Here is a 56,594-nt window from a genome sequence, read left to right as displayed (position 1 = left end):
AGAGTTTTTACGGTTCGCTTTGCTTGCGATTGACCTTGGCCATCGGCATCGGCACCAGCTTGCCCATAGGTTGGCGCAGCACCTGGCGTACCGGCCGCAGCCCGACCACGATCTTGCGTGCCACCAACAAATAGAAGCCGCCACCCGACAGTTGCCAGGCGCCCGCCCGGCGTTCCCACCCGGCCAGACGGCCTTGCCACTTGGTCGACGCAAGCGGCGGACGATAGCACCCGAAGCGGCGTTTCTCCAGCGCAAAGCCCAGCAGGTTCAGCCAGTCGCCTACCCGCGAAGGCGAGATACAGCGCGCCTGGCGCAGGGCGTCATGGGCGAATACATGGCGCAGGCCCCAACTGCTCCAGGGGTTGATGCCGATAATCAGCAAATGGCCACCAGGGCGCACACTGCTTGCGGCTTCGCGCAGCAAACCGTGGGGCGACAGGCAGAAATCCAGGCCATGCTGCAACACCACCACGTCGGCGGCATGCTCGCTCAAGGGCCAGGCCTGCTCCTCGCACACAATCTCGACGCCCGGCAACGGCGCACCGAGGCGCACGTTACGTTGCACCTGGGGCGCAGCAGGCGGCGTTTGGGCCGATGGGCCGTAATGCACCAGATAGCCACCAAAGAACCGGCCCAGCTCGTCTTCGAGCATGCGCCGCTCTTCGTCCAGCAAAAATTGCCCGATGGGCCCGGACAGCCACTCACGGGCTGCGCTGATCAGGGCCAGCCACTCAGGATCGGCCTGGGCGAACGCTTTATCAGTCATTGCATTCTCCAACTCGCCTAGACGTTCTAAGATGCACCAATGTGTTCAGCTTGGCGAATCGAAGAATGATACAGATCAGTGCCCTACCCGCGTTCACCGACAACTACATCTGGTTGTTACAGGACCCGCAAACCCAGCGCTGCGCCGTGGTCGACCCCGGCGATGCCGCGCCGGTGCTGGCCTGGCTCAAGCAGAACCCGCAGTGGAGCCTCAGCGACATCCTGATCACCCACCATCACCATGATCATGTCGGCGGCGTCGAGCAACTGAAAAGTGTTACTGGCGCCAAGGTCTACGGCCCGGCGAACGAGAAGATCCCGGCTCGGGACGTCGCCTTGCAAGATAACGACCGTGTCACCGTATTGGGCCTGGACTTCGACATTTATAGCGTGCCGGGCCACACCCTTGGGCATATCGCCTTTTACCACCTGGGCCTGCTGTTCTGTGGCGACACGCTGTTTGCCGCCGGTTGCGGACGACTGTTCGAAGGCACGCCGGAACAGATGTACACCTCGCTGGAACGCCTCACCGCGTTGCCTGCCGAAACACTGGTTTACTGCACCCACGAGTACACACAAAGTAACCTTAAATTCGCCCAGGCCGTGGAGCCGGATAACACCGATATCGCCGAGCGAGTGGAAGCCGTCAAGCAGCTGCGGGCTCGCGGCGAAATCACGCTGCCGTCCAACCTGGCCCTGGAAAAACGCACTAACCCTTTTCTACGTACCGCTGAAACATCCGTTAAACAAAAAGCAGACGAACGGAATGGGCGCGATAACCGCTCTGGGGCCGAGGTGTTTGCTAGCTTGAGGGCATGGAAAGATAAGTTCTAACAGGATGCAATCTGATACGAAATTTCTGAATGGTTGACCGGAACCAAAGCGCTTTCTAGAATCGCCCGACATTTTTGCCCGGAACTTACTTCCAGCCAATGTCGTCATCTATTCGTAATTCCATTTCTTCAGACGCATTGACCCGCCTGGCTCAAGCCGTGGCGGTGGCTGTGTCCGCTACTCTGGCGGGCTGCCAATCGACTAATTACGCTGCACAATCCACCGTGCAACCCAAACCCAATCTTGCCGTCAAGATCAAGCAAAAACCTATTTGGCTATCAGAGAAGCCCAGCCCCGAAGTGCCCCAGGATGTCTGGGAACGCATGCGACGGGGCTTTCAATTGCAGGACGGCTTAGGTGTCAACCCACGCATCGAGCAACAGCGTTTGTGGTTCGCCAGCAACCCGTCCTTTTTGGAGAACGCCGGAGAACGCGGCAGCCTCTACATTCATTACATCGTCGAACGCCTTGAAGAACGCAACATGCCCCTGGAGCTGGCGCTGCTGCCAGTGATTGAAAGTGCCTACAACCCAATGGCCTATTCGCGCAGCGATGCAGTCGGCTTGTGGCAGTTCATCCCCTCCACCGGGCGCTACTTCAACCTGCGCCAGACCCGCGCCTATGACGGCCGCCGCGACATCACCGCCTCCACCACCGCCGCCCTGGACTATCTGACGCGTCTGCATGACATGTTCAACGGCGACTGGCTGCTGGCCCTGGCGGCCTACAACGCCGGCGAAGGCACGGTCAGCCGGGCCATCGAGCGTAACGAGAAGCTCGGCCTGCCCACTGACTACTGGAACCTGCCCCTGCCCCAGGAAACCAAGGACTACGTGCCCAAGTTCCTGGCGCTGTCTCAGGTGGTACTGGCCCCCGAGGCCTACGGCGTCAACCTGAACCCGATTGCCAACACACCGTACTTCGAAGTGGTTGAAGTCAAGCAAAGCATGGACCTCTCACGGGTTGCCGCGCTGGCTGAAATCGACGAAGACGAGCTCTTCCAGCTCAACCCGGCCTTGAAACAACGCACTACACTCGATGGCCCCCAGCATTTGCTGGTGCCGAGTTCCAAGGCGCAACTGCTCACTAGCACCCTTTCGACGATGAAGCCGGAAGAATTGCTGGCGATGCGCCCTAAAAAGCAGGTATTCGACGAAGTTGAGACCACGCGAGTGGCCGGGCGCACCCGCAACTACAAGGTGCGCAATGGCGACAACCTCACGTTGATCGCCAAGGCGAACAAGGTCGATGTGCATGACCTGCAGCGCTGGAACAAGCTCAACGGCCAGGCCCTCAAGGTCGGCCAGACCCTGGTGATGCAAGACACGCGCAAGCTGGTGGCCAAGGCCGGCGCCAAGAAGCCGGTGCAGTACAAGGTCAAGAAAGGCGACTCGCTGTACATCGTCGCCAAGCGCTTCAACGTTGAGATGCAACATCTCAAGCGCTGGAACCCGCGCACCGGCCAGGCGTTGAAACCTGGGCAGATGCTGGTGGTTTCCGGGCCAAGATAAACCTCTGCGCAAGCAGGCTTGCTGTGGCGAGCTGGCTTGTGTGGGAGCTGGCTTGCCTGCGATAGCATCACCCTGGTGCCCCTGATACACCGCGTTGCCTGCATCGCAGGCAAGCCAGCTCCCACATTTGTTCTCCACACAGTTCAATACCTTAGCAGCCCCCAAGCGGGGTGTTTTCAGCAGCCTTTTTCCAACCGGAACAAGCTGTTACTGTACCGATCATAAAGCCCAAGCCGCCTGGATCGGATCTCTGACTTGAAGCGTCCCCTCCTTCTACTAATAAGTCTGGCCTTGAGCTTTGGTGCGAACGCGACGATTACCGAGAGCCACGGTTACACGCAGTTCGGCACGCTCAAGTACCCGGCCAAATTCACCCACTTCGATTGGGTAAACCCTGCAGCGCCGAAAGGCGGGACATTGCGGGTCATGGCATTTGGCACCTTCGACACGCTCAACCCGTACACCTTCAAGGGCTCAAGCCCGGTGTCCACCCCCAATTTCCTGCAATACGGCGTCAATGAGCTGAACGAGCCCTTGATGGTCGGCACCGGCCAGTACGCGCCGTCCGGCGATGAGCCCACCTCCAGTTATGGGCTGATTGCCGAGTCAGTGGAGTACAGCGAGGATCGCAGCTGGGTGGTGTTCAACCTGCGCCCACAAGCGCGCTTCCACGATGGCAAACCGATCACCGCCTACGACGTGGCGTTTTCCTATCGCACCTTGCTAACCGAAGGCCACCCGCAGTACCGCACCAACCTGCAGGAAGTGGCGCGGGTCGACATCCTTAGCCGCCACCGTATCCGCTTTGTGTTCAAGCGCGCCGGCAACCCGTTGCTGATCCTGCGCCTGGGCGAACTGCCGGTATTGCCCCAGCACTATTGGAAAAACCGCGACTTCAAGGCCACCACCTTCGAACCGCCTTTAGGCAGCGGGCCGTACCGCATCACCCAGGTCACCCCTGGGCGGCAGTTGGTGTTCGAACGGGTCAAGGATTACTGGGGCAAAGACCTGCCGGTCAACCGGGGCTTCTACAACTACGACAAGGTCGAAGTGGAGTTCTACCGCGACAGCGACGTGGCCTTCGAAGCCTTCAAGGCCGGCGAATTCGATATCTATATCGAACACCAGGCCAAGAACTGGGCCACCGGCTATAACTTCCCGGCGGTCAACCGGGGCGAAGTGATCAAGGCGCAGATCGCCCACCAGATCCCGACCCAGAGCCAGGGCCTGTTCATGAACACGCGGCGGCCAACCTTCGCCCAGACCAAGGTGCGCGAAGCCTTGGGGTTGATGTTCGACTTTGAATGGACCAACCGCACCCTGTTCAGCAGCGCCTATAAGCGCACCTTGAGTTACTACCCCAACAGCGAGTTTTCCGCGACCGGCGTGCCGGTGGGCCATGAATGGCTGATGCTCTCGCCGTACCGCGACCAGTTGCCGGCCAACCTGTTTACTCAAGCCTTCAGCCTGCCGCAGACCGACGGTCGCGGTATCCCACGCGAGACCCTGCGCCGCGCCCTGGCCTTGTTGGGCGAAGCCGGCTGGAAGCTGTCGGGGCAACGCCTGCTCAACAGTGACGGGCAACCGCTGCGCTTTGAAATCCTGCTGGTCAACCCGAACTTGGAGCGCATCCTGCAGCCGTATGTCGAGAACCTGATCAGCATCGGCATCGACGCGCGCCTGCGCACCGTTGACCGCGCGCAATACAAGCAGCGCCTGGATCAGTTCGACTTCGACATGATCCTGATCACCCTCAACCAGACCTTGAGCCCCGGCCTTGAACAGTGGCAGTACTTCCACTCAAGCCAAGCCGCGATCAAGGGCAGCAAGAACTACGCAGGCATCGCCAACCCGCTGGTCGATCGCCTGCTGGAGCAACTGCTGGCGGCGCAAACCCGCGAAGAACAATTGGCCGCCGGCCGCGCCCTCGACCGAGTGCTGCTGTGGCAGCACTACAGTATTCCCAACTGGTACCTCAACTATCATCGTTTGGCGTACCGCAACCGGTTCGCCTTTGTCACCACGCCGCCCTACAGCCTGGGCCTGAGCGCATGGTGGCTGAAAGCTTCGGAGAAAGCCCAATGATGTATTTACGCCGTGCATTACTCGCCAGCCTGTTGCTGTGCAGCGCGGTCAGCGCCGCGCCGCAACACGCGCTGACCCTCTACAACGAGCCGCCAAAATACCCCGCCGACTTCAAACATTTCGACTACGTAAACCCCGACGCGCCCAAGGGCGGCACCTTCCGCGAATCGAGCATGGGCGGCTTCGACAGTCTCAACCCTTACATCAGCAAGGGCGTGCCAGCGGACAACCTGCCGCTGATCTACGACACCCTGGCCATGCAAAGCCTGGACGAGCCCATCACCGAATACGGGCTGGTGGCCGGCAAGATCGAGAAAGCCCCGGACAACAGCTGGGTGCGGTTCTACCTACGCCCCGAAGCGCGCTTTCATGATGGCCACCCGATCCGCGCGGAAGACGTGGTGTTCACCTTCCAGGCGCTGATCAAGGATGGCTCGCCGCTCTACCGCACCTACTACGCCGACGTCGACGAAGTGGTGGCCGAAGACCCGCTGCGGGTGCTGTTCAAGTTCAAGCGCACCAATAACCGCGAACTGCCGCTGATCCTCGGCCAATTGCCGGTCTTGCCCAAGCATTGGTGGGCCACCCGCGACTTTGCCAAGGGCAACCTGGAAATACCGCTGGGCAGCGGGCCTTACAAGGTCGCCGAGGTCAAGCCCGGGCGCATGGTGCGCTACGAGCGGGTCAAGAATTACTGGGCCAAGGACCTGCCAGTGACCCAAGGTTTCTACAATTTCGATAACCGCATCACCGACTACTACCGCGACAGCACCGTGTCGCTGGAAGCCTTGAAGGCCGGGCAATTCGACTACTGGCTGGAGTTCAGCGCGAAGAACTGGGCCAACGCCTACAACATTCCGGCGGTGGCCCAGGGCCGGTTGATCAAGGAAGAAATCCCCAACGGCAACCCGACCGGCATGCAGGGTTTTGTGTTCAACACCCGCAAGCCGATGTTCCAGGATGTGCGGGTGCGCAAGGCGATCAGCCTGTTGCTGGATTTTGAGTGGAGCAACAAGCAGCTGTTCAACGGCGCGTACACGCGCACCCGCAGCTACTTTGAAAACTCAGAAATGGCCGCCACCGGCCTGCCCGGCCCGGATGAGCTGGCGATTCTGGAGCCGTTTCGCGACAAGATCCCCGCCGAAGTCTTCACCCAGGCGTACGCGCCTGCCAAAACCGACGGCAGCGGCATGATCCGCACCCAGCAGCGTGAGGCCTACCAGTTGTTGCAAGAGGCCGGCTGGAAGATCGTCGACGACAAGATGGTCGACACCACCGGCAAACCGGTGACCATCGAGTTTCTGCTGTCCCAGACCGAGTTCGAGCGCATCCTGCTGCCGTTCAAGCGCAACCTGGCCGACCTGGGCATCAACCTCGTCATTCGACGCGTTGACGTTTCGCAGTACATCAACCGCCTGCGCTCGCGCGATTTCGACATGCTGGTGGGCAGCTTTGCGCAATCCACCTCGCCGGGTAACGAACAACGCGAGTTCTGGGCGTCTTCCAGCGCCGACAAACCCGGCAGCCGCAACTATATGGGGCTCAAGGACCCGGCCGTCGACCAGTTGGTCGAAGAGCTGATCGACGCCAACTCGCGTCAAAGCCTGATCGCCCACGCCAAGGCCCTGGACCGCGTATTGCAGTTTGGCTATTACGTGATCCCCAACTGGCACATCAAGACCTTCCGCGTGGCGTACTGGGACCACTTGGGGCACCCCAAAGTCTCGCCGCGCTACGACGTCGGCACCTCCACCTGGTGGGCCAAGCCTGACGTGAAACCTGCCGTTACCCTGGACACGAGCGCCGACCCGGCGAGCGGAGGCGATTAAATGCTGGCCTATATTGTTCGCCGCCTGTTGCTGATCATCCCCACGCTGTTTGGGATTTTGCTGATCAACTTCATCATCATCCAGGCCGCTCCCGGTGGCCCGGTGGAACAGATGATCGCCAAGCTCGAAGGCTTTGAAGGCGCCACCAGCCGCATCGCCGGTGGCGGTGCCGAAGTCTCGGTGGCCGGCTCCAGCTACCGTGGCGCCCAGGGCCTGGACCCCGCGTTGATCAAGGAAATCGAGAAGATGTACGGCTTCGACAAGTCGGCGCCGGAACGCTTGTGGATCATGGTCAAGAACTACGCCCAGTTGGATTTCGGCGACAGCTTCTTCAGAGACGCCAAGGTCATCGACCTGATCAAGGAAAAGATGCCGGTGTCGATCTCCCTCGGGTTATGGAGCACGCTGATCATGTACCTGGTGTCGATCCCGCTGGGGATCGCCAAGGCCACGCGACACGGCAGCCACTTCGACGTGTGGACCAGCTCGGCAATCATCGTCGGCTATGCGATCCCGGCGTTCCTGTTTGCGATCCTGCTGATCGTGGTGTTTGCCGGCGGCAGTTACCTGGACTGGTTTCCGTTGCGCGGGCTCACCTCGAACAATTTCGATGAGCTGAGCTGGAGCGGCAAGATCTTCGATTATTTCTGGCATTTGGCCCTGCCCGTCACCGCACTGGTGATCGGCAACTTCGCGACCATGACCCTGCTGACCAAAAACAGCTTTCTCGACGAGATCAACAAGCAATACGTGGTCACCGCCAAGGCCAAGGGCCTGACCAACCACCGCGTGCTCTACGGCCATGTGTTCCGTAACGCCATGCTGCTGGTGATCGCCGGCTTCCCCTCGGCGTTTATCGGGATTTTCTTCACCGGCTCGTTGCTGGTCGAAGTGATCTTCTCCCTCGACGGCCTGGGCCTGATGAGCTTTGAAGCGGCGATCAACCGTGACTACCCGGTGGTCTTCGGCACGCTGTTTATCTTCACCTTGCTGGGGCTGGTGGTGAAACTGATCGGCGACCTTACCTACACCCTGGTCGATCCGCGTATCGACTTTGCCAGCCGGGAGCATTGAGATGAACTTATCCCCCCTCAATCGCCGCCGGTTCGAGCGGTTCAAGGCCAACAAGCGTGGCTGGTGGTCACTGTGGCTGTTCCTGATTCTGTTCGTGCTCAGCCTGGGCGCAGAGCTGATCGCCAACGACAAGCCGCTGGCCGTGCACTTCGACGGCGGCTGGTACTTCCCCGCGCTCAAGCGCTACCCGGAAACCGCGTTTGGCGGCGAATTCCCGCTGGAGGCCAACTACAAGAGCCCGTACATCCAGGAACTGCTCAAAGCCAAGGACGCCTGGACGCTGTGGGCGCCGGTCCCGTTCAGCTACCAGAGCATCAACTACGACCTCAAAGTACCGGCGCCGGCCCCGCCCTCCTCTGTCAACCTGCTGGGCACCGATGACCAAGGCCGCGATGTACTGGCGCGGGTGATCTACGGCTTTCGCGTGTCGGTGCTGTTTGCCCTGACGCTCACGGTGCTCAGCTCGATCATCGGCGTGATCGCCGGGGCCTTGCAGGGCTTTTACGGCGGCTGGGTCGATCTGGCCGGGCAGCGCTTCCTGGAGATCTGGTCCGGGTTGCCAGTGCTCTATTTGCTGATCATCCTCGCCAGCTTCGTGCAGCCAAACTTCTGGTGGCTGCTGGGCATCATGCTGCTGTTCTCGTGGATGAGCCTGGTCGACGTGGTGCGCGCCGAGTTCCTGCGCGGGCGCAACCTGGAATACGTGCGTGCGGCGCGGGCGCTGGGCATGCAAAACGGCGCGATCATGTTCCGGCATATCCTGCCCAATGCCATGGTGTCGACCATGACCTTCATGCCGTTCATTCTCACCGGCGCCATCGGCACCCTCACCGCCCTGGATTTTCTCGGCTTCGGCCTGCCAGCCGGCTCACCGTCATTGGGTGAACTGGTGGCCCAGGGCAAATCCAACCTGCAAGCGCCGTGGCTGGGCATGAGTGCCTTTGCCGTACTGGCGATCATGTTGAGTTTGCTGGTGTTTATCGGCGAGTCCGCTCGCGATGCCTTCGACCCGAGGAAATGAGATGAATCAGGACAATCTGATCGAAGTCCGCGACCTCTGCGTCGAGTTCGTCACCGGCGAACACCACCACCGCGTGGTCAACAACGTCAGCTTCGATATCAAGCGCGGCGAAACCCTGGCCCTGGTCGGCGAAAGCGGCTCGGGCAAATCGGTCACCGCCCACTCGATCCTGCGCCTGCTGCCCTACCCGCTGGCCCGTCATCCGGCGGGCACCATCAGTTATTCCGGGCAAGACCTGCTGACCCTCAAGGAAAAAACCCTGCGGCATATTCGCGGCAACCGCATTGCGATGATCTTCCAGGAGCCGATGACCTCGTTGAACCCGCTGCACTGCATCGAGAAGCAGATCAACGAAGTGCTCGGCCTGCACAAAGGCCTTACCGGCAAAGTCGCCACCCGGCGCACTCTGGAATTACTCGAGTTGGTGGGCATCCCGGAGCCGCACAAGCGCCTCAAGGCCCTGCCCCACGAGCTGTCCGGCGGCCAGCGTCAGCGGGTGATGATCGCCATGGCCCTGGCCAACGAGCCGGAACTGCTGATCGCCGACGAGCCGACCACGGCCCTCGACGTCACGGTGCAATTGAAGATTCTCGAGTTGCTCAAGGAGTTGCAGGCGCGGCTGGGCATGGCGTTGTTGCTGATCAGCCATGACCTGAACCTGGTGCGGCGCATCGCCCATCGTGTGTGCGTAATGCAGAAGGGTTGCATCGTTGAACAAGGCGATTGCGAGACGCTGTTCCAGGCGCCCCAACATCCTTACACCCAGGAATTGCTGGCGGCTGAACCCAGTGGTGGGCCTGCGACCAATGAGGTCGGGCCGCCGTTGCTGGAAGTCGATAACCTGAAAGTGTGGTTTCCGATCAAGAAGGGCTTTTTGCGTAACACCGTGGATTACGTCAAGGCGGTGGACGGCATCAATTTCAGCCTGCCCCAGGGCCAGACCTTGGGCATCGTCGGTGAGAGTGGTTCGGGCAAATCCACCCTGGGCCTGGCGATTTTGCGCTTGATTGCGAGCACTGGTGGGATTCGCTTTGAAGGCCAGCAACTGGACCGGCTTAGCCAGCAACAGGTGCGGCCGTTGCGGCGGGAAATGCAGGTGGTGTTTCAGGACCCGTTCGGCAGTTTGAGCCCGCGGATGAGTGTCAGCGAGATTGTTGGCGAGGGGTTGCGGATTCACAAGATGGGCACGGCTGTTGAGCAGGAAGCGGCGATTATTGCGGCGCTGCGCGAGGTTGGGCTGGACCCGGAGTCGCGGCATCGTTATCCGCATGAGTTTTCCGGTGGCCAGCGGCAGCGGATTGCCATTGCTCGTGCGTTGGTGCTCAAGCCACGCTTGATTTTGCTGGATGAACCGACGTCGGCGTTGGATCGAACGGTGCAGCGGCAGGTGGTGGAGTTGTTGCGCAGTTTGCAGGCCAAGTACAACCTCACCTATCTGTTTATCAGCCATGATTTGGCGGTGGTCAAGGCGCTGAGTCACCAGTTGATGGTGGTCAAGCATGGGCAGGTGGTGGAACAGGGGGACGCGGCGGCGATTTTTGCTGAGCCGCAGCATGCTTATACGCGGCAGTTGTTGGAGGCGGCGTTTTTGGTGCCTGCTGGGGTTGGCGGTTGACCTTGTACATATCCGTTGCTGCGGTATTGGCTGATATTGGTTCCGCCCTTACGGCGGGTCACTTTTGAAAGAGCCCAAAAGTAACCAAAAGGCTCTTGCCCCACCACTCGGCACCTCGCCTAGGCTCGGTGTGCCCTCACTCCGGCTTTGGAGCGGGGGCCGCCGCCATGGGCCATCCTTGGCCCATCGCGGCTAAACCGGCGTCCTGCCGGTTTACCCCCGCTCCAAAGCCTGCGTTCGGCCAGCGTGGTTTAACGGGGCGCCTCAGATCAAGATCAAAAGCAAGAGCACGGCGGCCTAGTAGCCGACCTGAGTGGTTGAAGCAAATCAAAAGCAAAACCGAGGCGGCCTGACAGCCGACCTGATCTCTGAAACTGAACTCAATCAACTGTGGGAGCGGCGGTGCGACGACTCGACTTGCTCGCGAAGGCGGTGGGTCAGTTACACATGAGCTGGCTGAACCACCGCCTTCGCGAGCAAGCCCGCTCCCACAGTGGGATCTCATTACATCAGCTAGATGTGGTGGTGCTCTGCTTCTGTCCTGCTTTTGCTTCTACCACTCAGTGCTCTTGCTTTTGATCTGACAGGCCCCGTTAACCACGATGGGCCAAGGATGGCCCATCGCGGCGGCCCGCGGATTCAAGCCTTCACTCTGGCATGCCGAGCTTAGGCGAGGCTCCGAGTGGTGGGGCAAGAGCCCTTTTGGTTACTTTTGGCTGGGCCGGCATTCCGGGCGTTTGCCAAAAGTGACCCGCCTAAGAGCGGAACCCTAAGCCGCCGTTACCGCAGCAATGGATATGTACCCACATCTACCAACCACGCTTACTCCAGGCTTTTCTCCAACCAAGCCTTCAAATCCTGCACTTCCACCTCACTCACGGTATGCGGCATCCCCGGATACCCATGAAACTGTGGCGTCAACCCAAGCCCCACCAAAATTTCATTCGCCCGCGTTGCTGAAGCATACGGCAGAGCCTGGTCCAACGTACCGTGGCCAATAAAGATCGCCAACTTACCCAATGATCCGCTGGGTTTGAGCTCAGCCCTGAGCACCGGCAACACACTGCCGCTCAACGCCGCGATCCCACGCACCAACTCAGGCTTTCGCAAGCCCACCTCGTAAGACATGATCGCACCCTGGCTGAACCCCACCAGGAACACCCGATCACTCTGAGTGTGGTATTTGGCCGTGGTCTTTCCCACAAAGTCTTCGATCAGCTTGGCGCTGCGTTGCAAGTCGGCGGTCTCACCGTCGTAATCACCGCCCCCCGGGGTCTTGGTAAACCAGCGATAGCCATGCGGGTCCACCGGCATCGGCGCGCGCGCTGACAGGTAGGTCCAGGTCGGCGGCAGCGCGTCCTTGATGCCAAACAAGTCTTCCTCGTTGCTGCCAAACCCGTGCAGGAAAATCACCAACGGCTGGTTACGCGCATCGCCCTGGGTCTGTTCCAGGTACGACAACGGCAAATCAGTGTGCAGCGTGGAGTCGGCGTGGGCAGCGCCAGCCACCAGGGTCAGTGCCAGGGCAAACAGTTTGAACATGGGGAAGCGACCTCAGGGTTTGCGCAACAAATAAGTGTCCATGATCCAGCCATTTTCCAGGCGCGCCGCCTTGCGCACCCGTTCGATTTCTTCAGCCACGTCACTGACTTTGCCGCTGATAAGGATTTCGTCCGGCGTGCCCAAGTAGGCGCCCCAGTAGATATCCAGGTCCTGGTCGGCCACCGTGCGGTAGGCATCGTCAGCGTCGAGCATCACCACCAAGGTATCGGCATCACTCGCCTGCCCCGCCGCCAACCGACGCCCGGTGGTGATCTCGATGGAACGGCCGATGCGGTTCAGCGGCACTTTGTGCTGGGCCGCAAGGGCCTGCACGCTGGTGATACCGGGGATCACTTCAAACTCAAACGCGCAGCGGCCGCTGGCGAGGATCGCCTGCAGGATGCGGATGGTGCTGTCGTACAGCGCAGGGTCGCCCCAGGCCAGGAAAGCGCCGACTTCACCGTCGGCCATTTCCTCGTTGATCATGCGCTCGAAGGTCTGCTGCTTGTCGCGGTTAAGGTCCTGCACAGCGGTGGTGTAGTCGATATCGCCGCGCACGCGCTCGGGGCAGTCGGCCTCGACGAAACGGTAACCGGGCTCAGTGATGTAGGTCTGGCAGATCTCGCGACGCAGGTCGATCAGCTTGTCTTTGCTCTGGCCCTTGTCCATCAGGAAAAACACGTCAGTGCGGTTCAGCGCCTTCACGGCCTGCATCGTGATGTAGTCAGGGTTGCCGGCGCCAATGCCGATGATCAGGATGCGTTTCATGGGTTGCTCTCGTTGCGGGGCGTGGATTTTGCCATGTTCACGCGCTCAAGCGTGAGTTTCCAGGCGCAGGCGCCAGACGTTGTTGAAGCGCAGTTCGGTGCTAGACAGCGGCTCGACGTCGATCAGGTAGAACATCGAGATCGGGAACTGCAAGACGTACAGCATCGCGGCGCGAATCACAAATGGGTGCGTGATGGCGACGACATGACCGGGCTGGGTTTCGAGGGATTTCATCCACTGCGCAACGCGGGCGCAAATCTGCTCCACCGACTCGCCGCCGTGGGGCGCGCTGGTGCTGTCGGTCATCCAGGCCGTTAACGCGTGGTTGTCGATCTCGCCGATGACCTGGCCTTTCCAAGCGCCAAAATCACCATCGCGCAGGGCGTCTTCGATCTGCGCGTTCCCGCCGAACAAGCCCGCTGTCTGGCGGGCTCTGGCCTCTGGCCCGCACACCAGGCGCGGGCTTTTCTTGAAGCGGCCGGCGAGGGATAACACCGCGCTTTGCCAATCCATTGCGACGGATTCGTCATCGGGAAACCGCGCCTGCTTTTGCGACGAGGTAGCGGCATGGCAGATCAGTGTCAAACGCGTGGCAGGCAACGCAGAGTGCTCCGAAGACGAGAATCAAGCCTGCAAGACTGGCCCAGTTAACGCTATCGCGCAACGCCTCGCGCCAGATAGAGCACCTGGTAGCCCGTTCCCAGGTGGTCCATCTCCAGCACCTTCGCCGACAAGGTAAACCGCACCAGACGCCAAGCCTGCACATCCAGCGCCAAGAAGACCGCGAACGTATCACTGTTATCCGCCAGCTGCTGATTGCGCCGTTTTTCCTCGGCCAGTATCCCGGCCCGATCCGCCCCAGGCTCCAACGGCCACTCCTGGCGGTACAGACTCAACGCGTTCTGCGCCGGCCCACGCTGCACATCCAACGGCAACCAGCTCTCGATGTGCGGGCGGCCGAAGCTGTCGAGCACCTTCTGAAAACGCTCCCCGAGTAAAAAATCAGCAGCCTGCAATGGATCGGCCCACAGGTACACCGAGGCATACACATTACCCTGCGCTTGCCCGCGCTCCTGGGCGATGAACGCCTTGAACAACAACCCCTCGGTGTGATCCCACAAAGGCCCTAACTGCGCGGCGCGCCGGCGAATCACGCCCATGTCGTAGTCGGCAGGCAAGCGGTGTGAATACTGTTTGGCAAACATGGCAAAGCTCCCGTGCAAGATGAGGTTTGAGCTTGCGCAGCAGCGATGATTTCAACAAGATATGGCCAGATATATGTGCGATAAGGATTTGATATGGCTGATGCGCTCAAACCCCTGGATATTGACACCGTCCAAGCCTTTGTCCTGGTGGCCGATTTCGCCAGTTTCACCCGCGCCGCCGAAGCGCTGGACACCTCCCAGGCCGCCATCAGCCTCAAGCTCAAACGCCTGGAAGAACGCCTCGGTTATCGCCTGCCGGAACGCACGCCGCGCCATGTGCGTCTGTCGCCCCAGGGTGAGCAATTCATCGTGGCCGCCCGCGCCCTGCTCAATGCCCATGAACGCGCACTCGGCGACATGGGCACACACGCACCACGGCGCTTGGTGATCGGCATCAGCGACCACGTGGCTGGGCCGGACTTGCCCACGTGGCTCAGCCGCCTCGCCGCCTACGACCCATTGGTGATACTCGAAGTGCGCATCGCCTCGTCCCGCGGCCTGGTCGCCGCATTCGACCGCAATGAGCTGGACGCGGTGATCGTACGCAATGAAGGCGACCGCCAGGACGGCGAAGTGTTGGCAGTAGAACGCTTCGGCTGGTTTGCCGCACCCACCTGGCAACACAGCAGCGGCACCCCGCTGCGCATGGCGACCATGGCCGCGCCCTGCGGCGTTCGACATTTGGCGGTAAGGGCCTTGGATGCGGCACGTATCGACTGGACTGAAGTGTTTGTCGGCGGTGGCGTAATGGCGGTGGGCGCCGCGGTGAGCGCCGGGCTGGGCGTCGCCGCCCTCGCCCATCGCGTGGCCCCGGCCGGGGCGGTGGACGTGAGCGAGCAATACGGTTTGCCCGCATTACCCGTCAGTGAGGTGGTACTGCATAGCCGGATCAGTGATGCACGGTCCCGCGAAACAGTGCGCGCGTTGAGCGCAACGTTTCGCGGCGTATGGTCATGCCTTCCTTGTTGATCAATGATAGGCGCCTGAAACAACGTAGCCGGTTTTTCCACCCCTTATTCGATCAGGATGCAGGTGCCAACACTGCCCCCGCTGGCGCCACCACCGGGCTGCCACTGGCGACAAAATCTTCCTTGCGCAACACCACCAAGGCAATCAGCGACACTACGCCCGTGGCCACGTAGAAATACCACGGTGAAGTGATGTCGCCGGTCACCTTGATCAGCCACGTGGAGATCAGCGGCGCGCTGCCGCCAAACACCGCGACCGGCACGTTGTACGCCACGGCAATCCCGGTGGAGCGGATGCGCGTCGGCAGCAGCTCGCTCATCAGCGCGTAGGTGGATGAGGCGTACAGCCCGAACAGGATCGCCACCGCCATCAACGGCGCGAAGAACGTCGCAGGTGTGGCGGTGGGCGCTGACTTGAACAGCCAGAACATCGCCAACGTAGCCAAGGTGCCGACCACCATCAGGAACGGCTTGCGTCCGTATTTATCGGTGAACGCACCGCCAAACGGCATCACGAAGGCTGCCGAGAAACTCGCGACGAATACGTAGAGCAACGTGGTGCCGCTGTCGAACTTGAGAATCTTGGCCATGTAGGTCGAGGCGAAGGTCAGCACCAGATAGAAGATCGAGCTGTGCAAGGTGATGATAAAGAACACCAGGGCGATAGCGCGCTTCCACTGCCAAACTTCGCGCAACGGTGCGCGGGAGGTCTGGCCGGTGCGTTGCAGGGCCAGAAACTCCGGGCTGTCTTCGAGCTTGAGGCGGATGTACATGGAGATAAAGCCCAGCGGCGCGGCGATCAAAAACGGTATGCGCCAGGCCCATTCCTGCATCACCTCGGTGCCGAGAATCCAGGTCATGCCATTGGCCACGGCGCCGCCCAGCAGCAGGCCGAGTACGGCGGTGACCATCAGCCAGCACGTGGCAAAGCCGCGTCGGCCGGGGCCGGCGTATTCGGAGATGAAGCTGGTCACCGTGCCGATCTCGCCACCCGCCGAGAAACCCTGCACGCAGCGCACCAGGATCAGCAGGATCGGCGCGGCGATACCCAGGGTTGCGTAGCTCGGCAACAGGCCGAGCATGACGGTGGAACCGGTCATCATCACCAGCGCCATGATCAGGGTTTTGCGGCGACCAATCTTATCCGCCAGCGGGCCGAAAAACAGCCCGCCTAATGGCCGGATAAAGAAACTCAGTGCGAACGCGGCAAAGCTGGCCAGCAGGCTGGTGGTGGGGTCATCGGAGACGAAGAACGCCTGACCGATGTACACGGCGAGAAAGCCGTACACGCCGTAGTCGTACCACTCGATCAAATGGCCGGAGGTGGCACCGAGAAATGCACGGCGGCGTTTGCGGACCGTGTCTTGCGCTTGATTGCCCATCGAAGGGACTCCTTGTCTTGTTATCTGTCCATGAAAAGCGGGGCTAGGTAAGCGCGGCGATACTCGCTGCTTTCAGCCAATGCCGCAAGTCGGTTTTGAGGATTTTGCCGTAGCTATTCTTGGGCAATTCATTACGGAACAGGTACTTCTTGGGTTTTTTGAACGAAGCCATGCGTTGCACAAACCAGGCGCTTAGTTCGGCTTCGTCGAGTGTTTGCCCGCCGCGTGTCACCACAAACGCCACCACCGATTCGCCCCACTGCGCATCCGGCTCACCGACCACACACACCTCGAACACCTCGGGATGCTGCGCCAGCACTTCCTCGACTTCACGCGGGTACACGTTGCTGCCGCCGGTGATGATCACGTCCTTGGAGCGATCCGTCAGGGTCAGGTAGCCGGCCGCGTCGAGAAAGCCGATATCGCCGGTCAACAACCAGCCCTCCACCAAGGTCTGGCGCGAGGCTTCGGGGTTGCGCCAGTAACCCTGCATCACCGTGGCGCCGCGCACGGCAATTTCGCCGCGCTCACCCGTCGGCATCGGCTGGTGCTGTGCGTCAAGAATGCGGATTTCGACACAGGATTGCGCGTGCCCCACCGAGGCAGCCAGGGTTGCCCAGCCTGCGCGCTGGCGGTCGGCAATCAGCGAGCGTGGCAGCACACTGATGGTCATCGGGCTTTCGCCTTGGCCGTAGATCTGCACCAGGCGCGGGCCGAAGGTGTCGACGGCCGCGCACAGGTCAGCCAGGTACATCGGGCCGCCGCCGTAGACGATGGTCTTGATGCCTTCGCCGCCGTAACCCTGGCGGCGGGCCTGTTCGACCATGCGCTTGACCATGGTCGGCGCGGCAAACAGCGAGACATTCCCCAACAGGGCGGCCAGCCCGAACAGCTCGGCGGCGTCGAAACCGCCGGAGACCGGCACCACATGCCGCGCGCCGCAGCGCACATGAATAAAGTTATACAGCCCGGCGCCGTGGGACATCGGCGCGGCATACAAGGCCGCGTCGTCGGGGCTGACCGGGTCCACATCGGTGGGGTAACACAGCGACATCGCGATCAAGTTGCCGTGGGACAGCATCACGCCCTTGGAACGCCCGGTGGTGCCGGAGGTATAGAACAACCACGCCAGGTCCTGGTCCTGGCGCGGTACCGGTTGTTCCAAGGTCGGCCAGCCACGGGTCGGCGGCAGCGTGTGCCCGTCCAGTTCCTTGCAGCGTTGGGGCAAATCCCGCGACGAAAACACCTGGCCGCCGTCGGTAAAGATCAGGCGGGCCTCGGCGTTGTCCGCGATCCATGCTGCTTCCGATGGATGCAGCTTGGCGTTGATCGGCACAGCCACCGCGCCCAGCCACCAGATGGCGTAGAGCAATTCGAGGTAATCACAGCTGTTCTTCATCAGCACCGCCACCGCATCACCCGGTACCAGACCGTGTTGATCCACCAGGTGCGCGGCGCGTTGGCGCACATGGGCGGCAAAGGTGGCGTAGTCGGCCACTTGCCGCGTGCCCTCGAATAGCGCCGGGCGATGCGGGTCGCGGCGCTGGGTGTCATGCAGCCAGTTGGCGATGTTCATGGTTCAGCTCCTGCGCGCGTGCAGGACCGAGGCGTAGTTGGCCACGGCCATGCCGCCCATGTTGAACACCAGACCGAACTCCGGGTTGGGCACCGACAGGCCGATCGGCTCGCCGGTCAACTGGCGGAACGCCAAGGCATGCATCGACACACCAGTGGCGCCCACCGGATGCCCCTTGGCCTTGAGCCCACCGGAAAGGTTCACCGGCAGCCGCCCGCCCGCGCGCACCACGCCGCTGTCGAGCACGCGATGGCCCTCACCTTTGGGCGCCAGGCCCATGGCTTCGTATATCAGCAGTTCGGCGATGGTGAAGCAGTCATGCACCTCGGCGAAACTCAGGTCGGCCAGGGTGATATTGGCCCCGCGCAGCGCCGAGTGAATCGCCCGTTGCGGGCCTTCAAAGGCCAGGATGTCGCGCTGGGCGATGGGCAGGCAGTCGTTGACTTGCGTCATCGAGCAGATCTGCACATCCCGGCGAAACGCCCGCGCGCGCTTGGGCGAGGCAAGGATGATCGCGGCGGCGCCGTCGCTGATCAGCGAGCAATCGGTGAGGCGCAGCGACTCGGCCACAAACGGGTTGCTCTTGGACACATTGTTGCAGTGCTCAAAATCCATCACCCGGTGCATCTGCGCCAACGGGTTGGCCATGGCATTGGAGTGGTTCTTGGTGGCGATGGCCGCCATCGAGCCCAACGGGCAGTGGTAGCGCTCGGTGTATTGGCGTGCCGCACGGCCAAACAGTTGTGGGAAGCTCAAGCCGGCTTCGGCCGGATCGTTCTGATAGCCGGCGCCGGCCAGGGCCTGGGTGACCTCAGCAGTGGACGTGTGGGTCATCTTCTCGGCGCCCACCACCAGCACCAGTTCGGCGCTGCCGGAGAGGATCGCGTTAATCCCCGCCTGGATCGCCGCGGAGCCGGACGCGCAGGCGTTTTCACAACGGGTGGCCGGCTTGAAGCGCAGGCCAGGGTCGGCCTGCAGCAGCAAGGACGAGGCAAAGCCGTCAGGCACCAGCCCCGAGTTGAAGTGGCCAAGGAACAACGCATCGATTTCTGACGCATCAATAGCCGCGTCCGTCAGGGCTTCGCGGGTGACCTGCACGATCAGGTCTTCAAGGGTGGTGCCTTCCAGGCGACCAAAGCGTGAGTGACCGGCGGCAACAATGGAGACGCAATCAGCTGGCATAATCAATTTCTTCTGTTTTTGGTGCGAAGATTACCTACAATGACGCACCGCCGGGCAGTCGCCAATTCGTGTAACTACTTACATGGATAAGTAGCCCAAGGTGAGAAAAGCAACGAGGCAGGATGCCCAATGAACGCGTTTGCACAGCAACTCCAAGATATCGAGCGCCTGGCGTTCCAACTGTCCCCTGCCCCGCAACTGGTCACCAACAACCGCGTGATCATCGACTGCAACGAAGCCTTCTTGCAGTTGTTCGGCTATGCGCGCGACGCCTTGCTCAACCAACTGACCCTGCTGATCTACCCGTCCCAGGCCGACTACCACGCCATCGGCAAGCGCAGCCACGACTGGCTGCTCGACAGTAAAAACGGCCGTTACTCCGACGAACGCTTCATGCAGCACAAAAACGGCGAAGTGTTCTGGGCCAAGTCCCACGGCTACACCCTGACGCCCAAAGACCCGTTCAAACTGATGATCTGGCACTTCGAACGCCTGGACCGCACCCACCAAGGCACCGGCGACCTCACGCCACGGGAGCGGGAAGTGGCGATGCACATCGTCAACGGCCTCAAATCCAAGGAAATCGCCCAACGCCTGACAATCTCCCACCGCACGGTGGAGGTGCACAGGGCGCGGCTGATGAAGAAACTTGAGGTCAAAAACAGTGTGGAGTTGGTGTCGAAGATGATTTTCGTTGGCGGACGTGCCTGGTTATAGCCAGGCATTACCCGGCCGCCGCCCAGCCCTGTTGCGGCTCAAACCCTTCGAACAACTCCAGGATCGTCCCCTTGACCTTCTGCACGGCGTTGCTCTGCACCGCCGTATTCGGCCCGCACAACGACAGTTTTCGACTGAATAAACGGTGATCAATCCGGGCGAGCTTGAGCGATTGCTGCGCCAGTTCAACATACGCCGCCGCCCACGGCAGGATGGTCACGCCAAGCCGCGCCAGCACCGCCGAGAACAACAGGTCGGTGGAGTTGGCTTCAAACTCCACGGCAAACGGCAACCCGGCTCCCTGCATGGCCGATTCGACGCGGCTGCGAGGGTGCGCGCCAGCGGCATGGCGAGCATCCGCGCGGTGCTCGACGGCATGCCGGTATAAGGTCTGGCCGGCCGCGGTGGGCACCACGCCCTGGGCGCTGCGTTCAAGCAGCTGCATGCCCATGTCCTGCTCCAGGTTGCGCAGCTGCTGGCTGATCGCCGGTTGGGCAATGAGCAACGCCGTACTGGCAAAGCCCACGCGGTGATTGCGCCTTACGGTGTGTTCCAGACCCTGGACGGCCCCCTGAACCTGGCGCCGATCACCTCGGCCATATGGGGCCGGTTGTGTGTGCTGCTGGACTTGCCCGAGCTGCCGGGCGACCGGCGTTTTATCAGCAATGAAGCCCGCGTGGAGCGTCGCGATGAACTGAACGCTATTCTGGAAAGCCGCCTCAAACCCTGTACCAAACGCGACTGGAGCGAACGCTTTATCGCCGCCGGCTTGCCCGCCGGCCCCATCAATACGCTCGATGAAGTATTCGCCGACCCGCACGTGCTGCACAGCCGGTTGACCCAAACGGTGGAGCATCCCACTCTGGGCACCGTGCGCCAAGTGGTGGCGCCGGTGTTCAGCGCAGCCGAATCGAGCAGCGCACTGCGGCCACCGCCGCTGCTCGGCGAGCACAGCGTTGAGGTGCTGCAACAAGCCGGTTTTGCACCGGCCTCGATCCAGTCCCGGCTCAACGCCTGCGTGCTTTTCCAGGCCCCCGAATTTGATAGCCACACAGGAACCGCATCATGACGGTCAACGTTTCACACACTCTCATCGACAAGCGCATTGCGCGCCTGACCTTCAGCAACCCCAGCCAGCGCAATGCCCTTAGCGCGCAACTGCTCGACAGCCTGGATGAGCGCCTGATCGCCCTCGCCGCCCAGCGCGTCGGCGTGGTAATACTCGGCGCCGACGTCGGCCAGACCGTGTGGAGCGCCGGCCACGATATCGGCGAAGTGGCCCGCGACCGCGACCCCGTGGCCTACGGTAAACCGCTGGAACGCGTACTGCGGCGCATCCGTGCCTACCCCGGCGTGGTCATCGCCTTAATCTCGGGCTCGGCCTGGGGCGGCGCCGTGGACCTGGCCATGAGTTGCGACATGGTGATCGCCGACCACAGCGCCAGCTTCGCCATGACCCCGGCCAACATCGGCCTGCCCTACACCACCAGCGGCCTGCTGCGTTTCTTCAACAACTTGCCGATTCATGTGCTCAAGGAAATGTTCTTCTGCGCCCAGAAACTCGACGCCGAACGCGCCGAACGCTTCGGCGTGATCAACCGACTGGTGCCCACCGACGCCCTGGAAGCCACCGCCCTGGAATACGCCCAAGGCATCGCCGCCAAGGCCCCATTGGCGATTCAGGCAGTGAAAGAGCAATTGCGCATCCTCGAAGACCTGCAACCGATGCCCGTGCACGCCATGGAACAAATCGCCGAGCTACGCCGCCAGGCCTGCGCCAGTGCCGACTTTAGTGAAGGACTGGCAGCGTTTGCCGAACGGCGCCCAGCGGTATTTGAAGGGCGTTGATGGTTTTTTCATAGTTGATCGTCTATGCTGCGGCCCTTCGTTGGGGAGTAACCGGCTTCTGACCTGCTCAGAAGCGTTCGTATCAACATATTCGGCAACCTGCCGTGGTACGAACACCGTTGTGGTTGGTGAGACCAGCGACACATCCATGCCTAAAGTCGGGCGTGTGGTTGTGTCGTTGACTCATATAGCCCGACTGGAAGCCTCACCGTGAACCCTATTTCCCTTATCCTTCTTGCCTTGGCCATGTCCACGGACGCCTTTGCGGCGGCCATCGGCAAAGGCTCCAGCCTGCACAAACCCCGCTTTATCGAAGCCCTGCGCGTCGGTTTGATCTTTGGTGTGATCGAAGCCATCACGCCCATGATCGGCTGGGCCATCGGCCATGCCGCGACCCGCTGGGTCGAAGACTGGGACCACTGGATCGCCTTTACCCTGCTGGTCGCGCTGGGTTTGCACATGATTTACAACGGGCTCAAGGTGGACGATGACGAGGTTGAGAAACCGACGCAGCACTCGTTCATGATCCTGGCTGTCACTGCCTTTGCTACCAGTATTGATGCGCTGGCGGTGGGCGTAGGCTTGGCGTTTGTCGACGTGAATATCCTGGTGGCTTCGGCGGCTATTGGTCTGGCAACCATGACCATGGTGACCATCGGCATGATGCTTGGGCGGGTGCTGGGTACAGTGGTGGGCAAGCGCGCTGAGATGGTGGGTGGCGTGGTGTTGATGCTGGTGGGTGCGACTATTTTGTATGAGCATCTTTCGGCCTGAAAAAACACAAGCACCCGCAACGCCGAGGCCGGCTGGCAGTCGACCTGATTTTGAAGGCTGAACCCAATCAAATATGGGAGCGGGCTTGCTCGCGAATGCGGTGGGCCAGTCAGCTTATTTGTGACTGACCCAGCGCATTCACGAGCAAGCCCGCCCCCACAAAAAGCAAAGGTGCTATCAAGCCGCGTGGCTTTCCTTCTTCAAACTCTCCATATCAATCACAAAGCGATACTTCACATCACCCTTGAGCATCCGCTCGTACGCCTCGTTAATGCCCTGAATATCAATCATCTCAATGTCCGAGACGATCTTATGCTTGGCGCAGAAATCCAGCATGTCCTGGGTCTCCTGAATGCCACCAATCAACGACCCGGCCAGGCTGCGGCGCTTGAAAATCAGGTTAAACACCGATGGCGACGGGTGCGGGCTGTCAGGCGCACCCACCAGAGTCATGGTGCCGTCACGCTTGAGCAGATTGAGAAACGCATCCAGGTCGTGCGGCGCCGCGACGGTGTTGAGAATGAAGTCCAGGCTGTTGGCAACCTTGGCCATTTCATCCGGGTTCTTCGACACCACCACTTGGTCAGCCCCCAAACGCAGCCCATCTTCACGCTTGTTCGGCGAGGTAGTGAACAACGTGACATGCGCACCCATGGCATGCGCGATCTTCACCGCCATATGCCCTAGCCCACCGAGGCCGACTACACCGACTTTCTTGCCAGGGCCAACCTTCCAGTGATGCAGCGGCGAGTACGTGGTGATCCCGGCGCACAGCAGCGGCGCCACAGCCGCCAGGTTCGAATCATCGTGGGAGATACGCAATACAAACTTCTCCTTGACCACGATGCTGTCCGAGTAGCCGCCAAAGGTATTTTCACCGCCGAACACCGGGCCGTTGTAGGTGCCGGTAAAACCGTTCTCGCAGTATTGCTCCTCGCCCTCGGCGCAGGACGCGCAATGCTGGCAGCTGTCGACCATACAACCGACACCGGCCAAATCACCGACCTTGAATGTCTTTACATCGGCGCCGACGGCCGTGACGCGACCGACGATTTCATGGCCGGGCACCGACGGGTACAACGTGTTGTGCCACTCGTTGCGCGCGGTGTGCAGGTCGGAGTGGCAGACGCCGCAATAAAGAATGTCGATCTGGACGTCATCGGCGCCTGGCGCGCGGCGCTCGAAAGTAAAGGGTTTGAGTGCATCCTTGGAATCCCGCGCGGCGTAGCTGTATGTCTTGGCCATTTGGTTCACCTGTTGAACTGACGGTAGAGGTCAGTGGACCAATATAGACGCGGAACCGTTCAACCGAGCACATGCATACAAGCCCTTCGTCCGGTTTAACGCAACAGTAACGCCGAGCTTTTGCCCCCTGACCCAAGGAGTTTTCCATGAGCACATTCGTTGTCAACGACGGTACCCAGATCTACTTCAAGGACTGGGGCAGCGGTAAACCCGTGTTGTTCAGCCATGGCTGGCCGCTGGATGCCGACATGTGGGAATACCAGATGGAATACTTGAGCAGCCGTGGCTTTCGCACCATCGCCTTCGACCGCCGAGGTTTTGGCCGCTCCGACCAACCGTGGACCGGTAACGACTACGACACGTTCGCCGACGATATCGCCCAACTGATCGAACACCTTGACCTCAAGGACGTGACGCTGGTGGGCTTCTCCATGGGTGGCGGTGATGTGGCGCGCTACATCGCACGCCATGGCAGCGCCCGTGTGGCGGGCCTGGTGCTGCTGGGTGCGGTGACGCCGATTTTCGGCCAAAAACCGGATTACCCGCAGGGCGTGCCGACTGAAGTATTCGACGGCATCAAGGCCGGGCTACTGCAAGACCGCGCGCAATTTATCAGCGACTTCAACACGCCGTTCTATGGCATCAACAAGGGCCAGAAAGTCTCCCAGGGCGTACTGACGCAGACCCTGCAGATCGCCCTGTTGGCGTCGCTCAAATCCACGGTGGATTGCGTCACTGCATTCTCCGAGACGGACTTTCGCCCGGATATGGCCAAGATCGACGTGCCGACCCTGGTGATCCACGGTGACGGCGACCAGGTCGTGCCGTTCGAGACCACGGGTAAAGTCGCGGCCGAGATGATCAAAGGCGCGCAGTTGAAGGTGTACAAGGATGCGCCACACGGCTTCGCAGCCACCCACACCCAGCAGTTGAACGAAGACTTGTTGGCGTTCCTGAAGCGCTAAACACCCTCACCTTGTTTTTGGCCGGGCTTGCCCGGCTTTTTTTGTTAGATGCCGCCCTTCGATAGGATGCTGCTGAACCGGCGACTGCCCGACGCGGTCCCAACTCATACGCTCATCGCTGCAGGTAATCGCAAATGTCGCTCCCTAAAGAAATGACCCTGATCGAAATCACCACCCCCGGTGGCCCTGAGGTCTTGCAACCGCGTCGAGCCGACGTGCCGGTGGCAGGCCCAGGCGAGATCCTGATTCGTGTACACGCGGCTGGGGTCAACCGCCCGGACGCCTTGCAGCGCGCTGGCAAGTACCCGATGAAGCCGGGCATGAGCCCGATCCCTGGCCTGGAAGTGGCCGGTGAAGTGGTCGCGCTGGGCGCCGGTGTGAATGAGTACGCGATTGGCGACAAGGTCTGCGCCCTGACCAATGGCGGCGGTTATGCGCAGTTTTGCGCCGTACCTGCGAGCCAGGCGTTGCCGATCCCGGAGGGCATGGACTGGGTTCAAGCCGCGGCCGTGCCGGAAACCTTCTTCACCGTCTGGGCCAACCTGTTCGGCCTCGGTGGCGCGCACAAAGGCCAGCGCGCCTTGATCCATGGCGGCACCAGCGGCATCGGCACCACCGCGCTGATGCTCTGCCGCGAGTTCGGCATCCACGCCTTCGCCACCGCCGGCAGTGCCGACAAATGCGCGGCAATTGCCAAGCTGGGCGCCGAGCCGATTAACTACCGCGAGCAAGACTTCGCCGACGTCATCGCCAAGAAAACCGGCGACAAGGGCGTGAATGTGATCCTCGACATCATGGGGGCCTCGTATCTGAACAACAACCTCAAGGCCCTGGGCATGGACGGGCATTTGGTGATGCTGGGTTTCCTCGGCGGAGGCAAGGCCAATGATGTCGACCTGTTGACCATCCTCGGCAAACGCGCCGTCATCACCGGTTCGCTGCTGCGCGCACGTTCCAAGGACGAAAAAGCCGCCATCGCCGAACAACTGCGCGAATACGTGTGGCCGGTGCTGTCGGCCGGTCGCTGCCTGCCGATCATCGACAAGGTCTACGAATACACAGACGCCGCCCAGGCCCATGCACGGATGGAAGGCGGCGACCATATTGGCAAGATTGTGTTGCGGGTGTAGTGAGGCTGATCTGCCTCGGCGAAGATCAACTGTGGGAGCTGTCGAGCCCCGGCGAGGCTGCGATGGCGGCGGCAGGGTCACTATTTCTGGCGACTGCCCCACCGCTATCGCGGCCTCGCTGGGGCTCGACGGCTCCCACAAAAGGATCTTTGCAGTGGTAGAAAACGCCTACTCGGCATACACCGGGTAATCGGTATAGCCCAGCGCCGAGCCGCCGTACATGCCTTCCGCCCGCAGCGGGTTCAGCGGCCAGCCGTTAAAGAGCCGCTGCGGCAAGTCCGGGTTGGCAATGAACGGGCGCCCGAACGCAATCAAGTCCGCCAGCCCGGCCTCTACCAATGCCGCACCACGCTCAGCGGTGTAGCGACCAGCGTAGATGATCCGCCCACTGAACGTGCTGCGCACGGCCCGGCGGAAGGTTTCTGGCAAGTCGGGGGCGTTGTCCCAGTCGGCTTCAGCGATGGATACGTAGGCAATCCCCGACGCTTCGAGCACCTTGATCGCTTCGATGTAGGTGTGATGCGGGTCCTCTTCCACCAGGCCGATGTAGACGCGGTCCTGGTCGGTGCCGCTGAACAGCGGTGAAAAGCGCACACCGAGGCGCTCCGGCCCGACTACGGCGGTCACGGCTTCGACGATTTCGCGCAGAAAACGCAGGCGGTTATGCAGCGAACCGCCGTACTCGTCGTCACGCTGGTTGGCGTGGGCCGAGATGAACTGGTTGACCAGATAACCATTGGCGGCATGTATTTCCACGCCATCAAAGCCGGCATCCAACGCATTGCGCGCGGCCTGGGCGTAATGCCCTACCAACTCCTCAATTTCCAGTGTGCTCAACGCACGCGGTACGGGCGGCTGCATCAACTCGCCCACACCTGGCCCGGTTTCGATAAAAGCTTTCGCTTGCAGCGCCGCAAGGGCAGACGGCGCAACCGGTGCGGCGCCCTCCGGTTGCAGCGCGTTATGGGACACGCGGCCAACGTGCCAGAGCTGGGCGAAGATCACCCCACCTTCGGCATGCACCGCCTCGGTGACTGTGCGCCAGCCATCGATCTGCGCCGGGCTGTAGATACCCGGCGTCCAGGCGTAACCCTGGCCGCGCGGCTCGATCTGCGTGCCTTCGCTGACCATGAAACCGGCCGTGGCGCGCTGGCGGTAATACTCGGCCATCAGGTCAGTGGCGATATCGCCGGGTTGCGCGCTGCGTTGACGGGTCAGGGGCGGCAAAACAACACGGTTATTCAAGGTGTGATGACCCAGTTTTACCGGGGTATTCAAACGACTAGTCATGTAAAAACGTCCAAATTCGAGGCGAGCGAAAACATTGGCGGCTCTTAAGAGCCGCCAACCAATCCAGCGATTAATTAATTTATTCGGTGAGTTTCAGCAGTGCCTTGGCCACATCACTGGAACTGGCAGGGTTCTGCCCGGTGACCAGCAAGCCATCTTCAAGCACAAAGGATTGCCAATCAGCGCCCTTTTCATAGTGGCCGCCGAGCGCCTTGAAATCATCTTCAATCAGGAACGGCACCACATCGGTCAAGCCCACAGCGGCCTCTTCGGCGTTGGAGAAGCCGGTAACACGGCGACCCTTGACCAGCGGCTCACCATTGACCGCCTTGACGTGACGCAGCGCGCCCGGCGCATGGCACACAAAGCCGATGGGCTTGCCGGCACGCTCAAAGGCTTCGATCAGTGCGATCGAGGTGTCTGACTCGGCCAAGTCCCACAATGGCCCATGACCACCTGGGTAGAACACCGTGTCGAAGTCGTCGGCGTTGATCGATTCCAGCTTGACGGTGCTGGCCAGCGCCTGCTGGGCCGCCGGGTCGGCAGCAAAGCGGCGGGTTTGCTCGGTCTGTGCATCCGGCTGGTCGCTGACCGGGTCCAGCGGAGGTTGGCCGCCGGCCGGGGATGCCAGTACCAGTTCGGCGCCGGCGTCCTTAAACGTGTAATAGGGAGCAGCAAACTCTTCGAGCCAGAAGCCGGTTTTACGACCGGTATTGCCAAGCTGGTCGTGAGAGGTCAGTACCATTAATACTTTCATTTTCCAGTGCCTCGATCGATGTGGTTGTCAGTAGGCTCAGGGCAACCCAACAGCTGTCGGGTCATCAGCAGCGCCTGGTCAAAAGGTGCAGATGTTCGGGTGATCTTGCTCATGACGCTGGTCCCCAACCACAACGCATACAGGCGTTGGGCCAGGCTTTCGGGGTGTTGCCGGACCGTCAGCGAGCCGTCTTCGATGCCGCTCTGCAAGGCCTCGGCAAGCAAGGCGATGGTGCGTGCGGTGCCGCGCTGCAGGGCCAAACGCATCGGCTCTGAAAGGTCTGACACCTCAGCACCGAGTTTGACGGCAAGGCATTTGCCCGCGTCGGTGCAGCCGGTCTGATTGTCGATCCAGGTGTGCCAATAGCGCATTAACCTGGCGGCTGCGGACAGCTCGGTGTGCTGGAACAGTTGCTCTATGCCTTTCACGTAGTGGTCGAAATAGGTATCGAGCAGGACAACGCCGAACGCATCTTTGGAGTTGAAGTAGTGATAAAACGAACCTTTCGGTACATCGGCGGCTTGCAGTATTTCGTTCAACCCCACCGCAGAAAACCCTTTGCGGCTCACCAGCAATTGCGCCGAATCCAGAATCGTCTGCCTTGCACTTTTAGTTGCATTAGTCATCGTTCATCCCGTCCGATTAGACCAGTCGTCTAGTTCGTTGAGGGGATGTTAGGCGTCGAGAAAAACTTCAACAATGTCATATCCGCAAGGATTCCGGACATGACACAAAGTCGGTTGCCGTTTTCCTGGCACCCGCCGACAATCGCCTCTCCCGCGCCCCTTGGAGAATGACGATGCACAGCGTTGCGCTGATGGTTTACCCGAACTTCCAATCCCTGAGCCTCAGCCTGGGCTCGGTGTTCGAGTGCGCGAACCTGCTGCGCGGCGAGCCGGCCTATGAGTTCCACCTGGTGTCGGAGAGTGGCGGCGCGGTCATGACCTCCCAGGGCTTTTCGGTGAATACCACGCCGATCCGGCCGCAGGGCTACGACACCTTGATTGTCAGCGGCTACCTGGAGTTTCGCCTGCCCGAGGCCAACCTGCTGGAATTGGTCAAGGCCGCCTCCGCGCAGTCGCGCCGCGTGGCCTCGCTGTGCATGGGCATTTTCGTCTTGGCCGAGGCCGGTTTGCTTGAAGGCAAGCGCACCACCACCCACTGGATTCACGCGCCGGCATTTCGCAAGCGCTACCCGGATATCCAGTTGGAAGAAGACAAACTGTTTGTGGTCGACGGCCAGGTCTGGACCGGCGCTGGTATGAGCGCCGGGGTGGACCTGGCGTTGGCGATGGTAGAGGCCGACCTGGGCTGCGACCTCGCCCGGCGTATCGCGCGCAAACTGGTGATTGCCCAGCGCCGTGGCAGTGAGCAATCGCAACTGTCGGCGCTATTGGAGCTGGACCCCAAGTCCGACCGCGTACAACTGGCCCTGGCCTATGCCCGCGAGAACCTCACCCACGACCTGTCGGTGGAAGCCCTGGCCGACGTGGCCCGGCTGAGCCCGCGCCAATTCAGCCGGGTATTTCGCGAAGAAACCGGGCAGACACCAGCCAAGGCCATCGAGTCGCTGCGCGTGGAAGCTGCGCGGGCGATGATGGAAACCAGCCGTCACCCGGTCGAGGTGGTGGCCCGCGAAACCGGCTTTGGTGATCGCGAGCGCATGCGCCAGGCGTTTCTGCGCGCGTTCGGGCAGCCGCCGCAGGCGATGCAGCAGGTGTTGTTCAATCCGAGTTAGACGCAATGCCGCCGTGGCAAGCCCGCTTGTTGTGGCGAGCGGGCTTGCCCCGCGTTGGAGCGCAAAGCGCTCCCAATCCAGCCGCCGCGGTATCACTGACAAACCGCGCCGACAGGTTTCGGGGCTGCCTCGCAGCCCAACGCGGGGCAAGCCCCGCATTTGATCTTCGCTGCTTTGGGCCTTGCGTTCGCTTGACTAAACGGCATCGGGGTCAGGCGCGTAGCCGAACATCGACTTCACCTCCAGGTAATCCTCCAAGCCAAACACGCCCCACTCACGTCCGTTGCCCGACTGCTTGTACCCGCCAAACGGCGCGCCATTGTCGGCCTTGCTGCCATTGAGATGGACCATGCCGGTGCGCAAGCGCCGAGCCACCGACCGCGCGCGTTCCAGGGTGCCGGCGGTCACGTAACCGGAGAGCCCATAGGGGCTGTCATTGGCAATCGCTATGGCCTGCTCCTCGCTGTCGTAAGGAATGATCACCAGCACCGGCCCAAACACTTCCTCACGGGCGATCGGCAGTTGCGGGTCGACATCGGCGAACACCGTGGGCCGAGTGTAAAAACCAGTCGTCACGCCGTCGGGTCGGCCCACGCCGCCGCACACCGGTGGCTGATCCACTGCCCCCAACAATGCCTGCACCCGTTCGAACTGCGCCTGATTGGCCAGCGGCCCCATGGCCGTGGCCGGGTTGCTGTCGTCAAAACACACCTGCGCCGCCACCTCCCGGGCAATCTGTACCGCACGCGCCTGCACTGCCCGTGGGATCAGCAGGCGCGTCGGTGCGTTGCACGACTGCCCGCTGTTGCGAAAACAGCTGCTGACACCGTGGCGCACCGCCGCATCGAGATCCGCGTCCACGAGGATCAGGTTGGCCGACTTGCCGCCCAACTCCTGGGAGACGCGCTTGACCGTCTCCGCCGCCGCCTTGGCCACTGCAATGCCAGCGCCGGTGGAGCCGGTGAAGGAGACCATGTCGATATCAGCGTGCCGGGCGATGCCGTCACCGAGGGTCGGGCCATCGCCATTGACCAAGTTGAACACGCCCTTGGGCACCCCGGCCCGATGCAGGATATCGGCCAGCAACATGGCCGACAGCGGCGCCTTCTCGCTGGGTTTTAGCACCAGCGTGCAGCCCACTGCCAAGGCCGGGGCGAGCTTGCAGGTGAGCTGGTTCAGCGGCCAGTTCCACGGTGTGATCAGGCCACACACGCCAATCGGTTCGCGGCTGATCAGGGTGCTGCCGTGGGCGCGATCAAACTCATAGTCTTTCAACAACTCATAAGCCCGTTGCAGATGACCAAGGCCTGCCGGGACGTGTGCGCTGCGCGCCAGGGACAAAGGTGCGCCCATCTCTTCGTGCACGCACTGCGCGAGGGCTTCGCTGTGTTGGCGATAACCGTCGATGATCGCCGCCAGCAACGCCAAACGTTGCTCTGCAGTCCACTGACTGTAACTGTCGAAAGCGCGCTTGGCCGCCGCCACCGCCAGGTCCAGGTCGGCGCGGGAGCCCAGGCTGATGCTGGCGATGGCGCACTCGGTGGACGGGTTGATCACCGCCAAGGTCTCGGCCCCCAAGGGCTTGACCCACTGGCCGTCGATATAGAAATCCTGCGGGTTCATCGCGTCGCCTCAAGTGCGTCACCCAAGGTGCGGAAAATCAGCGCGGTCTGTTCTTCACTGATAATCAACGGCGGCGACAGCACGATGTTTTCCCCGGATGCGCGCACCAGCACGCCCGCGTCGAAACAGCGCTGCGCCACCTCCCCAGCCCGCGCACCCGGCGCACCGTCGCGGGGTTTGAGTTCCACGGCACAGAGCAGTCCAATCGCGCGCACGTCCAGCACCAAAGATTGTTCGCGCAACGCCAGTGCGCGGGTTTGCCACAGCGGAGCAATGCGCTGGACATGCGCGTTGATGCCAAGCTCTTCATGTACTTCCAACGTTGCCAAGCCGGCGGCGCAGGCTAAAGGGTGAGCCGAATAGGTGTAGCCATGCATCAACTCGATGGCCTGTTCCGGGCCTTGCATAAAGGCCTCGTACACCGCGCCACTGACCAACACGCCACCCATGGGCACCGCGCCGTTAGTGAGGCCCTTGGCCAGGGTCATCACGTCCGGCGTGACGCCGAAGGTTTGAGCAGCGAAACCGTGGCCGACACGGCCGAAGCCGGTGATCACCTCATCAAAAATCAACAGCACGCCATGGCGGTCGCAGATCTCGCGCAGCTTTTGCAGGTAACCCACGGGCGGTGCGTAGACACCACCGGAACCGGTCACCGGCTCGACAATCACCGCCGCCACGGTCGCCGGGTCGTGGATTTCCAGCAGTTGCAACAGCGCATCGGCATAGTGCGCGCCCTGCTCCGGTTGGCCACGGCTGAAACGCGAGCCCGCGTCATACGGCAACGGCAAGTGCGCCACATCGCCGAGCAATGGGCCGAAGTCACGCTTCTGCCGGCCAATTCCCGACACCGACAGCCCACCAAACCCCATGCCGTGATAGCCCTTGGCGCGGCCGATCAGCTTGGTGCGGCGGCAGTCGCCGCGCGCCTGATGGTAGGCGCGAGCGATCTTCAACGCGGTGTCTACCGCTTCGGAACCGGAGTTGGTGAAGAACACTTTGTCCAGGCCATTCGGGGCTATGGCCACCAAACGATCAGCCAGGGTCAGCGCGGCCGGGTGGCTCATCTTGAAGGAGGACACGAAGTCCAGGCGCCCCGCCGCCTCACGAATCGCCTCGACGATACGCGGCTGGCCGTGGCCGGCATTGACGCACCAGAGCCCAGCCATGGCATCGAGCACATCGCGCCCCTCAGTGGTGGTGTAGTGCATGCCGGCCGCGCGATCAAACAGCATCGGCTGGCGATTGAAGGGGCGCATCGCGGTAAAGGGTGCCCACAGGGACGAGGTCATTGGTTGTACTCCTTAAGACTGGATTCGCGTGCCGATCAGGGTCGGGCGTTGCAGGGCTCCGGCATTGGTGTTGACGCCACGCTCGAAGTGCAGGCGGCCGTGCTGCATGCGGCAGCTGACGTGGTCACCGAAGGCGGTTTCGACAAAACGCCAATGCATGCGCAACTCGCCCTCGGGCGTCCAACGCGCCTCGGCGACGACAGGCGTTTGCTCCGGTTGATATTGGTGGTGCAGGTAATTGCCGGTGATGCTGGTGGTGGTTTCAATCGGCTGCTGAAAACCGGCGCGTACGTGGTGGATGCCACGATGGTCGACCAGGGTGACATCGCAGTGGTCGCCCTTGAGTTCAAAGGCCAACTCGCGCACACCGTCTTCATTCGGCTCGATGGCGAAACGGCCTTGCAGTGCGGCGCTGGCGGGCGAGGTTTGCAAGCCTTGCAGCGCGGGCAGGCGCAGGCCGTCGATCAACGCGCCCAGTTGCGCTTGGCTGGCTTGAGCATCCACAGCAGTGCGCCCCAACGCCGGGAACAGGTGCTGCCACAGCGCTTTGTGCAAACGTTTCTCGCCCAGTCGCAGGCCGCAGGTGAAGACCATCACCGTGTCCTGCTGCGGCAGCACGATGCATTGCTGGCCGAACACCCCGGAGGCGTAATAGCCGCCGTGCTCGGTCATCCACCACTGGTAGCCGTAGCCTTCGCGCTGGGCATCGTTGGCCTTATTCTTGTCGCGCGGCAGGTACTGCTTGCCGTCGAATTCACCCATCCACACGTCTTGCACCTGGTTTCGCGTGGCCTGCGCCACCCACTGCGGCGACAACAATTGGCGGCCCTGCCACTGGCCGTGGTTGAGGTGCAGTACACCGAACTTCAACGCGTCCTCACTGGTGCAGCTCAGACCGTTGCCGCCCGAGTTGAAACCACCCGGCGCCAGGTCCCATTCGAGCCTATCAAGCCCCAGATAATCGAGGACACGCGCCTGCAACAAGGCATGCATCGTCTGCCCGGTCACTTGGGTGACAATCGCCGAGAGCATGAAACTGGAGGCACTGCTGTAGATGAACGAATGGCCCGGCGGCTCGTCCACCGGTTCATTGAGAAAGGCTTCGACCCAACTGCTTTGCAGGTTGCGCCAGTCGCCACCGGAAATACCGCGGGTATGGCCGGTGCGCATGGTCAGCAAATCTTCCACGGTCATGGCCGCGAGGTTGGCGCTGATGGGTTGCGGGCACAGATCGGGGAAAAAACTTGCGACCTTGGCGTCAAGCCGCAGGCGCTCGTCGTCCACCAACAGGCCGATCGCGGTGGCGGCCCAGCTCTTGGTTGCCGAATGCTGCACATGCATGCGGTGCGCCGAATAAGGCTGCCAGAAGGCCTCGGCCACCACTGCGCCTTGGCGGTACAGCATGAAACTGTGCAGCTCAAGGCCCGCCTCGGTCACAGCCTGGAGGAAGTCGACAATGCCGGCAGGGTCGACACCGCGTTCATGGGGCAAGGCCCTGGGCAGCGGAATGTAGGTCATGATGGGTCCTCGTTGATGTTTTTATATTTCAAATAATGCAGATAAAGATTTGTTCGCTGCGGCCCTGATGTATTTGCGCCGCCTATAATTCAGTTTTTCCGGGTATCCTTGCCTCCCCCTGTCACAGGAACAACTTCGCGCCATGTCCCAACTCACCTCGCTGCAGACCAAAGTCGCCGGCCAGATCCTTGCCGCCATCGCAAATGGCGACCTGCAACCCGGTATGCACCTCAAAGAAGTGGAACTGGCCCAGCGCCTGGGTGTGTCGCGCTCGCCGATCCGCAGTGCGCTGTCGTACCTGGCCGAACAGAAAGCCATCGAGCCGTTGGCGCAACAGGGCTTTCGTGTGCCCCTGGACGCCGGCGATGGCCTGGTGCAACAGGTCAGTGAGTTGCACAACGAAGAGGACCAGCTCTACACGCGGCTGATCGACGACCGCTTGAACCAGGTGCTGCCCGATCAGATTTCCGAGAGCGATTTGCTGCGCCGCTACGGCGTCGGCAAAAGCGTGCTGCGCCGGTGCTTGCTGCGCCTGTCCGACGAGGGTGTGATGCAGCGCAAGCACGGGCATGGCTGGCAATTTTTGCCGACGCTGAACAGCCCGCAGACGCGCTTTGAGAGCTACCGCTTTCGCATGCTGCTGGAACCGGCTGGGTTGTTGGAGCCGACGTTCAAGATCAACCCTGAGCAATTCCGCCGCTGCCGTGAGCGGCAAATGGAACTGCTGGAGGGCAAGGTTGATGGGCAGCGTTTTATCGAGTGCAACGCGGAGTTCCATGAACTGCTGGCGGCGGCGTCCGGCAATGGGTATATCTTGCAGGCAATCCAGCAGCAGAACCGGTTGCGTCGGTTGACCGAGTTCCACACGGTGAGCAATGTGGAGCGGGTCAGGGTTTCGTGCCAGGAGCACCTGGCGATTCTGGATGCCTTGGAGCAAGGCGACAATGAGTGGGCCTCGACGTTGTTGCATCGGCACTTGGATGTGGCGAGTAAGTTGCGGGTGGCGCGGAATAAGGGGTGATGCGTTTTTGGCATTTTGATTGGGGGCATATCCGTTGCTGCGGTTATGCCCGCTATGGGTTCCGCCCTTACGGCGGGTCACTTTTGGAAAGGAGCCCCAAAAGTAACCAAAAGGGCTCTTGCCCCACCACTCGGCACCTCGCCTAGGCTCGGTGTGCCCGCACGCAGGCCAGCGTGGTTTAACGGGGCGCCTAAAATCAAGATCACAGGCAAGATCAAGATCAAAACCGCAGATCAAAAGATCGCTGACTTCGTCAGCGCAAAGGATGTAAGAGCCACAGCAAAAACACAGCAAAGCAAAGCGTTTTTGATCTACACCACTCAGGGCGGCTACTAGGCCGCCGTGCTCTGCTTTTGATGTTGATCTGAGGCACACCGAGCCTAGGCGAGGTGCCGAGTGGTAGGGCGAAGACCTTTGGATTACTTTTGGCTGGGCCGGCTTCCGGGCTTTCCAACAGTGACCCGCTGTAAGAGCGGAACCCATAGCGGCCATAACCGAAGCAACGGATATGTACTCCGACCCAAGACCTCTAGCGCCTGACACATAGCTTTCGCGAGCAAGCCAGCTCCCACATTTAACCCCGGCACACTCCTCCCGGAACACGGTCATCACCAAAGCGCCACGGTATAACCGACGATCACGCGGTTTTCATTCATGTCACGCAGATAATTGGCCTTGCTGAACCCATTGCGCCACCGCAACGAAACCCCTTTCAGCGCCCCGGACTGAAACACATACCCCAAATCAATATCCCGCTCCCACTCACGCCCCTCCCCCACAAACCCCTTCACCTGCGCCTGATCCCCTTTGGCCCAACGCGTAGAAAACGTCAGCCCCGGCACCCCCAACGCTGTAAAGTCAAAGTCATACCGCGCATGCCAGACCCGCTCATTGGTCTGTGAAAAATTACTCAACTGGTACTCGGAAAACAGATACGTATTGGTCCCGTCCACATAGGTAAACGGCGTCGCCCCATACTGCGCCTGATAACCCCCGCCAATGCTGTGCCCCTTGTAGCTGAAGATCGCCCGCGTACTCAGCGCACGGTTATCCACCTTGCCCGCCAACCCCGAACCCGACTTGTCCGCATCGAAATAACGGATATCCGTCTTGAGCGTGCCGCCACCCAGCGCAAAGCTGTTCTTCACCCCGACAAAGTGCTGCTGGTAGATATCCTCCAACTGCGCAAAGTGATAACTGAGGGTCATACCCGGCGTGAGCTTGTAATCGCCGCCGGCAAAGCGAAAACGATCACTCTTGGCGGTGCTCTTGTAGGCCCCGCTCTGGCTGGTCAGCCTCATGTCTTCGTATTCGGTGGACTCACGCTGCTTGGTCTGGTCGATCTGGCCGCCAATCAACGCCAGCCCCGCGATGTCTGCGGAGGTCGCTTGCGTGCCGCGGAAGGTCTGCGGGAACAGCCGGCTGGTGTTGGGCTGCAAAGTCGGCAAATCCGGCAGCAGGTAGCCGCTGCGTAATTCGCTCTGGGCAATGCGCACTTTGCCGGTCACGCCGTACTTGGAGTACTCGTCATGCGCGCGCTTGGAATAACTCGGTTTGCCCGGCGTGGCGTCGGTATCCCGCGACAACAAACCGGAGCCCGAGCGATCCGGGCTGGAGTCGAGTTTCAAGCCGAGCATCCCGACCACATCCACACCAAACCCGACAGTGCCTTCGGTAAAGCCCGACTTGAGGTTGAGGATAAAACCCTGAGCCCATTCCTCACGCTTGGATTGCCCCGCATCTTCGCGGTAGTCGCGGTTGAAGTAGTAGTTCTTCAGGTCCAGGTCTGCCTTGCTGTCCTTGATGAATTCAGCCTGGACCGGGGCGCACAGCAGGCCCCCGCTCATAAGGCCGACGCCCTTCAAGATCAGGTTGAGGTTATTGTTATGCATGTTCTTGGCTCCTGGCAGTCGTTATCGGTGAGTAGGTCTTATTGTTTTTTTGGGCACGACATTTCCCATCGCACAGGTTCGAAAGGCCTGCGCGCCGGTTGAAATCAGGGGGTTAAATAGCCGGTCGTATTCGGTAGCCGCCGTCCGGCAGTTGCTCCAATGGGCTGGCGGCGGCAAGCAATTGGCGGGTGTACGGGTGCTGCGGGTGATCGAAAATCTGCTCACGCGCGCCCACTTCCACCACCTGGCCCTGGTGCATCACTGCCACCCGATGGGCGATGCGCTCCACCGCCGCCAAGTCATGGGAGATGAACAGGCAGGCAAAGCCGTACTGCGCTTGCAAACGCTCGAACAGCTCGAGGATCTGTTTCTGGATGGTCATGTCCAGCGCCGAAATCGGTTCATCGGCAATCACCAATTGCGGGTGGCGCACCAAGGCTCGGCCGATTGCCACGCGCTGGCGCTGCCCGCCGGATAACTGATGGGGAAAGCGTTCAACAAACTGCTCACCCAGGCCAATATCCTGCAAGGTTTGGGTGACCCGCTCACGGCGCTCGGCGGCATTCAGGTCGGGTTCGTGACGCAACGGCTCGGCAAGGATTTCGCCGATTTTCATCCGTGGGTTCAGGGATGAATACGGGTCTTGGAAGATCATCTGGCATTGCAGCCGGTGGGTACGGTTGGCGGCCTTGAGGATGTCCACGCCCTTGAAGCGGATCGCGCCGGCGCAGGGTTTGATCAGCCCTACCAGCGAGCGGCCCAGCGTGGTCTTGCCCGAACCGCTGCCACCGACCAGCGCCAGGGTTTCACCAGGGGCAATCACCAAGCTGGCCGAATGCACCACACGGTTGAACTGGCGCTTACCCCAAAATGAAGCCGGCCCCGGGTGTTCGATGCACACGTGGTCAACCTCCACCAACGGCCCGTTGCTGGCCGGCAACGCCGCTAACACGCCACGCCTTGGCAAGGCTTCGAGCAGTTGGCGGGTGTACTCGGCCTTGGGCGCCAGCAGGACGTCTTCGATGCTGCCCTGCTCCACCGCCTGGCCGTGGCGCATCACCACCACTTTGTGCGCGTAACGGGCGACCAGCGACAGGTCATGGCTGATAAACAGGATCGCCGTGCCCTGCTCGCGGGTCAGCTCCAGCATCAGCTCGATCACGTCCAGTTGCGCCAAGCAGTCCAGCGCGGTGGTGGGTTCGTCGGCGATCAACAGCGCCGGACGCAGCAGCATCACCGAAGCCAGCATGATGCGCTGGCGCATACCGCCAGAGAACTGGTGCGGATAGGACTCCAGGCAACGCTCCGCCGCTTGGATGCCGATGCGGCGCAGCATGGTCAGGCAACGTTCGCGGATCTGCGCAGCGTCCAGATCGGTGTGCAGCCTGAGCGCTTCGCTCATCTGTTGGCCGATTTTCAAAGCCGGGTTGAGTGACACCATCGGCTCCTGGAATACCATGCCGATACTCGCACCGCGAATCGCGCGCAGTTCCTCGGTGCCGACACTGGCCAGGTCGCGCCCCTGGAAGTCCAGGCGCCCGCCACACACTTGCATGGGCAACGGCAGCAAACCAATGGCGGCGCGGGCGGCCATGGTCTTGCCGCTGCCGGACTCACCCACCAGCGCCACAATCTCACCCGGCGCGATGCTGAAACTCAGGTCATCCACCGCCAACGGGCCGTGTTCGCCCACGCGAATCTTGAGATTTTGCACATTCAACAACACAGGAGTGGCAGGCATGTTCACTTCCTCATCCGGGGGTCAAGACGATCACGCAGGGCGTCGCCAAACAGGTTAATCGCCAACAACGTCAGGCAGATAAACAGCCCGGGAAACACCCCCAGCCAAGGTGCCGAGGCAATGTACGGCCGGCTGCTGGCAAGCATGTTGCCCCAGGTGGCGGCCGGCGGCGGCACGCCGAGACCAAGGAAGCTCAGCGCGCTCTCCGAGAGCAGCGCCCAGCCGAACATGCTGGTGGCCAGCACGCACAACGGCGCCAGGCAATTGGGGGCGATGTGCCGCAGCATGGTGTACAGCTCCGAGTTGCCGATCACCCGCGAGGCCTCGATGTACTCAAGCTCACGCAGGGACAACACGGTGCCGCGCACCACGCGCACCACCGACGGCGTGTAGGCGATGCCCAAGGCCAAGACGATGCCGTACTTGCTGGCGCCGATGATTGCCATGATGCCCAGCGCCATGAGGATGCCGGGAAACGCCAGCAGCGCATCGTTGAACATCATCAGCACGCGGTCGGTCCAACCGCGCAGGTAACCGGCGAGCATGCCGATCAAGGTGCCCGCCAGCACGGCGACGCTCACCGTGAGCAAACTCACCCACAGGCTGGTGCGCGCACCGATCAACAGACGGCTGAACACATCGCGGCCGAATTCGTCGGTGCCCAGCCAGTGGCTGGCTGAGGGCGCCTGGAAGCGCGACATCAGGTCGATCTTCAGCGGGTCGAACGGCGACCACACCAACCCCATCAACGCCAGGGCAATCAACGCCACCAGCAGCCCGCCACCGATCAAGGCGTTGGCCGGCGCCCACACGCGCCGGCGCTTGGCAGCTACGGGCACGGCAATAGTTGAACTCATAACTTCACCCTTGGATCGAACAGCGGATAGAGCAGATCCACGCACAGGTTGACCAGCACGTAGACAAAGGTGATCAGCAGCAGGCAGCCCTGCAGCACCGGGTAATCACGGGCGAAAATCGCATCCACCATCAAGCGGCCGATACCGGGCAAGGTGAACACGGTTTCCAGCACGGCGATGCCGCCCAGCAGGTTACCGAGGATCAACCCCACCAATGTCCAGGTCGGGGCGAAGGCGTTTGGCAAGGCGTGTTTCCACAACACCGCACGCTCCGACAAACCTTTGGCCCGGGCGTGGGCGATGTATTCCAGGCGCAGCACTTCGATGGTGCTGGCCCGCGCCATGCGGGTAATCGCGCCGACTTCGACCAACGTCAGGGTCACCACCGGCAGCACCATGTAGCTGATCGCTTGCCATGGCGCCTGGGCAAAACTCACGTAGCCCACCACCGGCAACCAGCCCAGCTGGATGCCGAACGCATGCAGCAACAACAGGCCGAGCCAGAAACTGGGAATCGACAGCAGCAACGTGGCGACGGACACCAGGCCGAGGTCGAGCGCGCTGTTTTGTTTCCACGCGGCGATCAAGCCAATCGGCACCGCGATCAGCGTGGCGAACAACACCGCCACCAACACGATGGTCGCACTAACGCTGAAACGGTCGAGAATCAGCGGCAAAACCGCCTGCTTGGTGCTGATCGAAAACCCCAGGTCGAAGCTCAACACCGCCTTGAACCAGATCAGGAACTGGGTGACCAGCGAGTGATCCAGGCCCAGGGTATGGCGCATATCGGCGAGGCTTTGCGGGTCGGCCATATCGCCGAGCATCAGCAGCGCCGGGTCGCCCGGGATCAAGCGAATCAGCGCAAACACCATCACCGAAATCAGCAGCAGCGTGGGAATCGCCATGCCGAGTTTTTGCAGAATAAAACGCAACATGCTCAGGCCTCGTTAGTGCGCTGCGAGGCTGACGCCCCACAACCGTGGCGACGACACCGGCCAAGAATGGAAGCCCTGCACGCTGTCACGCAGCGCTGCGGCGACCGTGCCGTTGTAGATGATCACCATGGGGGTGTCGTGGATCATCATCGTGTGCAGTTGGTCGAACAGCGCCTGACGCTTGGCCGTGTCGCTCTCGCGCACCGCGTCACGCAATACCGCCTGGGCCTGGGGGTTGTCCCAGACCTTGCGCGGCTCCTTGCTCTTGTCGCCCATCAGCGAATCAAAGCTGGTGGCCGGGTCCAGGCGCGAGGAATAAGAGAACGCCATCATCTGGTAATTGCCGCTCTGGTAGCGCTCCAGCTGCGTGCCCCACTCCAGGGTTTCCATCTGGATATTCAAGCCGCTAGTCACCGCCATCGCCTGGCTGAGCAGGCCCATGTCGAACATCTGCGAGTAGCGTTTGTTGACGATCATCTTGATCGGCTGGCCGTGGTAACCGGCCTCTTTCAACAGGCGCTGGGCTTGCTGCGGGTCATAGCTATAGCCGTGCTTGGCGGTGGCGCTGTAGAAGGGGCTGGTTTGCGCGATGGCCGAATTATTCGGCTCGGAGGTGCCATTGGTCAGCGCGTTGACCATCTGCCCGTAATCCAGGGAGTGGGCAATGGCCTGGCGAATACGCACGTCCTTGAGCAACGGGTCGTTGGTCTGAAACAGCAACCCACAGATGGCCATGATCGGGCTGAACGAAATCTGCACGCCCGGCGTGGCTTTCAGCTCCTGGGCATCGCTGGCGCTGACGTTGGGCAGCAGGTCGATATTGTTGGACATCAACGCCGCCTTGGCCGACGACGGGTCGGGAATCACCATAAAGCGCACCCCGTCGACCAGCGCCTGCTTCTTACCGGTGAAGCCATCCGGCCCGGCTTCATCACGTGGGCTGTAATCGTTGAAGCGCGACAGTGCCACGTATTGCCCAGGCTTCCATTCGGTAAGGCTGAACGGGCCAGTGCCGACAGGGGCTTTCCAGCTACCATCGGCGGCCAGCGAATCGGGGTGCAGGATGCCGCTGCCCCCGCAATCGGGGCGCGCCATCGAGGCGAGGAACAGCCCGCTGGGCTGGTCCAGGTGGAACACCACAGTGAGCGGGTCCGGCGTGTCGATGGCGGTGATTTTCGCCCCGCCACGCCCATCGAATTCGGCCAGGCAGCGCCATTGGGTCTTGGGGTTGAGGTAGCGATCCCAGGTCCATTTCACATCGCCTGCGGTCAAGGTCGCGCCGTTCTGGAAGTGCACGCCTTCGCGCAATGTGAAGGTGTAGGTCATACCGTCATCGGAGCGCTGCACCTCGCGGGCCAGCAACGGGCCGACGGAAGCATCCTCGCGGTGGGCCACCAGGCCTTCGACGATGTGCAGCATCACGGTGTCGGTATTTTCGTCACGGTTGACGCCCGGCTCGGTGCTGCGGATGTCGGCATTCAAGCCAACGCGTAAGGTGGTTTGGGCCTGCGCGAGGCCGGCGCCCAGTGCGAGGGTGGCGCACAGCGTGCCATTGAGTAAGCGATTCACGGGAGATGTTCTCCTTCGCTGAGAAAACCGGCCTGGGGCAGGAGCCGGCTTCAAGCCTGTATGAGGTCGTTGTTGTTATGGCCTGAATGGGGTCAGTGCCGCGGATGTTTTTGTTTTTTTAAATTCGCCGGGACATATTCACAGCATGAACGAAGCTTGTAAATGTTTTTTTATGCATATAAAAACACTAAAAAACTAATACCGCCGTCACTAATGGTTTTTCAAGGCAACAAAAAAGAGGCCGAAGCCTCTTTAGGAGATGAAACCAACGCGCGCCCGTAGGCCCTCTGGTTAAGACCTAGCGACAGTGATAAGGGCTTTCGCTCGTGAGTTCTTCATCCGTGTCCATGTCACGGATGGTCACCGTGCCTTTGGGGTTGGCCATGCAGTACGAATTGCGCGCGGAATAGATTCCGCTGCCTTTGGTCAGGATCACCACCCTGCCAGGCACGCCATTGGCGTCCACGCCCGTCACCTTGTAACGACCTGACATCGTCAGGCAACCGCCGAGCGTCAGCATCAGCCCCGCGCACACGACAAACTTGAACGAAGAGAACGTGCTCATTTCGCATCCTTGTGAAATTCAGGGCCGAAGCGGCCGATGAGCCTAGGAGCCGCCTCGCCCGGTTAAGTTCAACATCGCGTTTAATGCAGCGCCGCACGCGTAATCAGGTAACTCACCAATTGCGGATCATCCTCCAGTTCAATCATCTGCGCCGGGCGCGGCAGGTCGTCCAATACTGCGCGCCAGAATACCTGGGACACTTCGTCCTGATCGTAAAAGCGCACCAGCCAATTGGCCTCGCCACTGCTCAATACCTGAGTGGCGATGGCACGGCCGATGCCTTTGCGGCGGTAGCGTTTGAGAATGAACAGGTCGGCCAGTTCCAGCGCATTGATACCCGGTAACTCGCTGCCTTCAATCAGCAGGAAGCCGGCGATATAACCATCCACCAGCAGCAGGTTGGCGCTCCATTGCGGGTCTTGCCAGTAGCGGGTCAGGTGCTCGTCGTGGATGTAGAAACGGCCGTCCGCCTCGACATCTTCCTGCTCCCAATCCGAGGATTCGTAGGCGTAGTACTGGTAAAGATTACGGATCAGCTCAGACGCATCGGGGCCGGTCTGGATCAATTCGACGGTGGTTTCAGGCATGGGGCTCTCGGTCAAAAATGCAGGCCGCCATTGTTCACAAAAGAGTAGCGCAGGCCAATACATTGCATAACCTTTCTATTTGCTGAACCGATTGCGGATTTGTCTGGGGCGGACCAAATTCTTGAAACATTTAGAATAAACTTTGTCCAACCCGCTGTTTTCTCAAGCCCCTTTTGCAAGGACATGTACTTTGACCAATGTCTGTTCCGCCGGCCTGGATGTGGGCTTTGCCTCCCTGGACTACCTGCAGATCTTCATCCTGGGCGTGATCCAGGGCATAACCGAGCTGTTGCCGGTGTCGTCCACCGCGCACATGCGCGTGGTACCCGCCCTGCTCGGCTGGCAAGACCCGGGCTCGGCGTTTTCGGCAGCCATGCAGTTGGCGGCGCTGGCGGCGGTGGTCAGCTATTTTTGGCGCGATGTGCGCCAGGTCACCACCGGTAGCATTGGCGCAGTGCGCCGGGGCGACTACAACGACCGCTGGTTCAAGCTGGCCGTGGCGATTGTGTTGGCAACCATCCCGATTGGGATTGCCGGCCTGGCGCTGTCTTCGACCTTGAATACCTGCAACTCGCCGTTGCGCGGCCTGATGGTGATCGGGATTGCCTGCGTGGTGATGGCGGTGCTACTCGCAGTCGCCGAGCTGCGTGCACGCCACACCCGCGAGATGAGCCAGATGCGCCTGCGCGACGCACTGATCGTCGGCATTGCACAGATTGGCGCGCTGATTCCCGGCGTGTCGCGTTCCGGTTCCACCCTGACCGCCGCGCTGTTCCTCAACTTCAAGCGGGAAGAAGCCGCGCGCTTTTCCTTCCTGCTGGGCCTGCCCGCCATCGCCCTCGCCGGCTTGAAAGAATTGTGGGTGCTGCTGCACGCCGACCTGCCCGCCCACGCCTGGTCGCACTTGATCTTTGGCCTGGTGGTCGCCAGCATCTCGGCGTTCTTCGCGATCTGGGGCCTGATGAAGTTCCTGGAACGGTTTTCCACCTGGCCGTTCGTGATCTACCGCGCGCTGTTGGGGATCTTCCTGATCGTGGCGGTCAGCACCGGGCTGTTGAGTTAAGCCGCATTGAGCTAATACCGCCGGCCTGTGGTGACAGATTGGCACCCGCGCCAGACGGCGACGGCGCAGGTGCAATTGCAGAGCGCCGAGGCGCTTGATCCTCTGCGGCACCGGGTGCCTATCCCTCCGCAGAACGTGACGTCGGAGCATCTCTAACGCGCCCGGCACTCGACCAGCAACCCGCCCTCTTCGCGCACATGGCTCTCAATCACCACCGGCAAGAAGCGCTGGATCACCGTCATGTTGCTGTGCAAATGCTCGCTCATGTGCGGCGTGGTGAAGCGGCCGCCGCCCGCCAACGCCATCGGCAGCAGCAACTGATCCGCCAGGTGTTCACCCACCGCTGTGTCGGTGCCCTGCCATTCCATCGCCTGGTCAATGGCCTCGTCAGCCACGGTTTCGGCACGCACAGCGGCCATGCCAAATGCGCTGAACACCTCGGTGACGTGCGCGTGGACGTATTCCAGCATCAGCACATTGCCCGGCCCCTGTTGCGGGTCGATCTCTATTGGAAATAGCTGGGCTTCGCCGAAGCCCAGGCGTTGGCGAACGCGCTTGAACTCACGCTCGCTCACCTGAGCGGGCAGCCCGGCATTCAGCGTGGTGGCGCGGGCCTCCAGCAGCTTGCCGCGCTGCATCAGCTGCAACGGCAGCAGTTGCGATGGCTGGATAAACGCCTCAATCTCACCGCCGCCAGCCGGGACGAAACCATGGCGGTTGAGGGTCAATTCAACACGCGCGCCCATGCGCTGCAACAGTGGCAGCCAGGCCCGCTGCAAAAAGTCCACCGGCGGCGCCAGCGGGTTATGGGTGCCGCCGCTGATCGTCACGCAGCTGGCGTTCGGTGCGCGCAACAGCGCCGGTAACAACGTCTGCAACACCAGGGTGCAGCTACCGGCCGTGCCAATGGCAAAGCGGTACTCGCCGCCTTGAATCGGCCCGGGCTCGAACAGCAGGGTCTGCGACCCCAGTTCAGCGCCTTGAACCTTGGCGCCACAGACTTGCGCGGCGGCCAGCACAGCCGTCAGGTGTTGGCGCATCAAGCCGGGCCGGCTGCGTTTGGCGCGGATATTTTTGATGCGCAACGTCAGCCCAGTCAACATCGACAGGCTCAAGCCACTGCGCAACACCTGGCCACCGCCGATGGCGCCGTCGAGTTCAATCACGTCCTGTTTCATGTTCATCCTTATGCGTAGCGTTTGACGGTGTCCCGCAGGTACTGGTCCAGCCGTTGTGAGTCTTCTTGCGTGCGTGGCAATACCGGCACGCTGCGTTCCAGTTCGCGCAGGATAAATTCATGCAGCGCTGGGCGCCGTGGGCCATAAGCGGCTTCCCCGGCATTGCGCTTGAGGGCGAGCAGCGTTGCCACTTCGTCGAGCAGTTGCGGATCATCCACCGTGCCAAGCAGGTCGGCGAAGGTCATCGGCGGCCGCCCCAGGCCCAGGTCGATCCAGCGCACCGCCAGCAATGGCCGAAGCACGTAGAAGTACTTCTTGAACCGCACCTCGTCGCCTTGCAGGTAACCGCGAAAATTCTTCTTGGCCATCGACAAATAGTGATTACGCGCCGCTGGCGGGCTGTAGAACGCCTCGGCCAAGGCCCGCAGTTGCTCTGTCGCCTGCGTTTCCTGGCGATACACCAGCGGCGAATCCAGCCACTCCAGCAATGTAGGGTTGGACTTGCGCAACAGGCCAAGGGTCTTGCGCAGCTCCCAACCGCTGACATCCAACTCATCATCCAGCGGGCCTTCGATCACGTCCCGTGGCGTATCCACCTGCATAAACCAGTCGGGCTTTTCCACGTAGACAAAGCGCACGTCGTAGTCGCTGTCGGTAGAGGCAAAACCCCAGGCGCGACTGCCCGACTCACAGGCATACAACACGGTCACGTTGCGCTCGCGCTCTATGCGTTCCAACTCATCCAGCACCCGCGCACGCATGGCGTCGCTCAATGGGTGGCGTTCTTCCTTTTCCATGGTTTTTCCCCTGTTAACCTTTTACGCACACCACCTGACGCAAGGTGTGCAGCACTTCCACCAGCTCGCGCTGGGCGTGCATGACGGCGTCGATGTCCTTGTAGGCCATCGGAATTTCATCGATCACATCGGCATCCTTGCGGCATTCCACGTGGGCCGTCGCACGGATCTGGTCGGCCACCGTGAAGGTGTTTTTTGCCTTGGTGCGGCTCATGGTGCGGCCGGCGCCGTGGCTGCACGAGCAAAACGACTCTTCGTTGCCCAGGCCGCGCACGATGAAACTTTTCGCGCCCATGGAGCCCGGAATAATCCCCAGCTCGCCCTTCTTCGCCGACACCGCGCCCTTGCGCGTCACCAGCACATCCTCACCAAAGTGCCGCTCTTTTTGCACGTAGTTGTGATGGCAGTTCACCGCTTCCAACGCCACCTCAAACGGCTTGCTGATCACCTGGCGTGTGGCCTGGACCACCGCGCGCATCATCAACTCGCGGTTCTGCCGGGCAAAGTCCTGGGCCCAGCCCACGGCTTGTACGTAGTCATCGAAGTGCTGGCTGCCTTCTTCGAAATAGGCCAGGTCGCGGTCCGGCAAGTTGGCCAGGTGCTGGCGCATGTCCGCCTGGGCCAGCTGGATAAACAGGTTGCCGATGGCGTTACCCACGCCACGCGAGCCGCTGTGCAACATGAACCAGACCCGGTTGGCTTCATCCAGGCACACCTCGACAAAGTGGTTACCCGTGCCGAGCGTGCCCAAATGCTGGCGGTTGTTGCTGCGCTCCAACTGTGGGTACTTGTCGGTGATCGCCTTGAAGCGCGGGTGCAGCGCCGCCCATACCTGATCGGCCTGGGCCGGCACGTCTTCCCACGCCCCTTTGTCGCGACCTTTACGGCTGCGGGTGCGGCCATGGGGCACGGCGGCTTCGATGGCGCAGCGCAGCCCGTGGAGATTGTCCGGCAAGTCGCTGGCGGTCAGCGTGGTGCGCGCCGCGATCATGCCGCAGCCGATGTCCACGCCCACCGCCGCCGGGATAATTGCGCCCACCGTCGGGATCACACTGCCGATGGTCGAACCCTTGCCCAGGTGCACATCCGGCATCACCGCGAGGTGCTTGAAGATAAACGGCATCTTGGCGGTGTTCATCAGTTGCTGGCGGGCTTCAGGTTCCACGGGCACGCCCTGGGTCCACAGTTTGATCGGCTTGCCGTTGGCCACTTCCAGCAGTTGGTAGGTCTTCTCTTGCATGATCTCGATTCTTTTTTTGAAAGCCGTCACTGCGGCGTTGATTGAGCTATAGCAGCGGGCGTGCCAGCTTTTTCACCAACTCAATTAAAATTCTTATCTCATTGTTTTATATAGTTATTTACAAACACTCAGATTTAAATAATGAAAAGCGATGACAAGTTCAATGGCTAATTTATATCCTAGCTTATCGTCACTTATCTTTTGGTCTAGTCATGAAGCGCAAACGCACCGTCGCCATCGGGTTTATCGGGTCCAAGCTGGATCGCGTCGGCAAGGGCGCCAACCGCTGGAACTACTGGCGCCCCAGTGTCGGCCTGTGCCAGCAAGCCGATGTGCTGATTGATCGCCTGGAGCTGATCCACGACGTCGACGCGCGCGACGTGAGCCTCGCCGAACGGGTGCGCGCCGACATCCTGCAGATCTCACCGCACACCGAGGTGCGCCTGCACGCGATGCCACTGCAAAACCCCTGGGACTTCGAAGAGGTCTACGCCGCGCTGCACGATTTCACCACAGACTATGCCTTCAATACCGAACACGAGGACTACCTCGTCCACATCACCACCGGCACCCACGTGGCGCAGATTTGCTGGTTCCTGCTGACCGAGGCGCGCAACCTGCCGGCACGCCTGATCCAGACCGCACCGGCACGCCGCAGTGACGACAGCGCGCCCGCCACTGGCACCCACACGCTGATCGACCTCGACCTGTCGCGCTACGACCGCATCGCCTCGCGCTTTGCCGAAAAACGTTTAGAAGGCCTGGCGTTTCTCAAGTCGGGGATTGCCACACGCAATAGCGCTTTCAACGGCTCCATCGAGCAAATCGAGCGCGTGGCCGTGCGCTCCAAGGCGCCGATGCTGCTGATCGGCCCCACCGGTGCCGGCAAGTCATTCCTCGCCCGGCGCATCTACGAACTCAAGCGCAGCCGCCACCAAATCCAGGGGCGTTTTGTGGAAGTGAACTGCGCCACCCTGCGCGGCGATGGTGCGATGTCGGCGCTGTTCGGCCACATCAAAGGCGCCTTCACCGGCGCGCAAAATGCCCGTGACGGCCTGCTGCGCGCGGCGGATGGCGGCATGCTGTTTCTCGATGAAATCGGCGAACTGGGGCTGGATGAGCAGGCGATGCTGCTCAAGGCCGTCGAAGAAAAACGCTTCTACCCACTGGGCGCCGACCAGGAAGTGGCCAGCGACTTCCTGATCATCGCCGGCACCCACCGTGACCTGCGCGGGCGCGTGGCCCAGGGGCTGTTTCGCGAAGACCTGTATGCGCGTATCAACTTGTGGACCTTTGACCTGCCCGGCCTTGCGGGCCGGCGTGAAGACATCGAGCCCAATATCGATTTCGAACTGGAACGGCATGCCCGCGAGCAAGGCCGCCACGTGCGCTTCAATCTGGAGGCGCGGCGTCGTTACCTGGCGTTCGCCTGCTCCAGCGAAGCGGCGTGGCTGGGCAACTTTCGTGAGTTGTCTGCTTCGATCACGCGTATGGCAACGCTGGCGGACAGCGGGCGTATTGATGAGGCCCAGGCTGAAGAAGAAATCCAACGTTTGCGCTACGCCTGGGGCTTATCTGCGCCGCAGGCTGAGTGGCAAGCCTTGCTGCCTGCGGATCTGGATCTGTTTGACCAGCTGCAACTGAAGGCGGTGATTGAGGTGTGCTTGCAGGCAGACAGCCTGTCGGATGCTGGCCGGCGATTGTTCGGCGTGTCGCGCCAGGCCAAGGTACAACCGAATGACGCGGATCGGTTACGCAAGTACCTGGCGCGGTTTGCGATTGATTGGAAGCAGTTGGCGGCGCTCAAGTAAAGCGGGTTTTTTTTTGGGGGGGGGTTGAGGGCATATCCGTTATTTGGGTGATGGCGGATATGGGTTCCGCCCTTACGGCGGCTCACTTTTGAACAGCGCAAAAGTAAGCAAAACGCTCTTGCCCCACCACTCGGCACCTCGCTCACGCTTCGGTGTGCCCTCACGCAGGCTTTGGACCGTGGGCAGCGTGGTTTAACGGGGCGCCCAAGATCAAGATCAAAAACAGATCAAGATCAAAAGCAAGAGCACGGCGGCCTAGTAGCCGACCTGAGTGGTTAGATCAAAAGCGAAGCCAAGGCGGCCTGACAGCCGACCTGATCTCTGAAACTGAACTCAATCAAATGTGGGAGCTGGCTTGCCTGCGATGGCATCAGGTGCGGCGATCCGGCAAGCCAGCTCCCACATTTAGATCTCAGTACATCAGGTGGATGTGGTGGTGTTCTGCTTCTGCCGTGCTTTTGCTTCAACCACTCACTGCTTTTGATCTGACAGGCCCCCGTTAACCACGATGGCCGAACACAGGCGAGGCACCGAGTGGTGGGGCAAAGACCTTTTGGTTACTTTTAGCTGGGCCGGCATTCCGGGCGTTTGCCAAAAGTGCCCCCCTCACCACCCCTCTTTCAACATACGCAACTCCAGGTGCTGCAACAGCATGATGGTCTTACCATCCACAATCTCACCGCTCTGCACCATCGCCAACGCCTGCTCAAAGCCCAGCTCCAGCACTTCGATATCCTCGCCCTCTTCCTCCAAGCCACCCCCCGTACCGACCCGATCCGCTGCTTGATACTCACCGATAAAGAAGTGAATCCGCTCAGTCACCGACCCCGGGCTCATGAACGCCGCATAGATTTTCTCCACATGACCAACGCGGTACCCGGTCTCTTCCTCAGCTTCCAGGCGAATACGTTCCTCAGGGCTGGCATTGTCCAACAAACCGGCAGCGGCTTCGATCAAGTAACCCGGGTAATCGTTGACGAACGTGGGCATACGAAACTGGCGAATCAGCAGCACCGTGCGCTGCGCACGGTTGTACAACAGGATGGTCGCACCGTTGCCCCGGTCATACACCTCGCGCGTCTGGGCTTGCCAACTGCCGTCCTGCCTGCGCAAGTCGAAGCTGTACTTTTTCAGAAGGTACCAACTGTCCGAGAGGGTTTCCTCAGCGGTGATTCGAATGGGGCTGTTGTCCATGCTCAGGCCTCTGCGCAAATGTGCAGGAGCATCTCGCGCCGTCAATACCAGCGTCAAGCGCATCACTTGCGGCTACAATCGCGCCCCAAGAAGGATCTCCCTGCGGGTTCAAGGAAATGATGCTGCACATCCCGACGCTATTGATAGTGGCCGTGTTCGTGTTCTGCCTGATGGGCCTACTGACGGCGCATGCCTGGAGCCGTGGCCGCGAACCGACCCTAGGCTATCTGGGCATCATGCTGTTGCTCGCCTCCCTGGGCACCGGGCTGATTGTGGTACGCGGTATGGGCATGGACTTTGTCGCGCTGATCATCGGCAACGTGGTGCTGCTGCTCAGCGCCGCCATGAACTGGACCGCCATGCGCGCTTTTGTGCAGCGCAAACCCAATGTGCCGGGGATCTTTGCCGGTGCCGGGCTGTGGTTGTTGATGTGCCTGGTGCCGCCGTTCTACGCCTCGCTGTCGGCGCGGGTCACGCTGTATTCGCTGTTGGCGGCCGGGTATGGCGTGTTGTCGGCGCTGGAACTATGGCGCCGGCGCGCCAGCCTGGAAGTCGCCTACGCCCCCGCCCTGGTGCTGACCCTGTGGCACACCGGTTTCTATGGCATTCGTGCCTTTACCGACCCCGGCCTGCCGATCAAGAGCGCGCAGGCCTCGGGCAGCGAAGGCGTGCCGTTTTTCTCGTTCATGCTGTTTGAATCCATGCTGTACGCCATCGGCATTGCCTACGTCACCCTGGCGATGGTCAAGGAGCGCTCCGAACTGCGCTTCAAAGCCGCCGCCTTCAGTGATGCGTTGACCGGCATCGGCAACCGCCGCGCCTTTATGCTCAAAGGTGAGCAACTGTTGGCCGACAGCGCTCGACGTAACCAGGGCGCGGCCCTGCTGCTGTGCGACCTGGACCACTTCAAGCGCCTGAATGACAACTTCGGCCACCCCATGGGCGACCAGGCCTTGATCGCGTTCAGCCGGGTGGCTGAAGCGACATTGCGGTCCACCGACGTGTTCGCACGCATCGGTGGCGAAGAGTTCGCCTGCCTGCTCGCCGACAGCGATGCCGCCGGCGCGTTTGAAGTGGCCGAGCGCATTCGCCAGACGTTCGCGCAGTTGGACCTGTTGGCCCCCGGCTACTTGGGCGTGAGCATTGGCATCGTCACCTCCCAGGCGGGCGGCGACCTCTCTCAATTGCTCTCGCAGGCCGACCAGGCGCTGTACCTGGCCAAGGCACGAGGGCGCAATCGAGTGCAGGTGGCCGCCGCGCTGTAACACTTTGCAAGCAAACCCCATGCGCGGCTGTCGAATTAATTCCTGCCTGCATAAGCCATCTGGTAAAACCCGTGCTTCGCCTTTATATGGGTACCTTCATGTCATCTCGTTTTATCGCTCGCCTGGGCCTGCGCTGGTTTCCCCTGCTGTGCATGGCCATCCTGATCATCGGTTTGCCGGTGGGCTGCGCCGTGCTGCAACACAAAGAGCGCGAGCTGGTGTTCCGTATCGAGCCGGGCACGGCCGGCTGGTACACCGGCTTGCCTAAGGCGGTGCAGGAATTCGATATCAAGCCCGCCAGTTTCAAACCGGGGCAAAACCTTCACGGCTGGTGGTACCCGGCCGACAACAAGGACGCGCCGGCCATTCTCTACCTGCACGGCGTGCGCTGGAACCTCACCGGGCAGCTGTTTCGCATCGAGCAACTGCACGCGCTGGGCTTCTCGGTGCTGGCCATCGACTACCGTGGTTTCGGCCAAAGCCACGGCGATTTGCCGTCGGAAACCAGTGTGTATGAAGACGCCCGCATCGCCTGGGAACGCTTCCAAGTGCTGCAACCCGACCCAGCCAAACGCCTGATCTACGGGCACTCCCTGGGTGGCGCGGTGGCCATCGACCTGGCGGCCGAATTGAGTAAGCAGACACCGCTGCCCGTGCGCGGGCTGGTGATCGAATCCACCTTCACCTCGCTGGGGGACGCGGCCGCCGCCGTCGCCAATACCTCGTTGCCGGTGCGCTGGCTGCTGTCGCAGAAGTTTGACTCCATCGACAAAATGGCCAACGTGCACATGCCGCTGCTGGTGGTCCACGGCCTGGCCGACCAGTACGTGCCACCGCGTTTCAGCCAGCAATTGTTTGATGCCGCCCAGGAGCCCAAGCGGCTGTTGCTGGTGCCGGGCGCCACACACAACAACAGCATGAGCCTGGCAGGACGCAGTTATGGCCAGGCGCTGGAAAACCTCATGCGCGCAAAAGCACCGGCGCAGGTGGTCACGCACTCCACAGGCCGTGATAGCGACTCATAAACATACTTTTCGGCACTGGGTTCGCACTTGGCTGTCAAGCGCAAACCCTGCCCATACTGGCCCGCGTGGAAAGTTGATCAAATATTGACCGAGGGCTAAATCGCCAACCCTGCCGGGCCTTCGCAAAGTTATCCACAGAGATACCCACGGTTTTCGTGGACAACTCTTTTTACTTTTTTACGATTTTTTTGCTCAGCAAACGCCTGTGGGAAACGTTCCAGGCAGCAAAATCTCGCGACTCACATCGCGTATATCGTTATAGCCACACAGCGCCATCGACACATCCAACTCCCGGGCGATGATGTCAAGGGCCTTGGTCACGCCCGCTTCGCCCATGGCGCCTAAACCATACAAGTGCGGGCGGCCGATCATGGTGCCTTTGGCGCCCAACGCCATCGCCTTGAGCACGTCCTGGCCGGAGCGAATGCCGCCGTCGAGCCACACTTCAATTTGCGTGCCTACCGCCTCAACAATCGCCGGCAGTTGGCTGATGCTCGACGGTGCGCCATCCAACTGGCGGCCGCCGTGGTTGCTCACCACCAGCGCGTCTGCACCGGAGTTGGCCGCCAGGCGCGCATCTTCCACATCAAGGATGCCCTTGATGATCAGCTTGCCGCCCCAGCATTTCTTGATCCACTCCACATCGTCCCAGCTCAGACGCGGGTCGAACTGCTGCGCAGTCCACGACGACAGCGAACTCATGTCCGCCACACCTTTTACATGCCCAACGATATTGCCGAAACCCCGGCGCTTAGTGCCGAGCATGCCCATTACCCAGCGCGGCTTGGTGGCCATGTTGAGGATATTCGGCAGGGTCAGTTTCGGCGGCGCCGACAGGCCGTTGATCAAGTCCTTGTGGCGTTGCCCGAGGATCTGCAAATCGAGGGTCAGCACCAGCGCATCAACCCCGGCGGCCTTGGCGCGCTCGATCAACTGCTCGATAAACGCACGGTCGCGCATCACATACAGCTGGAACCAGAACGGCTGGCCGACGTGTTCGGCGATATCTTCCAGGGAGCAGATGCTCATGGTCGACAAGGTGTAACGCAGGCCGAACGCGGCGGCGGCGCGGGCGGTGAGGATCTCGCCATCGGCATGCTGCATGCCCGCAAGCCCCGTCGGTGCCAGTGCCACGGGCATGGCCATGTCCTGGCCAATCATGCTGGCGCGGATCGAACGCTGATCGATATTGCGCGCCACGCGCTGGCGGAATTGGATGCGGGCAAAATCGCTTTCATTCGCCCGGTAGGTGCTTTCAGTCCAGGAGCCGGAATCGGCGTAGTCGTAGAACATCCGTGGGACACGTTTTTGCGCCAGCTTGCGTAAGTCTTCGATGGTTGTGATCAACGGCATCTAGGTCACCTCTCCCTGAACTGAGCCCAGAGAGTAACCGCCCATCGGCGGCGCAACCAGTCATTGCGTTTATATCGAGGCAAGCTTAATCTCGCATAAAACCGCAGAAAGATGCACAAACATGCACAGCACTCATCAAGCCATCGACCTACCTTCGTTGCGCAAACAGAAAATCCTGTTGCTGCTGGAGCGCGACGGCAAAGTCACCGCCTCAGAATTGGTGGAACACTTTGCGGTGTCCCAGGACACCATCCGCCGCGACCTCGGTGAACTCGCCGCCGCCGGCCTGTTGCAACGCGTGCACGGCGGCGCCCTGCCCCGGCCCAAAGACACCGGCAAAGACTTCTTCACCCGCGTCGGCGAGACCAATGAGGTCAAGCGCCACCTCGCGCAACTGGCGGCGGATCGCGTTGAAGATGGCCAGATCGTACTGTTCGATTCCGGCTCCACTACGCTGCAGATTGCCCAATCCTTGCCGCGCTCGATCCGCCTGACCGTGGTCACGCCGTCGCCGATGATTGCCATTGCCCTGGCCGACCATCCCGACGTGAAAGTGATTTTGACCGGCGGCCAACTCAACCCCGCCACCTTGTCCACCAGCGGCCACGAAACCGTGCGCCTGATCCAGAGCATCAAGGCCGACCTGCTGTTTACCGGCGTGTGCGCGCTGCACCCGCAGGTGGGCATCAGCTCGCTGCATTTCGATGAAGTGGCGGTCAAGCAAGCGCTGCTCGACAGTGCATCGCACGTGGTGGCCGTGACCATGGCAGACAAGCTTGGCGCCGTAGAACCATTTGTGGTGGGGCCGTGCAACCGCATCCATACGCTGATCACCGAGTGGCATGTGCAGGGTGTCGAGGCGTATGAGCAGTTAGGTTTGGAAGTGCTGCGGGTTGAGGTCGAGTAGGTGAAAAACGAACGTCCAAGCAAAGCAGGTTGAATGTGGAAGCTGTCGAGCGTTAGCGAGGCGGCGATGGGATCACCGCGTTCTACCTGCAAGACCGTAGCGCCTGCATCGCAGCCTCGCTAAAGCTCGACAGCTCCCACATGCGCGCGCCCAAGCATTGAAACCAGTTCCCTGGCGGTGCAGTGCTGCAACTTGCGCGCGATGTCGCGGCCCTGCTGCTCCACACTCAAGTAATCGACCTGGCCATGCTCAGAGGCCCAGCTTGCGCTCAGCTTTGGCGGCCTGCTCGTTGATGGCGTCGGTCTGGCGTTCGATGTCCTTGATCGAGGTGGGCGTCAGCACCTTGTCAACGGTTTCAGTCTTCGGGTTCGGACGTTCCAGGGTCTGGCCCTTGGCGGGTTTTTCAGTGCCTTTCTGGGCGTCTTCGGAGCTGATGGGGGCTGGGGTTTTATCGGCAGTCACAGTCTTTCTCCAAGCAGTTGAAGGCCCGCAAAAAATAGCGGGCCCATATTCAGCAGAGCCCACCGAATTTCGATAGTTCAAGGAATTTGCCGCGCTGCACCACCGGAGAAAAAAACGCGCATTAATTTAAACCTTTTGCCGAGGGCCCCGCTCAACAGTCAGGTACGGCATCACGCCACGGTGGATTTCAAGGAGATCCACATAACTACTCTGCTGATGAAACAAATACCGAGCTGCAAGCCAAACACGCCCACTAATCATCCCTGACCCAGGAGACACTCGACCATGAGTTCGCAACTCAACGGCAAGCACATCCTCATCATCACCTCTAACACCGGTATTGAGCGCGATGAGCTGCTCAACCCCCTGCAAGCGCTGCGCGGTTATGGCGCCACGGTGACTCACGCGTCCAGCAAGGGCGGCACTACCCAGACCTTTGTTGGCGACACCGAGAAGGACAAAACCGTGGAGTCCGACGTGCAATTGTCGGCGGTGGTGAGCAGCGACTTCGACGCCCTGGTGATCCCAGGCGGCACCGTCAACGCCGACACGTTGCGCCAGGATGCGGCGGCGTTGCGCCTGATCAACGATTTCGTCAAGGCCGGTAAAACCGTCGCGGCGATCTGCCACGGGCCGTGGGCGCTGATCGATGCAGGCGTGATCAAGGGCAAGACCCTGACCTCCTACAAAAGCGTGCGCATCGACCTGCAAAACGCCGGCGCTGCCGCGTGGGTGGACGTCGAGGTCAAGCAATGCCCGGCCAATGGTTGGACCTTGATCACCTCGCGTACGCCGGATGACCTGCCGGCGTTCAACGAGGCGATTGCCAAGGCGGTTGCGGGTTAAACCAGCCGTTTAAAGCAAAACAGGCGCCC

At 61.1% G+C, this 56,594-nt stretch carries 50 protein-coding genes and 1 pseudogene; 22 read left to right on the top strand and 29 right to left on the bottom strand.

What is annotated here, in order from left to right:
* Positions 1-7: 7 nt before the first annotated feature.
* Positions 8-766 (bottom strand): methyltransferase domain-containing protein, encoded by a 759-nt coding sequence (locus ACI77I_RS21325; RefSeq protein WP_094953853.1) that lies wholly within the window; start codon positions 764-766, stop codon positions 8-10.
* Positions 767-831: 65 nt separating this feature from the next.
* On the opposite strand from ACI77I_RS21325, the gene gloB reads away from it, so the two are divergent.
* The 7 genes from gloB to ACI77I_RS21290 all read left to right on the top strand — a co-directional run bounded on the left by gloB (position 832) and on the right by ACI77I_RS21290 (position 10,734).
* Positions 832-1,599, top strand: coding sequence for a hydroxyacylglutathione hydrolase (gene gloB, locus ACI77I_RS21320; RefSeq protein WP_406998327.1), 768 nt, complete (start codon positions 832-834; stop codon positions 1,597-1,599).
* Positions 1,600-1,697: 98 nt separating this feature from the next.
* Positions 1,698-3,110 carry a transglycosylase SLT domain-containing protein gene (locus ACI77I_RS21315; protein ID WP_263274939.1) on the top strand — a complete coding sequence of 471 codons (1,413 nt, stop codon included), beginning with the start codon at positions 1,698-1,700 and terminating at the stop codon, positions 3,108-3,110.
* A 255-nt stretch (positions 3,111-3,365) separates the two neighbouring features.
* Positions 3,366-5,195, top strand: coding sequence for an extracellular solute-binding protein (locus tag ACI77I_RS21310; protein ID WP_094953759.1), 1,830 nt, complete (start codon positions 3,366-3,368; stop codon positions 5,193-5,195).
* On the top strand, positions 5,192-7,024 hold the full coding sequence (locus tag ACI77I_RS21305; RefSeq protein ID WP_406998326.1) for an extracellular solute-binding protein: 1,833 nt from the start codon (positions 5,192-5,194) through the stop codon (positions 7,022-7,024). The genes ACI77I_RS21310 and ACI77I_RS21305 overlap by 4 nt, the downstream gene beginning before the upstream one ends.
* Entirely contained in the window at positions 7,025-8,098 is a 1,074-nt protein-coding gene (locus ACI77I_RS21300; protein ID WP_094953757.1) for a microcin C ABC transporter permease YejB, read from the top strand.
* 1 nt (position 8,099) lies between these two features.
* Entirely contained in the window at positions 8,100-9,119 is a 1,020-nt protein-coding gene (locus tag ACI77I_RS21295; RefSeq protein ID WP_094953756.1) for an ABC transporter permease, read from the top strand.
* Between the two features lies 1 nt (position 9,120).
* Positions 9,121-10,734, top strand: coding sequence for an ABC transporter ATP-binding protein (locus ACI77I_RS21290; protein ID WP_406998325.1), 1,614 nt, complete (start codon positions 9,121-9,123; stop codon positions 10,732-10,734).
* 822 nt (positions 10,735-11,556) lie between these two features.
* Here the strand turns inward: ACI77I_RS21290 and ACI77I_RS21285 are convergent.
* The 4 genes from ACI77I_RS21285 to ACI77I_RS21270 are packed head-to-tail and all read right to left on the bottom strand — an operon-like array spanning position 11,557 to position 14,249.
* A complete protein-coding gene (locus tag ACI77I_RS21285; RefSeq protein ID WP_406998324.1) occupies positions 11,557-12,276 on the bottom strand; it encodes an alpha/beta hydrolase in 720 nt (239 codons plus the stop codon).
* 12 nt (positions 12,277-12,288) lie between these two features.
* Positions 12,289-13,044 carry a precorrin-6A synthase (deacetylating) gene (gene cobF, locus ACI77I_RS21280; RefSeq protein WP_094950229.1) on the bottom strand — a complete coding sequence of 252 codons (756 nt, stop codon included), beginning with the start codon at positions 13,042-13,044 and terminating at the stop codon, positions 12,289-12,291.
* Between the two features lie 45 nt (positions 13,045-13,089).
* Positions 13,090-13,644: a histidine phosphatase family protein gene (locus ACI77I_RS21275; RefSeq protein WP_094950228.1), complete on the bottom strand. Its 555-nt coding sequence runs from the start codon at positions 13,642-13,644 to the stop codon at positions 13,090-13,092.
* 53 nt (positions 13,645-13,697) lie between these two features.
* Positions 13,698-14,249, bottom strand: coding sequence for a DUF4865 family protein (locus ACI77I_RS21270; RefSeq protein WP_406998323.1), 552 nt, complete (start codon positions 14,247-14,249; stop codon positions 13,698-13,700).
* A gap of 93 nt (positions 14,250-14,342) precedes the next feature.
* Here ACI77I_RS21270 and ACI77I_RS21265 point away from each other — a divergent pair, with 93 nt between their 5' ends.
* Positions 14,343-15,218 (top strand): LysR family transcriptional regulator, encoded by an 876-nt coding sequence (locus ACI77I_RS21265; protein ID WP_406998322.1) that lies wholly within the window; start codon positions 14,343-14,345, stop codon positions 15,216-15,218.
* Between the two features lie 52 nt (positions 15,219-15,270).
* Here the strand turns inward: ACI77I_RS21265 and ACI77I_RS21260 are convergent, their stop codons facing one another.
* The 3 genes from ACI77I_RS21260 to ACI77I_RS21250 are packed head-to-tail and all read right to left on the bottom strand — an operon-like array spanning position 15,271 to position 19,357.
* Positions 15,271-16,599 (bottom strand): MFS transporter, encoded by a 1,329-nt coding sequence (locus ACI77I_RS21260; protein WP_406998321.1) that lies wholly within the window; start codon positions 16,597-16,599, stop codon positions 15,271-15,273.
* Positions 16,600-16,642: 43 nt separating this feature from the next.
* The gene (locus tag ACI77I_RS21255; RefSeq protein WP_406998320.1) at positions 16,643-18,175 is read right to left on the bottom strand and encodes a class I adenylate-forming enzyme family protein; all 1,533 of its coding nucleotides are present in this window, start codon (positions 18,173-18,175) and stop codon (positions 16,643-16,645) included.
* 3 nt (positions 18,176-18,178) lie between these two features.
* Positions 18,179-19,357: an acetyl-CoA acetyltransferase gene (locus ACI77I_RS21250; RefSeq protein ID WP_242155687.1), complete on the bottom strand. Its 1,179-nt coding sequence runs from the start codon at positions 19,355-19,357 to the stop codon at positions 18,179-18,181.
* A 129-nt stretch (positions 19,358-19,486) separates the two neighbouring features.
* On the opposite strand from ACI77I_RS21250, the gene ACI77I_RS21245 reads away from it, so the two are divergent.
* A complete protein-coding gene (locus ACI77I_RS21245; protein ID WP_406998319.1) occupies positions 19,487-20,074 on the top strand; it encodes a LuxR C-terminal-related transcriptional regulator in 588 nt (195 codons plus the stop codon).
* Between the two features lie 7 nt (positions 20,075-20,081).
* Here ACI77I_RS21245 and ACI77I_RS21240 read toward each other — a convergent pair whose 3' ends face one another.
* A complete protein-coding gene (locus ACI77I_RS21240) occupies positions 20,082-20,600 on the bottom strand; it encodes a LysR substrate-binding domain-containing protein (RefSeq protein ID WP_406998318.1) in 519 nt (172 codons plus the stop codon).
* Here ACI77I_RS21240 and ACI77I_RS21235 point away from each other — a divergent pair.
* The 3 genes from ACI77I_RS21235 to mntP all read left to right on the top strand — a co-directional run bounded on the left by ACI77I_RS21235 (position 20,565) and on the right by mntP (position 22,696).
* Entirely contained in the window at positions 20,565-21,143 is a 579-nt protein-coding gene (locus ACI77I_RS21235; protein ID WP_406998317.1) for a CoA transferase, read from the top strand. The two genes, ACI77I_RS21240 and ACI77I_RS21235, sit on opposite strands and share 36 nt — an antisense overlap.
* On the top strand, positions 21,140-21,922 hold the full coding sequence (scpB, locus tag ACI77I_RS21230; protein WP_094950221.1) for a methylmalonyl-CoA decarboxylase: 783 nt from the start codon (positions 21,140-21,142) through the stop codon (positions 21,920-21,922). Before ACI77I_RS21235 ends, scpB begins: the two co-directional genes overlap by 4 nt.
* Positions 21,923-22,132: 210 nt before the next feature.
* Positions 22,133-22,696 carry a manganese efflux pump MntP gene (mntP, locus tag ACI77I_RS21225; protein WP_094950220.1) on the top strand — a complete coding sequence of 188 codons (564 nt, stop codon included), beginning with the start codon at positions 22,133-22,135 and terminating at the stop codon, positions 22,694-22,696.
* A 177-nt stretch (positions 22,697-22,873) separates the two neighbouring features.
* Here the strand turns inward: mntP and ACI77I_RS21220 are convergent, their stop codons facing one another.
* The gene (locus tag ACI77I_RS21220; protein ID WP_094950219.1) at positions 22,874-23,941 is read right to left on the bottom strand and encodes an NAD(P)-dependent alcohol dehydrogenase; all 1,068 of its coding nucleotides are present in this window, start codon (positions 23,939-23,941) and stop codon (positions 22,874-22,876) included.
* Between the two features lie 146 nt (positions 23,942-24,087).
* On the opposite strand from ACI77I_RS21220, the gene ACI77I_RS21215 reads away from it, so the two are divergent.
* Both ACI77I_RS21215 and ACI77I_RS21210 read left to right on the top strand, forming a co-directional pair.
* On the top strand, positions 24,088-24,906 hold the full coding sequence (locus ACI77I_RS21215; protein ID WP_094950218.1) for an alpha/beta fold hydrolase: 819 nt from the start codon (positions 24,088-24,090) through the stop codon (positions 24,904-24,906).
* 134 nt (positions 24,907-25,040) lie between these two features.
* Complete coding sequence (locus ACI77I_RS21210; RefSeq protein WP_406998316.1) at positions 25,041-26,036, top strand: NAD(P)H-quinone oxidoreductase; 996 nt, start codon at positions 25,041-25,043, stop codon at positions 26,034-26,036.
* Between the two features lie 168 nt (positions 26,037-26,204).
* On the opposite strand, the gene ACI77I_RS21205 is transcribed toward ACI77I_RS21210, so the two are convergent.
* The 3 genes from ACI77I_RS21205 to ACI77I_RS21195 all read right to left on the bottom strand — a co-directional run bounded on the left by ACI77I_RS21205 (position 26,205) and on the right by ACI77I_RS21195 (position 28,709).
* Positions 26,205-27,326 carry an alkene reductase gene (locus ACI77I_RS21205; protein WP_263274926.1) on the bottom strand — a complete coding sequence of 374 codons (1,122 nt, stop codon included), beginning with the start codon at positions 27,324-27,326 and terminating at the stop codon, positions 26,205-26,207.
* A gap of 79 nt (positions 27,327-27,405) precedes the next feature.
* Positions 27,406-28,083: a type 1 glutamine amidotransferase domain-containing protein gene (locus tag ACI77I_RS21200; RefSeq protein WP_094950215.1), complete on the bottom strand. Its 678-nt coding sequence runs from the start codon at positions 28,081-28,083 to the stop codon at positions 27,406-27,408.
* Positions 28,080-28,709, bottom strand: a complete 630-nt coding sequence (locus tag ACI77I_RS21195) for a TetR/AcrR family transcriptional regulator (RefSeq protein ID WP_094950214.1) — start codon at positions 28,707-28,709, stop codon at positions 28,080-28,082. Before ACI77I_RS21195 ends, ACI77I_RS21200 begins: the two co-directional genes overlap by 4 nt.
* A gap of 173 nt (positions 28,710-28,882) precedes the next feature.
* On the opposite strand from ACI77I_RS21195, the gene ACI77I_RS21190 reads away from it, so the two are divergent.
* Positions 28,883-29,821: a GlxA family transcriptional regulator gene (locus ACI77I_RS21190; protein WP_094950213.1), complete on the top strand. Its 939-nt coding sequence runs from the start codon at positions 28,883-28,885 to the stop codon at positions 29,819-29,821.
* A 195-nt stretch (positions 29,822-30,016) separates the two neighbouring features.
* Here ACI77I_RS21190 and ACI77I_RS21185 read toward each other — a convergent pair whose 3' ends face one another.
* From ACI77I_RS21185 to ACI77I_RS21175, 3 genes are read right to left on the bottom strand one after another with little or no spacing between them, the layout of a single operon-like run.
* Positions 30,017-31,444 carry an aldehyde dehydrogenase family protein gene (locus ACI77I_RS21185; RefSeq protein ID WP_406998315.1) on the bottom strand — a complete coding sequence of 476 codons (1,428 nt, stop codon included), beginning with the start codon at positions 31,442-31,444 and terminating at the stop codon, positions 30,017-30,019.
* A complete protein-coding gene (locus ACI77I_RS21180; RefSeq protein WP_263274924.1) occupies positions 31,441-32,736 on the bottom strand; it encodes an aminotransferase class III-fold pyridoxal phosphate-dependent enzyme in 1,296 nt (431 codons plus the stop codon). Before ACI77I_RS21180 ends, ACI77I_RS21185 begins: the two co-directional genes overlap by 4 nt.
* 12 nt (positions 32,737-32,748) lie before the next feature.
* A complete protein-coding gene (locus tag ACI77I_RS21175) occupies positions 32,749-34,254 on the bottom strand; it encodes a serine hydrolase domain-containing protein (protein ID WP_406998314.1) in 1,506 nt (501 codons plus the stop codon).
* 142 nt (positions 34,255-34,396) lie between these two features.
* On the opposite strand from ACI77I_RS21175, the gene ACI77I_RS21170 reads away from it, so the two are divergent.
* Entirely contained in the window at positions 34,397-35,275 is an 879-nt protein-coding gene (locus ACI77I_RS21170; protein WP_094950209.1) for a GntR family transcriptional regulator, read from the top strand.
* Between the two features lie 608 nt (positions 35,276-35,883).
* Here the strand turns inward: ACI77I_RS21170 and ACI77I_RS21165 are convergent.
* From ACI77I_RS21165 to ACI77I_RS21135, 7 genes and pseudogenes are all read right to left on the bottom strand, one after another.
* On the bottom strand, positions 35,884-37,122 hold the full coding sequence (locus ACI77I_RS21165) for an OprD family porin (protein ID WP_406980144.1): 1,239 nt from the start codon (positions 37,120-37,122) through the stop codon (positions 35,884-35,886).
* Positions 37,123-37,279: 157 nt separating this feature from the next.
* Complete coding sequence (locus ACI77I_RS21160; RefSeq protein WP_094950207.1) at positions 37,280-38,908, bottom strand: ABC transporter ATP-binding protein; 1,629 nt, start codon at positions 38,906-38,908, stop codon at positions 37,280-37,282.
* 2 nt (positions 38,909-38,910) lie between these two features.
* Positions 38,911-39,765, bottom strand: a complete 855-nt coding sequence (locus tag ACI77I_RS21155) for an ABC transporter permease (RefSeq protein WP_094950206.1) — start codon at positions 39,763-39,765, stop codon at positions 38,911-38,913.
* Positions 39,762-40,703, bottom strand: a complete 942-nt coding sequence (locus ACI77I_RS21150; RefSeq protein WP_094950205.1) for an ABC transporter permease — start codon at positions 40,701-40,703, stop codon at positions 39,762-39,764. Before ACI77I_RS21150 ends, ACI77I_RS21155 begins: the two co-directional genes overlap by 4 nt.
* Positions 40,704-40,715: 12 nt before the next feature.
* The gene (locus tag ACI77I_RS21145; RefSeq protein ID WP_371917666.1) at positions 40,716-42,248 is read right to left on the bottom strand and encodes an ABC transporter substrate-binding protein; all 1,533 of its coding nucleotides are present in this window, start codon (positions 42,246-42,248) and stop codon (positions 40,716-40,718) included.
* Between the two features lie 322 nt (positions 42,249-42,570).
* The gene (locus ACI77I_RS21140; RefSeq protein ID WP_094950203.1) at positions 42,571-42,837 is read right to left on the bottom strand and encodes a hypothetical protein; all 267 of its coding nucleotides are present in this window, start codon (positions 42,835-42,837) and stop codon (positions 42,571-42,573) included.
* An 80-nt stretch (positions 42,838-42,917) separates the two neighbouring features.
* Positions 42,918-43,492: pseudogene (locus tag ACI77I_RS21135) on the bottom strand (GNAT family N-acetyltransferase).
* A gap of 122 nt (positions 43,493-43,614) precedes the next feature.
* Here ACI77I_RS21135 and ACI77I_RS21130 point away from each other — a divergent pair.
* Positions 43,615-44,487, top strand: coding sequence for an undecaprenyl-diphosphate phosphatase (locus ACI77I_RS21130; RefSeq protein WP_094950201.1), 873 nt, complete (start codon positions 43,615-43,617; stop codon positions 44,485-44,487).
* A 152-nt stretch (positions 44,488-44,639) separates the two neighbouring features.
* Here ACI77I_RS21130 and rtcA read toward each other — a convergent pair whose 3' ends face one another.
* The 3 genes from rtcA to ACI77I_RS21115 are packed head-to-tail and all read right to left on the bottom strand — an operon-like array spanning position 44,640 to position 47,702.
* Complete coding sequence (gene rtcA / locus ACI77I_RS21125) at positions 44,640-45,665, bottom strand: RNA 3'-terminal phosphate cyclase (RefSeq protein ID WP_406998313.1); 1,026 nt, start codon at positions 45,663-45,665, stop codon at positions 44,640-44,642.
* Positions 45,666-45,673: 8 nt separating this feature from the next.
* Positions 45,674-46,462 (bottom strand): nucleotidyltransferase domain-containing protein, encoded by a 789-nt coding sequence (locus ACI77I_RS21120; RefSeq protein WP_406998312.1) that lies wholly within the window; start codon positions 46,460-46,462, stop codon positions 45,674-45,676.
* A gap of 13 nt (positions 46,463-46,475) precedes the next feature.
* A complete protein-coding gene (locus tag ACI77I_RS21115; protein WP_094950198.1) occupies positions 46,476-47,702 on the bottom strand; it encodes an RtcB family protein in 1,227 nt (408 codons plus the stop codon).
* A gap of 212 nt (positions 47,703-47,914) precedes the next feature.
* Between ACI77I_RS21115 and rtcR the strand changes: the two genes are divergently transcribed.
* Positions 47,915-49,513, top strand: coding sequence for an RNA repair transcriptional activator RtcR (rtcR, locus tag ACI77I_RS21110; RefSeq protein WP_094950197.1), 1,599 nt, complete (start codon positions 47,915-47,917; stop codon positions 49,511-49,513).
* Positions 49,514-50,119: 606 nt separating this feature from the next.
* Here the strand turns inward: rtcR and ACI77I_RS21105 are convergent.
* A complete protein-coding gene (locus ACI77I_RS21105) occupies positions 50,120-50,707 on the bottom strand; it encodes an NUDIX domain-containing protein (RefSeq protein ID WP_242155666.1) in 588 nt (195 codons plus the stop codon).
* A 116-nt stretch (positions 50,708-50,823) separates the two neighbouring features.
* Here ACI77I_RS21105 and ACI77I_RS21100 point away from each other — a divergent pair, with 116 nt between their 5' ends.
* Together ACI77I_RS21100 and ACI77I_RS21095 are read left to right on the top strand one after the other, a co-directional pair.
* Positions 50,824-51,972, top strand: a complete 1,149-nt coding sequence (locus tag ACI77I_RS21100) for a diguanylate cyclase (RefSeq protein WP_406998311.1) — start codon at positions 50,824-50,826, stop codon at positions 51,970-51,972.
* Positions 51,973-52,070: 98 nt separating this feature from the next.
* Positions 52,071-52,997, top strand: a complete 927-nt coding sequence (locus ACI77I_RS21095) for an alpha/beta hydrolase (protein ID WP_094950232.1) — start codon at positions 52,071-52,073, stop codon at positions 52,995-52,997.
* A 192-nt stretch (positions 52,998-53,189) separates the two neighbouring features.
* On the opposite strand, the gene ACI77I_RS21090 is transcribed toward ACI77I_RS21095, so the two are convergent.
* Positions 53,190-54,350, bottom strand: coding sequence for an alpha-hydroxy acid oxidase (locus ACI77I_RS21090; protein WP_094950194.1), 1,161 nt, complete (start codon positions 54,348-54,350; stop codon positions 53,190-53,192).
* A 121-nt stretch (positions 54,351-54,471) separates the two neighbouring features.
* On the opposite strand from ACI77I_RS21090, the gene ACI77I_RS21085 reads away from it, so the two are divergent.
* On the top strand, positions 54,472-55,257 hold the full coding sequence (locus tag ACI77I_RS21085) for a DeoR/GlpR family DNA-binding transcription regulator (RefSeq protein WP_094950193.1): 786 nt from the start codon (positions 54,472-54,474) through the stop codon (positions 55,255-55,257).
* Between the two features lie 249 nt (positions 55,258-55,506).
* Here the strand turns inward: ACI77I_RS21085 and ACI77I_RS21080 are convergent, their stop codons facing one another.
* A complete protein-coding gene (locus ACI77I_RS21080; RefSeq protein WP_094950192.1) occupies positions 55,507-55,719 on the bottom strand; it encodes a hypothetical protein in 213 nt (70 codons plus the stop codon).
* Between the two features lie 285 nt (positions 55,720-56,004).
* On the opposite strand from ACI77I_RS21080, the gene ACI77I_RS21075 reads away from it, so the two are divergent.
* Positions 56,005-56,565, top strand: coding sequence for a type 1 glutamine amidotransferase domain-containing protein (locus ACI77I_RS21075; RefSeq protein ID WP_406998310.1), 561 nt, complete (start codon positions 56,005-56,007; stop codon positions 56,563-56,565).
* Positions 56,566-56,594 lie beyond the last annotated feature (29 nt).

The sequence above is a fragment of the Pseudomonas sp. D47 genome, assembly GCF_045447305.1.
Classification (GTDB): Bacteria; Pseudomonadota; Gammaproteobacteria; order Pseudomonadales; family Pseudomonadaceae; genus Aquipseudomonas.
The sequence above is the reverse complement of the archived record's forward strand: the minus strand, read 5'-3'. Positions and strand labels throughout refer to the sequence as shown.

What these genes read in the sequence shown, in the direction of transcription:
- ACI77I_RS21205 (WP_263274926.1), bottom strand. Translation starts at nt 27,326, where the DNA reads ATGACTAGTCGTTTGAATACCCCGGTAAAACTGGGTCATCACACCTTG.
- ACI77I_RS21160 (WP_094950207.1), bottom strand. Translation starts at nt 38,908, where the DNA reads ATGCCTGCCACTCCTGTGTTGTTGAATGTGCAAAATCTCAAGATTCGC.
- scpB (WP_094950221.1), top strand. Translation starts at nt 21,140, where the DNA reads ATGACGGTCAACGTTTCACACACTCTCATCGACAAGCGCATTGCGCGC.
- ACI77I_RS21105 (WP_242155666.1), bottom strand. Translation starts at nt 50,707, where the DNA reads ATGGACAACAGCCCCATTCGAATCACCGCTGAGGAAACCCTCTCGGAC.
- ACI77I_RS21285 (WP_406998324.1), bottom strand. Translation starts at nt 12,276, where the DNA reads ATGTTCAAACTGTTTGCCCTGGCACTGACCCTGGTGGCTGGCGCTGCC.
- ACI77I_RS21220 (WP_094950219.1), bottom strand. Translation starts at nt 23,941, where the DNA reads ATGGCCAAGACATACAGCTACGCCGCGCGGGATTCCAAGGATGCACTC.
- ACI77I_RS21245 (WP_406998319.1), top strand. Translation starts at nt 19,487, where the DNA reads ATGAACGCGTTTGCACAGCAACTCCAAGATATCGAGCGCCTGGCGTTC.
- ACI77I_RS21325 (WP_094953853.1), bottom strand. Translation starts at nt 766, where the DNA reads ATGACTGATAAAGCGTTCGCCCAGGCCGATCCTGAGTGGCTGGCCCTG.
- ACI77I_RS21270 (WP_406998323.1), bottom strand. Translation starts at nt 14,249, where the DNA reads ATGTTTGCCAAACAGTATTCACACCGCTTGCCTGCCGACTACGACATG.
- ACI77I_RS21305 (WP_406998326.1), top strand. Translation starts at nt 5,192, where the DNA reads ATGATGTATTTACGCCGTGCATTACTCGCCAGCCTGTTGCTGTGCAGC.
- ACI77I_RS21165 (WP_406980144.1), bottom strand. Translation starts at nt 37,122, where the DNA reads ATGAGCGGGGGCCTGCTGTGCGCCCCGGTCCAGGCTGAATTCATCAAG.
- ACI77I_RS21295 (WP_094953756.1), top strand. Translation starts at nt 8,100, where the DNA reads ATGAACTTATCCCCCCTCAATCGCCGCCGGTTCGAGCGGTTCAAGGCC.
- ACI77I_RS21260 (WP_406998321.1), bottom strand. Translation starts at nt 16,599, where the DNA reads ATGGGCAATCAAGCGCAAGACACGGTCCGCAAACGCCGCCGTGCATTT.
- ACI77I_RS21200 (WP_094950215.1), bottom strand. Translation starts at nt 28,083, where the DNA reads ATGAAAGTATTAATGGTACTGACCTCTCACGACCAGCTTGGCAATACC.
- ACI77I_RS21210 (WP_406998316.1), top strand. Translation starts at nt 25,041, where the DNA reads ATGTCGCTCCCTAAAGAAATGACCCTGATCGAAATCACCACCCCCGGT.
- ACI77I_RS21185 (WP_406998315.1), bottom strand. Translation starts at nt 31,444, where the DNA reads ATGAACCCGCAGGATTTCTATATCGACGGCCAGTGGGTCAAGCCCTTG.
- ACI77I_RS21290 (WP_406998325.1), top strand. Translation starts at nt 9,121, where the DNA reads ATGAATCAGGACAATCTGATCGAAGTCCGCGACCTCTGCGTCGAGTTC.
- ACI77I_RS21095 (WP_094950232.1), top strand. Translation starts at nt 52,071, where the DNA reads ATGTCATCTCGTTTTATCGCTCGCCTGGGCCTGCGCTGGTTTCCCCTG.
- ACI77I_RS21175 (WP_406998314.1), bottom strand. Translation starts at nt 34,254, where the DNA reads ATGACCTACATTCCGCTGCCCAGGGCCTTGCCCCATGAACGCGGTGTC.
- ACI77I_RS21300 (WP_094953757.1), top strand. Translation starts at nt 7,025, where the DNA reads ATGCTGGCCTATATTGTTCGCCGCCTGTTGCTGATCATCCCCACGCTG.
- gloB (WP_406998327.1), top strand. Translation starts at nt 832, where the DNA reads ATGATACAGATCAGTGCCCTACCCGCGTTCACCGACAACTACATCTGG.
- ACI77I_RS21190 (WP_094950213.1), top strand. Translation starts at nt 28,883, where the DNA reads ATGCACAGCGTTGCGCTGATGGTTTACCCGAACTTCCAATCCCTGAGC.
- ACI77I_RS21140 (WP_094950203.1), bottom strand. Translation starts at nt 42,837, where the DNA reads ATGAGCACGTTCTCTTCGTTCAAGTTTGTCGTGTGCGCGGGGCTGATG.
- ACI77I_RS21195 (WP_094950214.1), bottom strand. Translation starts at nt 28,709, where the DNA reads ATGACTAATGCAACTAAAAGTGCAAGGCAGACGATTCTGGATTCGGCG.
- rtcA (WP_406998313.1), bottom strand. Translation starts at nt 45,665, where the DNA reads ATGAAACAGGACGTGATTGAACTCGACGGCGCCATCGGCGGTGGCCAG.
- ACI77I_RS21255 (WP_406998320.1), bottom strand. Translation starts at nt 18,175, where the DNA reads ATGAACATCGCCAACTGGCTGCATGACACCCAGCGCCGCGACCCGCAT.
- ACI77I_RS21085 (WP_094950193.1), top strand. Translation starts at nt 54,472, where the DNA reads ATGCACAGCACTCATCAAGCCATCGACCTACCTTCGTTGCGCAAACAG.
- ACI77I_RS21075 (WP_406998310.1), top strand. Translation starts at nt 56,005, where the DNA reads ATGAGTTCGCAACTCAACGGCAAGCACATCCTCATCATCACCTCTAAC.
- cobF (WP_094950229.1), bottom strand. Translation starts at nt 13,044, where the DNA reads ATGAAACGCATCCTGATCATCGGCATTGGCGCCGGCAACCCTGACTAC.
- ACI77I_RS21090 (WP_094950194.1), bottom strand. Translation starts at nt 54,350, where the DNA reads ATGCCGTTGATCACAACCATCGAAGACTTACGCAAGCTGGCGCAAAAA.
- ACI77I_RS21115 (WP_094950198.1), bottom strand. Translation starts at nt 47,702, where the DNA reads ATGCAAGAGAAGACCTACCAACTGCTGGAAGTGGCCAACGGCAAGCCG.
- ACI77I_RS21215 (WP_094950218.1), top strand. Translation starts at nt 24,088, where the DNA reads ATGAGCACATTCGTTGTCAACGACGGTACCCAGATCTACTTCAAGGAC.
- ACI77I_RS21180 (WP_263274924.1), bottom strand. Translation starts at nt 32,736, where the DNA reads ATGACCTCGTCCCTGTGGGCACCCTTTACCGCGATGCGCCCCTTCAAT.
- ACI77I_RS21250 (WP_242155687.1), bottom strand. Translation starts at nt 19,357, where the DNA reads ATGCCAGCTGATTGCGTCTCCATTGTTGCCGCCGGTCACTCACGCTTT.
- ACI77I_RS21315 (WP_263274939.1), top strand. Translation starts at nt 1,698, where the DNA reads ATGTCGTCATCTATTCGTAATTCCATTTCTTCAGACGCATTGACCCGC.
- ACI77I_RS21170 (WP_094950209.1), top strand. Translation starts at nt 34,397, where the DNA reads ATGTCCCAACTCACCTCGCTGCAGACCAAAGTCGCCGGCCAGATCCTT.
- ACI77I_RS21265 (WP_406998322.1), top strand. Translation starts at nt 14,343, where the DNA reads ATGGCTGATGCGCTCAAACCCCTGGATATTGACACCGTCCAAGCCTTT.
- ACI77I_RS21150 (WP_094950205.1), bottom strand. Translation starts at nt 40,703, where the DNA reads ATGTTGCGTTTTATTCTGCAAAAACTCGGCATGGCGATTCCCACGCTG.
- rtcR (WP_094950197.1), top strand. Translation starts at nt 47,915, where the DNA reads ATGAAGCGCAAACGCACCGTCGCCATCGGGTTTATCGGGTCCAAGCTG.
- ACI77I_RS21155 (WP_094950206.1), bottom strand. Translation starts at nt 39,765, where the DNA reads ATGAGTTCAACTATTGCCGTGCCCGTAGCTGCCAAGCGCCGGCGCGTG.
- ACI77I_RS21120 (WP_406998312.1), bottom strand. Translation starts at nt 46,462, where the DNA reads ATGGAAAAGGAAGAACGCCACCCATTGAGCGACGCCATGCGTGCGCGG.
- ACI77I_RS21100 (WP_406998311.1), top strand. Translation starts at nt 50,824, where the DNA reads ATGATGCTGCACATCCCGACGCTATTGATAGTGGCCGTGTTCGTGTTC.